Annotated in this window: 48 protein-coding genes; 17 read left to right on the top strand and 31 right to left on the bottom strand. The window is 73.8% G+C overall.

Annotation, left to right across the window (positions count from 1 at the left end; genetic code table 11):
- Positions 1-59: 59 nt before the first annotated feature.
- Complete coding sequence (locus tag ACFWGN_RS19620) at positions 60-797, bottom strand: phosphoglyceromutase (RefSeq protein WP_191802068.1); 738 nt, start codon at positions 795-797, stop codon at positions 60-62.
- A gap of 231 nt (positions 798-1028) precedes the next feature.
- Here ACFWGN_RS19620 and ACFWGN_RS19615 point away from each other — a divergent pair, with 231 nt between their 5' ends.
- Positions 1029-1466: a nitroreductase family deazaflavin-dependent oxidoreductase gene (locus ACFWGN_RS19615; RefSeq protein WP_377619248.1), complete on the top strand. Its 438-nt coding sequence runs from the start codon at positions 1029-1031 to the stop codon at positions 1464-1466.
- 105 nt (positions 1467-1571) lie between these two features.
- Here the strand turns inward: ACFWGN_RS19615 and mshA are convergent, their stop codons facing one another.
- From mshA to dacB, 21 genes are all read right to left on the bottom strand, one after another.
- Positions 1572-2807, bottom strand: a complete 1236-nt coding sequence (gene mshA / locus ACFWGN_RS19610; protein ID WP_377619258.1) for a D-inositol-3-phosphate glycosyltransferase — start codon at positions 2805-2807, stop codon at positions 1572-1574.
- 29 nt (positions 2808-2836) lie between these two features.
- Complete coding sequence (locus ACFWGN_RS19605) at positions 2837-3991, bottom strand: lactonase family protein (RefSeq protein ID WP_377619246.1); 1155 nt, start codon at positions 3989-3991, stop codon at positions 2837-2839.
- Between the two features lie 105 nt (positions 3992-4096).
- Complete coding sequence (locus ACFWGN_RS19600; protein WP_056645228.1) at positions 4097-4432, bottom strand: Lsr2 family protein; 336 nt, start codon at positions 4430-4432, stop codon at positions 4097-4099.
- A gap of 91 nt (positions 4433-4523) precedes the next feature.
- Positions 4524-4718 (bottom strand): hypothetical protein, encoded by a 195-nt coding sequence (locus tag ACFWGN_RS19595; RefSeq protein ID WP_068626860.1) that lies wholly within the window; start codon positions 4716-4718, stop codon positions 4524-4526.
- An 80-nt stretch (positions 4719-4798) separates the two neighbouring features.
- Positions 4799-6310, bottom strand: a complete 1512-nt coding sequence (gene lysS, locus ACFWGN_RS19590) for a lysine--tRNA ligase (protein WP_377619256.1) — start codon at positions 6308-6310, stop codon at positions 4799-4801.
- 143 nt (positions 6311-6453) lie between these two features.
- Entirely contained in the window at positions 6454-7365 is a 912-nt protein-coding gene (gene nadC, locus ACFWGN_RS19585) for a carboxylating nicotinate-nucleotide diphosphorylase (protein ID WP_377619244.1), read from the bottom strand.
- Positions 7366-7414: 49 nt separating this feature from the next.
- Positions 7415-9097: an L-aspartate oxidase gene (locus ACFWGN_RS19580; protein WP_377619254.1), complete on the bottom strand. Its 1683-nt coding sequence runs from the start codon at positions 9095-9097 to the stop codon at positions 7415-7417.
- A 53-nt stretch (positions 9098-9150) separates the two neighbouring features.
- Positions 9151-9579 carry an aspartate 1-decarboxylase gene (gene panD, locus ACFWGN_RS19575; protein WP_377619252.1) on the bottom strand — a complete coding sequence of 143 codons (429 nt, stop codon included), beginning with the start codon at positions 9577-9579 and terminating at the stop codon, positions 9151-9153.
- A gap of 53 nt (positions 9580-9632) precedes the next feature.
- Entirely contained in the window at positions 9633-10673 is a 1041-nt protein-coding gene (gene panC / locus ACFWGN_RS19570; RefSeq protein WP_377619243.1) for a pantoate--beta-alanine ligase, read from the bottom strand.
- On the bottom strand, positions 10673-11644 hold the full coding sequence (locus ACFWGN_RS19565) for a Rossmann-like and DUF2520 domain-containing protein (protein WP_377619241.1): 972 nt from the start codon (positions 11642-11644) through the stop codon (positions 10673-10675). The genes panC and ACFWGN_RS19565 overlap by 1 nt, the downstream gene beginning before the upstream one ends.
- Before the next feature lie 3 nt (positions 11645-11647).
- Positions 11648-13267, bottom strand: a complete 1620-nt coding sequence (locus ACFWGN_RS19560; RefSeq protein ID WP_377619240.1) for a PH domain-containing protein — start codon at positions 13265-13267, stop codon at positions 11648-11650.
- On the bottom strand, positions 13264-13800 hold the full coding sequence (locus ACFWGN_RS19555; protein WP_191802080.1) for a PH domain-containing protein: 537 nt from the start codon (positions 13798-13800) through the stop codon (positions 13264-13266). Before ACFWGN_RS19555 ends, ACFWGN_RS19560 begins: the two co-directional genes overlap by 4 nt.
- A gap of 57 nt (positions 13801-13857) precedes the next feature.
- Entirely contained in the window at positions 13858-14367 is a 510-nt protein-coding gene (locus ACFWGN_RS19550; protein ID WP_191802082.1) for a DUF3180 domain-containing protein, read from the bottom strand.
- Complete coding sequence (gene folK, locus ACFWGN_RS19545; protein WP_377619238.1) at positions 14367-17216, bottom strand: 2-amino-4-hydroxy-6-hydroxymethyldihydropteridine diphosphokinase; 2850 nt, start codon at positions 17214-17216, stop codon at positions 14367-14369. The genes ACFWGN_RS19550 and folK overlap by 1 nt, the downstream gene beginning before the upstream one ends.
- Complete coding sequence (folP, locus tag ACFWGN_RS19540) at positions 17213-18166, bottom strand: dihydropteroate synthase (protein ID WP_191802260.1); 954 nt, start codon at positions 18164-18166, stop codon at positions 17213-17215. Before folP ends, folK begins: the two co-directional genes overlap by 4 nt.
- Positions 18167-18248: 82 nt before the next feature.
- Positions 18249-18851: a GTP cyclohydrolase I FolE gene (gene folE / locus ACFWGN_RS19535; RefSeq protein ID WP_377619237.1), complete on the bottom strand. Its 603-nt coding sequence runs from the start codon at positions 18849-18851 to the stop codon at positions 18249-18251.
- A gap of 10 nt (positions 18852-18861) precedes the next feature.
- A complete protein-coding gene (gene ftsH / locus ACFWGN_RS19530) occupies positions 18862-20916 on the bottom strand; it encodes an ATP-dependent zinc metalloprotease FtsH (protein ID WP_191802084.1) in 2055 nt (684 codons plus the stop codon).
- Positions 20917-21149: 233 nt separating this feature from the next.
- Positions 21150-21704 (bottom strand): hypoxanthine phosphoribosyltransferase, encoded by a 555-nt coding sequence (hpt, locus tag ACFWGN_RS19525; RefSeq protein ID WP_056645212.1) that lies wholly within the window; start codon positions 21702-21704, stop codon positions 21150-21152.
- 5 nt (positions 21705-21709) lie between these two features.
- Complete coding sequence (gene tilS / locus ACFWGN_RS19520; protein WP_377619235.1) at positions 21710-22885, bottom strand: tRNA lysidine(34) synthetase TilS; 1176 nt, start codon at positions 22883-22885, stop codon at positions 21710-21712.
- An 11-nt stretch (positions 22886-22896) separates the two neighbouring features.
- Positions 22897-24039 carry a zinc-dependent metalloprotease gene (locus tag ACFWGN_RS19515; protein ID WP_377619233.1) on the bottom strand — a complete coding sequence of 381 codons (1143 nt, stop codon included), beginning with the start codon at positions 24037-24039 and terminating at the stop codon, positions 22897-22899.
- Positions 24040-24084: 45 nt separating this feature from the next.
- On the bottom strand, positions 24085-25482 hold the full coding sequence (gene dacB, locus ACFWGN_RS19510) for a D-alanyl-D-alanine carboxypeptidase/D-alanyl-D-alanine-endopeptidase (protein WP_377619231.1): 1398 nt from the start codon (positions 25480-25482) through the stop codon (positions 24085-24087).
- A 290-nt stretch (positions 25483-25772) separates the two neighbouring features.
- Between dacB and ACFWGN_RS19505 the strand changes: the two genes are divergently transcribed.
- The gene (locus ACFWGN_RS19505; RefSeq protein WP_056645206.1) at positions 25773-26276 is read left to right on the top strand and encodes an inorganic diphosphatase; all 504 of its coding nucleotides are present in this window, start codon (positions 25773-25775) and stop codon (positions 26274-26276) included.
- Between the two features lie 216 nt (positions 26277-26492).
- On the opposite strand, the gene ACFWGN_RS19500 is transcribed toward ACFWGN_RS19505, so the two are convergent.
- Positions 26493-27911, bottom strand: a complete 1419-nt coding sequence (locus tag ACFWGN_RS19500) for an NlpC/P60 family protein (RefSeq protein ID WP_377619230.1) — start codon at positions 27909-27911, stop codon at positions 26493-26495.
- A 433-nt stretch (positions 27912-28344) separates the two neighbouring features.
- Between ACFWGN_RS19500 and ACFWGN_RS19495 the strand changes: the two genes are divergently transcribed.
- The 6 genes from ACFWGN_RS19495 to ACFWGN_RS19470 all read left to right on the top strand — a co-directional run bounded on the left by ACFWGN_RS19495 (position 28345) and on the right by ACFWGN_RS19470 (position 34447).
- Entirely contained in the window at positions 28345-29709 is a 1365-nt protein-coding gene (locus tag ACFWGN_RS19495) for a bifunctional o-acetylhomoserine/o-acetylserine sulfhydrylase (protein ID WP_377619228.1), read from the top strand.
- 72 nt (positions 29710-29781) lie between these two features.
- Positions 29782-30999, top strand: coding sequence for a homoserine O-acetyltransferase (locus ACFWGN_RS19490; RefSeq protein ID WP_377619226.1), 1218 nt, complete (start codon positions 29782-29784; stop codon positions 30997-30999).
- 200 nt (positions 31000-31199) lie between these two features.
- The gene (locus ACFWGN_RS19485) at positions 31200-31913 is read left to right on the top strand and encodes a maleylpyruvate isomerase N-terminal domain-containing protein (RefSeq protein WP_377619224.1); all 714 of its coding nucleotides are present in this window, start codon (positions 31200-31202) and stop codon (positions 31911-31913) included.
- A gap of 65 nt (positions 31914-31978) precedes the next feature.
- The gene (cofD, locus tag ACFWGN_RS19480; RefSeq protein WP_377619223.1) at positions 31979-32914 is read left to right on the top strand and encodes a 2-phospho-L-lactate transferase; all 936 of its coding nucleotides are present in this window, start codon (positions 31979-31981) and stop codon (positions 32912-32914) included.
- Positions 32911-33810, top strand: a complete 900-nt coding sequence (gene cofC, locus ACFWGN_RS19475) for a 2-phospho-L-lactate guanylyltransferase (protein WP_377619221.1) — start codon at positions 32911-32913, stop codon at positions 33808-33810. The genes cofD and cofC overlap by 4 nt, the downstream gene beginning before the upstream one ends.
- A gap of 64 nt (positions 33811-33874) precedes the next feature.
- Positions 33875-34447: a GNAT family N-acetyltransferase gene (locus ACFWGN_RS19470; protein WP_191802100.1), complete on the top strand. Its 573-nt coding sequence runs from the start codon at positions 33875-33877 to the stop codon at positions 34445-34447.
- A gap of 43 nt (positions 34448-34490) precedes the next feature.
- On the opposite strand, the gene ACFWGN_RS19465 is transcribed toward ACFWGN_RS19470, so the two are convergent.
- Positions 34491-35228 (bottom strand): nitroreductase family protein, encoded by a 738-nt coding sequence (locus ACFWGN_RS19465; RefSeq protein ID WP_377619218.1) that lies wholly within the window; start codon positions 35226-35228, stop codon positions 34491-34493.
- A 188-nt stretch (positions 35229-35416) separates the two neighbouring features.
- Between ACFWGN_RS19465 and gadC the strand changes: the two genes are divergently transcribed.
- A complete protein-coding gene (gene gadC, locus ACFWGN_RS19460; protein WP_318244421.1) occupies positions 35417-36919 on the top strand; it encodes a putative glutamine/gamma-aminobutyrate antiporter GadC in 1503 nt (500 codons plus the stop codon).
- Here gadC and ACFWGN_RS19455 read toward each other — a convergent pair.
- The 4 genes from ACFWGN_RS19455 to ACFWGN_RS19440 all read right to left on the bottom strand — a co-directional run bounded on the left by ACFWGN_RS19455 (position 36916) and on the right by ACFWGN_RS19440 (position 43926).
- Complete coding sequence (locus ACFWGN_RS19455) at positions 36916-39927, bottom strand: FAD-binding and (Fe-S)-binding domain-containing protein (RefSeq protein WP_377619216.1); 3012 nt, start codon at positions 39925-39927, stop codon at positions 36916-36918. The genes gadC and ACFWGN_RS19455 overlap by 4 nt on opposite strands.
- Positions 39928-40370: 443 nt before the next feature.
- A complete protein-coding gene (locus ACFWGN_RS19450; protein ID WP_377619215.1) occupies positions 40371-40841 on the bottom strand; it encodes a DIP1984 family protein in 471 nt (156 codons plus the stop codon).
- Between the two features lie 83 nt (positions 40842-40924).
- A complete protein-coding gene (locus ACFWGN_RS19445; RefSeq protein WP_377619213.1) occupies positions 40925-43030 on the bottom strand; it encodes a YhgE/Pip family protein in 2106 nt (701 codons plus the stop codon).
- Positions 43027-43926: an ATP-binding cassette domain-containing protein gene (locus ACFWGN_RS19440; RefSeq protein WP_377619211.1), complete on the bottom strand. Its 900-nt coding sequence runs from the start codon at positions 43924-43926 to the stop codon at positions 43027-43029. Before ACFWGN_RS19440 ends, ACFWGN_RS19445 begins: the two co-directional genes overlap by 4 nt.
- Before the next feature lie 183 nt (positions 43927-44109).
- On the opposite strand from ACFWGN_RS19440, the gene ACFWGN_RS19435 reads away from it, so the two are divergent.
- Positions 44110-45150, top strand: a complete 1041-nt coding sequence (locus ACFWGN_RS19435; RefSeq protein WP_377619209.1) for an NAD-dependent epimerase/dehydratase family protein — start codon at positions 44110-44112, stop codon at positions 45148-45150.
- Positions 45151-45181: 31 nt separating this feature from the next.
- On the opposite strand, the gene ACFWGN_RS19430 is transcribed toward ACFWGN_RS19435, so the two are convergent.
- Positions 45182-45622 carry an OsmC family peroxiredoxin gene (locus ACFWGN_RS19430; RefSeq protein ID WP_377619207.1) on the bottom strand — a complete coding sequence of 147 codons (441 nt, stop codon included), beginning with the start codon at positions 45620-45622 and terminating at the stop codon, positions 45182-45184.
- A 124-nt stretch (positions 45623-45746) separates the two neighbouring features.
- Between ACFWGN_RS19430 and pnuC the strand changes: the two genes are divergently transcribed.
- Both pnuC and ACFWGN_RS19420 read left to right on the top strand, forming a co-directional pair.
- On the top strand, positions 45747-46370 hold the full coding sequence (gene pnuC / locus ACFWGN_RS19425) for a nicotinamide riboside transporter PnuC (protein WP_377619206.1): 624 nt from the start codon (positions 45747-45749) through the stop codon (positions 46368-46370).
- A complete protein-coding gene (locus ACFWGN_RS19420) occupies positions 46367-47413 on the top strand; it encodes an AAA family ATPase (RefSeq protein WP_377619204.1) in 1047 nt (348 codons plus the stop codon). Before pnuC ends, ACFWGN_RS19420 begins: the two co-directional genes overlap by 4 nt.
- A 27-nt stretch (positions 47414-47440) precedes the next feature.
- Here ACFWGN_RS19420 and ACFWGN_RS19415 read toward each other — a convergent pair whose 3' ends face one another.
- The gene (locus ACFWGN_RS19415; RefSeq protein WP_030144034.1) at positions 47441-47758 is read right to left on the bottom strand and encodes a YbjQ family protein; all 318 of its coding nucleotides are present in this window, start codon (positions 47756-47758) and stop codon (positions 47441-47443) included.
- A gap of 190 nt (positions 47759-47948) precedes the next feature.
- Here ACFWGN_RS19415 and ACFWGN_RS19410 point away from each other — a divergent pair, with 190 nt between their 5' ends.
- The 5 genes from ACFWGN_RS19410 to ACFWGN_RS19390 all read left to right on the top strand — a co-directional run bounded on the left by ACFWGN_RS19410 (position 47949) and on the right by ACFWGN_RS19390 (position 56086).
- A complete protein-coding gene (locus tag ACFWGN_RS19410) occupies positions 47949-50756 on the top strand; it encodes a cation-translocating P-type ATPase (RefSeq protein ID WP_377619203.1) in 2808 nt (935 codons plus the stop codon).
- 51 nt (positions 50757-50807) lie between these two features.
- Positions 50808-52427 carry an ATPase gene (locus tag ACFWGN_RS19405; RefSeq protein ID WP_377619201.1) on the top strand — a complete coding sequence of 540 codons (1620 nt, stop codon included), beginning with the start codon at positions 50808-50810 and terminating at the stop codon, positions 52425-52427.
- Positions 52424-53524, top strand: coding sequence for a hypothetical protein (locus ACFWGN_RS19400; RefSeq protein ID WP_377619200.1), 1101 nt, complete (start codon positions 52424-52426; stop codon positions 53522-53524). Before ACFWGN_RS19405 ends, ACFWGN_RS19400 begins: the two co-directional genes overlap by 4 nt.
- A 95-nt stretch (positions 53525-53619) precedes the next feature.
- Positions 53620-55428 (top strand): hypothetical protein, encoded by a 1809-nt coding sequence (locus tag ACFWGN_RS19395; RefSeq protein ID WP_377619198.1) that lies wholly within the window; start codon positions 53620-53622, stop codon positions 55426-55428.
- Positions 55418-56086 (top strand): hypothetical protein, encoded by a 669-nt coding sequence (locus ACFWGN_RS19390; RefSeq protein WP_377619196.1) that lies wholly within the window; start codon positions 55418-55420, stop codon positions 56084-56086. Before ACFWGN_RS19395 ends, ACFWGN_RS19390 begins: the two co-directional genes overlap by 11 nt.
- On the opposite strand, the gene ACFWGN_RS19385 is transcribed toward ACFWGN_RS19390, so the two are convergent.
- The gene (locus ACFWGN_RS19385) at positions 56080-57168 is read right to left on the bottom strand and encodes a cytochrome P450 (protein WP_377619194.1); all 1089 of its coding nucleotides are present in this window, start codon (positions 57166-57168) and stop codon (positions 56080-56082) included. The two genes, ACFWGN_RS19390 and ACFWGN_RS19385, sit on opposite strands and share 7 nt — an antisense overlap.
- Positions 57169-57439: the final 271 nt, after the last annotated feature.

Below are 57439 nucleotides of genomic sequence, written 5' to 3'. Positions count from 1 at the left end.
GCGCCGCTCCCCTCGCGAGGGGAGCGGCGCCGTCGGGCGTTCGTGGCTGTGCGTCGAGGTCAGCGACCCTGGTTCGCGACCGCGGCCACGGCGGCTGCCGCGGCGTCGGGGTCCAGGTACGTGCCACCCTTGACGATCGGCTTGAAGTTCTCGTCGAGCTCGTAGACGACCGGGATGCCCGTGGGGATGTTCAGGCCCGCGATGTCCTCGTCCGAGATCTCGTCGAGGTACTTCTCGATCGCACGGATCGAGTTGCCGTGAGCGGCGACCAGGACGGTCTTGCCGGCCTTGAGGTCGGGGATGATGTCCGACTCCCAGTAGGGCATCTCGCGCTCGAGGACGTCCTTGAGGCACTCGGTGAGGACCTCGGGCTCGCCGGCGTAGCGCGGGTCGGCGTCCTGCGAGAACTCCGAGCCCTTCTCGATCGCGGGCGGCGGCACGTCGTAGGAACGACGCCACAGCATGAACTGCTCCTCGCCGAACTCCTCGAGCGTCTGCTTCTTGTCCTTGCCCTGGAGCGCACCGTAGTGGCGCTCGTTGAGGCGCCACGAGCGCTTCACGGGGATCCAGTGACGGTCAGCAGCGTCCAGGGCGAGGTTCGCCGTGGTGATCGCGCGACGCAGGAGGGAGGTGTGGACGACGTCCGGCAGGATGCCGGCCTCCTTGAGGAGCTCGCCGCCGCGCTTCGCCTCCTCGACGCCCTTCTCCGAGAGTGCGACGTCCACCCAGCCGGTGAACAGGTTCTTGGCATTCCATTCGCTCTCGCCGTGGCGGAGCAGCACGAGGGTGTAGGTCATGGTCAACATCATCCCGTACCCCGGCGACCGTGGCAGCGCTGTCCCGGGAAATGGTCACCGAACATCTACGGAACGGGAAGTTCCCCCCGAAGAAGGTGGAACACGTCGGGCGTCGGGGGAGCTCGGGCGGGAGCTCACGGGAACACCACGGAACTCCTGGTGGAACTTCCGGCGGCGAACCGGGAGCTCGCGCCGCGGGAATGGTGACGCGCGCCACGCGTTGGTACAGACATGCCCATCACCGGAGAGTACGCACCGAGCCCCGACGACCGAGCACGCAAGCAGACCGAGCTCTACGAGAGCTCGGGCGGCACCAAGGGCCCGACCATGAACGGGATGCCCGTCGTCATCCTGTGGACCCTGGGCGCCAAGAGCGGGAAGATCCGCAAGACCCCGCTCATGCGCGTCGAGCACGACGGCGACTACGCCGTCGTCGCCTCGCTCGGCGGAGCGCCCCAGCACCCCGTCTGGTACTACAACCTCGTGGCGGACCCGCACGTCGAGCTCCAGGACGGCCCCGAGCGCCACGACTACACGGCGCGCGAGGTCACGGGCGAGGAGAAGGCCCTGTGGTGGAAGCGCGCGGTCGAGGCCTACCCGCCGTACGCCGACTACCAGGAGCGCACCGACCGCGAGATCCCGGTCTTCGTGCTCGAACGCCAGGACTGACCCGAGCGGTCCCCAGCGGTGCCCGGCGAGCACGGGCGCCGCTCGCCGCGGACGACGGCGGACGCCGCGACCCCGCGGGCCGCACCGAGTCGCAGACCGGTCCCGTCAGCGGGGGCGCGCGGCCCGCACCTCGGCCGCCTGCGCGTACACCGCCAGCATGGCTTCGGCCGTCGCGTCCCAGCCGTAGCGCTCGCTCACGCGCCGGGCGCCTGAGGCGAGCTCGGCGCGATGCGCGTCGTCGGCCAGGAGGTCGCTCAGCGTGCGCGACCACGTCCACGGGTTGTGGTCGGGGACGAGGATGCCCGACACCCCGTCCTCGACGACCGTCCGCAACCCGCCGACGGCCGCGGCGACCACGGGCGTGCCCGACGCCTGCGCCTCGGCCGCAACCAACCCGAACGACTCGTTGTGGGACGGCACCGCGACGACGTCCGCGGCCCGGTAGTAGCGCACGAGCTGCTCGCGCGGCACGGGCGGGCGCACGATCACGTGGTCGGCGACGCCCATCTGGAACGCGAGCGCCTCGAGCTCGCGCACGGCCGTCAGACGACCGCTCGCGCCGCCCAGGACCACGAGGGTCGGAAGCGGCTCGTCGTGGTCCGCGAGGACGCCGAGCGCCCTGACCACGACGTCGGGCGCCTTGAGCGGCTGGACGCGCCCGGCGAAGAGCACGAGCCTGCCCGTCGTCGGGAGCCCGAGCGCCGCACGCAGCGCCTCCTTGGACTCCCCCGGCGCGGGGGGCGAGAACAGCTCGAGGTCGACGCCCGGCGGCACGACGTGGACCTTCGCGGGGTCGGCCCCGTACTGGTCGACGAGGTCCTTGAACTCCTCGGGCGTGCTCGCCACGAGCGCGTCGGCCTCGGCGACGACCTGTTCCTCGCCGATGATCCGACCGAGCGGCTCCGGGGCGTCACCCGGCGCCAGCGCGGCGTTCTTCACGCGGGCCATGGTGTGCATCGAGTTCACGAGCGGGACGTCCCAGCGGTCGGCCGCGAGCCAACCCGCCTGTCCCGAGAGCCAGTAGTGCGTGTGGACCACGTCGTACCAACCGGCGTCCCGCCGGGCCTCGGCCCGCAGGACCCCGGCCGTGAAGGCGCAGAGCTGGCCCGGCAGGTCGTTCTTGTCGAGCCCCTCGAACGGACCGGCCACGACGTGGCGGACCAGGACACCGTCCTCGGCCTCGACCACGGGAGGCTGGGACGACGACGTCGCGCGCGTGAAGATCTCGACCTTCGCCCCGCGTCGCGCGAGCGCCCGCGACAGCTCGGTGATGTACACGTTCATGCCGCCCGCGTCGCCCGTCCCGGGCTGGTCGAGCGGCGAGGTGTGCACCGAGAGCATCGCGATGCGCGGGGACTCCTTCACAGCGCTCAGGCCTCCACGACGCACGCGGGCACGGGGACCGCCAGCTCGTCGACGAGCACGCCCGACCCGTCCTCCCGGTCGATCCGCAGGACCGTGAGGTTGGAGGAGTTCTGGTTCGCGACGACCACCAGGTCGCTCGCAGGAGTGCCGTCGCCCACGGGAGCCAGCACTGCGAAGTGCCGCGGCCACGCCCCGCCCAGCGGGGTGTCGGCGAGGTGCTCGAGGACGGGAGCGGCGCCGTCGGGCCCTGCGGCGTCCCGCGTGACGGCGAACGTCGAGAGCACGTCCGCCCCCCGGATCGCGACGAACAGGCGCGATCCGTCCGCGCTCAGCGCGACGTGCGAGGGGTAGCTGCGGCCCCCCGCGGGCAGCGGGGCCGCGGTCGCCGGGACCGAGCTCGCCACCTCGAACGAGCCGTCCGCGGCCGGGACCAGGACGTAGACGCGCGAGTCGAGCTCGGTCGCGACGAGCAGGGCCGCGGGGGCTCCCTGCGCCCCGGCCTCGCCGGGCAGGACCGCGAAGTGACGCGGCCCCGCACCGCCGGGGAACGTCGCGAGGACTCGCGCGGGGACCCCGCCGTCCGCCTGGGCCCGCAGCTCGTCGAGCGCGCGCGGGTAGGCGCGCAGCTCGTCCGTCCCCAGGTCCACCACGACCGGCGCGCCCCCGACCTCGCCGACGAAGTGGGCGTGCGGTCCTTCCTGGCGCTCGGCGTCGGGTCCCGTGCCCTGGTGCCCGAGCCGCAGCGCCTCGGTCGGGGCTCCCTCGGCGTCGAGCGGCAGCACCGCGAACGTGCCGTCACCGTAGTTGGCCACCCACAGGGCGTCGTCGACCGCCACGACGTGGCAGGGGTAGGAGCCACCGCTGGGCACGACGCCCAGCGGGGCGAGCCCACCGTCCGCCGTGAGCGCGAACCCGCTCACCGCACCGTGCTCGGTCTCGGTGACCGCGTACAGCCGGGAGCCGTCCGGGTCGAGCGCGAGGAAGGACGGCGAGGGCGTGACCGCGACCAGTGCCGCCTCGCCCAGCTCACCCGTGGCCGCGTCGACCTCGAGACGCCAGATCCCCTCGCCGCTCCCGGCGTCCGCCCCGTCCGGGTACGTACCGAGCCACAGGGTCCGAGAGGTCGCGGCGGCCACGGGCGCCGACGAGGTAGAAGTCATGCACAGAGCCTAGTAGCACCCGGACATGCGTCAGGGGCGTCCTGACCAGGCCTCCGCGCTGCGGAGAACCGGTCAGGACGCCCCTGACGGAAGACGTCGGCGAATTCAGTTCGCCGCGTCGAATGCCTGCTGGATGTCGGCCGAGATACGACCGCGCTCGCTCACCGTGTAGCCGTTGTTCCGGGCCCATTCACGGATCTCCGTCGCACGCGACGGGCCGGCTGCGGAAGAACGCGCCTTCTTGGCCGCCGGACGCGCAGCGCCACGCGTGACCTTGCGCGCGTGACCGACCCACTTCGAGAATGCTTCACGCAATTCCTCGGCGTGCGCCGAGCTGAGGTCGATCTCGTAGGAGACGCCGTCGAGGGCGAACGTCACGGACTCGTCGGCAGACCCACCGTCGACGTCGTCGACGAGAATTACCTGAACCTTCTGTGCCACAGTGCTACCTCGCGTCTTCGAGAATTGATGCTGGTATCTCGAAGTGTGCCATTCTCATGGAATCACGTCAAAGCGAAAGCAGCGTGCCGGGCTACCGAGAAGTCGTCGAGGATTCCTGTGCCGCCCGTTCCTGACGCTCTGCCGCGTCCGCCTGGGCGTCGAGCTCTGCCATGGCAAGGCGTTCCGTGCGGTCCGAACGGATGATGGCGCGCATCGCGAAAAAGAAGAGGATACCGACCCCGACCGACGGGATCAGCGCATAGACGGCCGGCCAGAAATCAGTCATGCCCGCCAGTCTACGACCGGCTCACGGGTGCTGGGTACGTCTCCCGCGACGCACCCAGCCCCCGCACCGTCACCTGGACGTCACTGAGCAGGCTTGACCAGCGGGAAGAGGATGGTCTCGCGGATCCCGTGGCCGGTCAGGGCCATGAGCAGGCGGTCCAGCCCCATGCCCATGCCGCCTGACGGGGGCATCGCGTACTCCATGGCTGTGAGGAAGTCCTCGTCGAGGCGCATGGCCTCGTCGTCACCCGCTGCGGCCAGGAGCGCCTGCGCCTCGAAACGCTGACGCTGGATGACCGGGTCGACGAGCTCCGAATAGGCCGTGGCCAGCTCGAAACCGCGGACGTAGAGGTCCCACTTCTCGACCTGGCCCTTGACGGTGCGGTGGTCGCGGGTCAAGGGGGAGGTCTCGACCGGGAAGTCGCGGACGAACGTCGGTGCGTACAGGTGGTCGCCTACGAGGTGCTCCCAGATCGCCTCGACGAGCTTGCCGTGCCCGGCACGCTTGGTGTCGTAGGAGATCTCGAGACGGTCCGCGATCTTGGACAGGTGTTCCACCGACGTTTCCGGGGTGATCTCCTCGCCCAGGGCCTCGGAGAGCGAGTCGTACATCTTGAGCTGCGCCCATTCACCGCCGAGGTCGTATTCCTCACCGCCCGGAAGCTCGACCACCGTGGTTCCCAAGGTGTCCAGCGCGGCACGCTGCACGAGGTTCTGGGTCAGCTCGGCCATGGTGTTGTAGTCGCCGTAGGCCTCGTACGCCTCGAGCATCGCGAATTCCGGCGAGTGCGTCGAGTCGGCACCCTCGTTGCGGAAGTTGCGGTTGATCTCGAACACGCGCTCGACACCTCCGACGACCGCACGCTTGAGGAAGAGCTCGGGAGCGATCCGCAGATACAGCTCCATGTCGAACGCATTCATGTGCGTCGTGAACGGGCGCGCCGCCGCACCACCGTGAATGGTCTGCAGCATGGGCGTCTCGACCTCGAGATAGCCGCGCTCGTGGAAGTTCTCGCGCAGCGACCGCACCACGCCCGCGCGCAGGCGGACCATGTCGCGCGCGGCAGGGCGGGCGATCAGGTCGACGTAGCGCTGGCGGACCCGGCTCTCCTCCGAGAGCTCCTTGTGCAGCACGGGCAGCGGGCGCAGCGACTTCGCGGCGATCTTCCACTCGTCCGCGAAGATGCTCAGCTCACCGCGGCGCGAGCTGATGACGCGCCCGTGGGCGAACAGGTGGTCGCCCAGGTCGACGTCGGCCTTGAACGCGGCGAGCGACTCCTCGCCCACGACGGCCTGGCTCAGCATGACCTGGAGGCGGTTGCCCTCGCCGTCCTGGAGCGTGACGAAGCAGAGCTTGCCCGTGTTGCGCAGGAACACGACACGACCGGCCACGCCCACGACGTCGTCGGTCTCCTGGCCGCTCTCCAGGTGCTCGTACGCCGCACGGACCTGGGCGATCGTGTGCGTGCGCGGCACCGAGACCGGGTACGCCTCCTCGCCCTGCGCCAGCAGGCGCTCGCGCTTCTCGCGCCGGACCCGCAGCTGCTCGGGGAGGTCGTCGGACTCGTCGACGGGCACCGGGGTGGTGGGCACGACGGGCGTCTCGTCGGAAGCGGGCACGGCAGCGGCAGCGGGATCGGGGGAGGTCACGCGTCGATTCTACCGGGGAGCGCCGGAAGGGTGTCCGGCGCTCCCCCGCGGTGCTCGTGCCCGTCCCGTCCGCGGGGCGGGGCGGCTCAGCCGATCAGGTCGAGCGCCAGGTCGAGGATGGGCGCCGAGTGCGTGAGGGCACCGACCGACAGGTAGTCGACGCCGGTCCCCGCGACCTCGCGCGCCCGGTCGAGGGTCAGGTTGCCCGTTGCCTCGAGCTCGATCTTCGTGGGACCGCCCGGGACGCCCTCGCGCTCGCGCACCCGGCGGACGGTGTCCGCGAGCACGGGCGTGGGCATGTTGTCGAGGAGCAGGAAGTCGGCGCCCGCGTCGAGGGCCTCCAGGGCCTGGTCGGTCGTGTCGGCCTCGACCTGGATCAGGACGTCGGGGAACATCGCGCGGACGGCCTCGATCGCGCCCGCCACCGAGCCTGCGGCGACGACGTGGTTGTCCTTGACCATCGCGACGTCGTAGAGCCCCATGCGCTTGTTCGTGCCACCGCCGGCGCGCACCGCGTACTTCTCGAGGGCGCGCAGACCCGGGGTGGTCTTGCGCGTGTCGAGCACCTGGGCGCCCGTGCCGTCGAGCTCGCGGGCCCACGCACGGGTCGCGGTCGCGACACCGCTCGCGCGGCTCGCGAGGTTGAGGAGCGTGCGCTCGGCCGTGAGGATCACCTGGACCGGGCCCGTGAGGGCCGCGAGGACACGGCCACGGGTCACGGCGTCGCCGTCCTGCGCGGTGAAGGTGACCGTGACGGGCGCGAGCCCGAAGCGCTCGGCGACCTGCCGCGTGACCTCCTCCACGACCACGAGGCCGGCCACGACGCCGTCGGCGCGCGCCACGAGGTGGGCCGTCCCCGTGCCCGACGGCGGCACGGTCGCCTGGGTGGTCACGTCCCGGCCGGACGTGGGGCCGAGGTCCTCGTCGAGGGCACGCGTGACGATGTCGGCGACCCACCGGGGGTCGAGACCGGGCTCGATGAGAGAGGGAGAGTTCACGCGCTCACGCTACCCCCGGTCGGCCGCGTCACCCGGTCCGCTCCGTACCTCAGACGAGCCGCAGCTCGCCGTCGGCACCGAGCGTGACCTCGATCCGCCGGGCCCACGCGGGGCGCACCTCCGGGAAGTCGGTGCGGAAGTGCCCGCCCCGGCTCTCCTCGCGCAGCAGCGCCGCCTCGGTCAGCGCGGTCGCCACCTGGTGGACGTTCGTCGTCTCCCACTCGGCGGTCTGCGGCGCCGCGACCACGTCGGTCGCCCGGTGGGCGTCCGTGCGGACCGCCGCGAGCTTGTCGGCCGCGGTGCGCAGCCCCTCGCCGTCGCGGATCACGCCGGGCCCTGCCGACGAGATCGACTGGACCCGCGACCGGGCCGCCGCGGGCACGAGCGCGGCCTCGCCCGCCCGCTCCACGGGCTCGCCGAGCGGCAGCTCGCCGGCCGCGACGCGCGCGCTGATCTCCCGCGCGGCACGGTAGGCGAAGACCAGGCCCTCCAGGAGGGAGTTCGACGCGAGCCGGTTCGCGCCGTGCACCCCGGTGCACGCCACCTCGCCCACGGCGTAGAGACCGTCGAGCGTCGAGCGCCCGTGCAGGTCCGTGACGACCCCGCCCGAGTGGTAGTGCTGGGCGGGCGCGACCGGGATCGGCTCCTCGGTCAGGTCGATGCCCTGGTCGAGCAGGCGCTCGGTGATCGTCGGGAACCGCTTGCGCAGGAAGTCGGCGCCGAGGTGGCGGGCGTCGAGCAGGACGTGGTCGGAACCCGTGGCCGCCATCTGGCGCACGATCGCGTGCGCCACGACGTCCCGCGGAGCGAGCTCGGCCATGGGGTGGACCGCGGGCATGAACCGGTGTCCGTCGGTGTCGAGGAGGATCGCGCCCTCACCGCGCACGGCCTCCGAGATCAGCGGGAGCTGCCCCTTGGCGCCGAGACCGAGCCACAGCACGGTCGGGTGGAACTGCACGAACTCGACGTCGCCGAGCGTCGCGCCGGCCCGCAGCGCGGCCGCCATGCCGTCGCCCGTGGCCTGGGGCGGGTTGGTCGAGGAGCGGAAGACCTGACCGATCCCACCCGTCGCGAGCACGACCGCCCGGCCGAGGGCCGCGCCCACGCCGTCGCGCGACCCCTCGCCGCGCACGTGGAGCGTGACGCCGCACGCCCGCTCGCCGCCCGGGGCGTCGGGCGAGGTGGTCAGGACGTCGAGCACGAGCGCGTTCTCGATGACCTCGATGCCCGGGTCGGCGAGCACGGCCTCGAGCTGGGCCACGAGCGCCCGGGAGATCTCCGCGCCCGTGGCGTCGCCGCCTGCGTGCGCGATGCGGTCCGCGTGGTGGCCGCCCTCGCGCGTGAGCGCGATGTCGCCGCCGGGCGCGAGGTCGAAGTTCGCCCCGCGTCCCACGAGCTCGCGCACGCGCTCCGGCCCCTCGGTCACGAGGACCTCGACCGCTGCCGGGTCGCACAGGCCCCCGCCCGCGGCGAGCGTGTCCTCGAGGTGGGCGGCCGGGGAGTCCGACGGGTCGAGCGCCGCGGCGATGCCGCCCTGCGCCCAGACGGTCGACCCGGACGACAGCTCGCCCTTGGTCACCAGCAGGACGCGCGGGACGTGCGTGCGCAGCTCGAGCGCCGCGGTGAGCCCCGCGATGCCGGAGCCGACGACGATCGCGTCGGCCGTCGTCGTCCACCCCGGGGCGGGGGCCGCCAGGCGGCGGGCGAGACGGCGGGGAACCCGGCCGTCCACGCCCGGCAGGTAGCCCTGCGCGGACTCGACGAGCGGCGCCTGCGCGGCCTGGGTCACTCGACCGAGGCGGACTGGAAGGGGGCGATGGGCAGCCCGCTCGGCTCGAGGTCGTACCCCTCGGGCACGAGGCCCGGCTCGTCGCTGACCTCGACGATGCGGTTCTCCCCGTCGACGAACACGACGTTCGGCAGGAAGTGGCGCGCCTCGTGGTCGGCGATCATGCCGTAGGCGATGAGGATGACGGTGTCCCCGGGGTGCACCAGGTGCGCGGCCGCACCGTTGATGCAGACCTTGCCCGAGCCGCGCTCGCCGGGGATCGCGTACGTCGTCAGGCGTGAGCCGTTGGTGACGTCGACGATGTCGACCTGCTGGCCGGAGATGATGTCCGCGGCCTCGAGGAGGTCCACGTCCACGGTCACGGACCCGACGTAGTGGAGGTCCGCCTGCGTCACGGTGGCGCGGTGGATCTTCCCGATCATCATGGGTCGCTGCAAGGAAGCGGGGCGGCGCGTGCCGTCCTGCGGTCCCGTCTGGGTCACTGCGTGCCTCCTGGGCGGGCCGTGCTGGTGACGGGGGGCGCCACGTCCACGGCCAGGTTGTCGATCAGTCGGGTGGAGCCCACACGTGCCGCCACGAGCAGCAGCGCGGGTCCCACGTACTCCGGTTCCAGGTCGTCCACGGTAGTCGGGTCGACCAGTGCGAGGTAATCGACCACAACGCCGGGGTGCTCGTTGAGCATTCCCGAGGCCACCTCGATGGCCCCCGCACCGCCCTGGCCCGCCGCGGCGGCCTCGGCTCCGGCACGCAGAGCACGGCTCAGCGTCAGCGCGTCGGCGCGCTCCTGCGCGGACAGGTACGCGTTGCGCGAGGACAGCGCGAGCCCGTCGTCGTCGCGCACGATCGGCACGCCGACGACCTCGACGTCGACGTTCAGGTCGGCGACCATGCGGCGGATCGCGAGGAGCTGCTGCGCGTCCTTCTCGCCGTAGAACGCGACGTCGGGCCGCGTCAGGTGCAGGAGCTTGAGCACCACGGTCAGCACGCCGTCGAAGTGGCCGGGGCGGAAGGCCCCCTCGAGGACCGTGCCGATGCGCCCCGACGTGACGCGCACGATCGGGTCCCCTCCGGGGTACATCTCCTCGACCGAGGGCGCGAAGACGAGGTCCACGGCCGGGCGGCCGGGCGCGGGCTCGGGGAGCCCTGCGAGGAGCGCCACGTCGGCGTCGAGGTCGCGCGGGTAGCGGTCGAGGTCTTCGTCGGGCCCGAACTGCAGGGGGTTCACGAAGACCGTGACGACGACCTGCCCCGTGGGGCCGACGCGCTCGCGCGCCGCGCGCACGAGCTGCAGATGCCCGTCGTGGAGCGCACCCATGGTCATGACGACGGCCCGCGTCGCGCGGTGCGCCTCGCCGTGCCCGTCGGGTCCGGCAGGGCCGGTGCCCTGGGTGCCCGACGGCGCAGCGCCCCCGGGCGCGCGGGCGGCGGTCCGGGCAGGGGCCTCCAGGGCCGCGCGCAGCGCGGAGCGGGTCCGCACGACGAGCGGCTGCGCACCGGTGGTGGGCGTGGGGACAGACATCACTGACCTTCCTCGAGGACGTCGAGCAGCTCCTGGGCCTGGCGGGCGTCGATGCGCCCCGCGGCCAGGGCCCGGCTGGTGGCTCCGCGGCTGAGCTCGCGGTAGGACGCCGGCACGTCGGTCGCGGCGACGTGCGGAGCGGACTCCTGGGCCGAGGTCACGGCCAGCGCGCGCAGGACCTCGAGGTGCTCGGCGACCGTGCCGACGTCCCCGCGCGACACCGGACCCGTCAGGGCCGAGATGGCCCCCGGGCCTGCTCCCCCGCCCGCGTCGGCGGACCGCGTCGCGCCGTCGAGCGCGGCCGACAGCAACGGGGCCAGCACGCGCCCCGGCTGCTCGACGCCCGCGGCCTCGAGGGCCTGCGCGGCCTGCGCGACGAGGACCACGAGGTGGTTCGCGCCGTGCGCGAGCGCGGCGTGGTAGAGCCCGCGCGCCCCCTCCTCGAGGATCACCGGCTCGCCACCGAGCTCGACCACGAGCGCCTGCCCGATGGGCTGGACCGGTGCCGGTCCCGTGACCGCGAACGTCGTGCCCTCGAGGCGCGACAGGTCGAGCGAGGTACCGGAGAACGTCATGGCGGGGTGGATCGCGAGCGGGATCGCGCCGAGCGCGCGCGCCGGGTCGAGCACCCCCGCGCCGTACCGTCCGGACGTGTGCACGACGATCTGCCCGCCCTGCCACGCCCCGACCTCGGCGAGGCCCGAGACCAGGCCCGGGAGGGCGTCGTCGGGCACCGCGAGCAGGACGAGCTCCGCACGCCGCACGACCTCCTCGACCTCGAGCACGGGGACCCCGGGGAGGAGGATCTCGATGCGCTCGCGCGACGCCTCGGAGATGCCGCTCGCCCCGACCACCGCGTGGCCCGTCGCGCGCAGCGCGCTGCCCAGGACCGCGCCCACGCGGCCCGCGCCCACGACCCCCACGCCCAGCCGCCCGGGGCGCCTGCGCTCGGGCGTTCCTTGGTCGGTCATCCCTCAGTCACCTGTTCCTTCACCGCTCTCGATCCGTTCGACCGCCGCCGCGACCTCGTCGCGCCGCATCCACAGCTCGGGCCCCGCGTGCGCACGCGCCTCGCGGGCACGCCGTGCCTGCTCGTCCATGAGCGCGCCCGCGACGTGTTCGTCCAGGTGGGGCACCGACGGCGTGACGGGCCCGGGCACCGAGTGGACCGCGAACGTCGCGACCCGCAGACGCCGCTGCCACGGCCCCTGCTCGAGGCCGAGCGACTGCGTGCGCTCGTGCGGCACGATCTCCACCCTGCGCGCCAGGCGTCCGCGACGCAGGACCAGGGCCCGGCCCGTGACCGCGAAGCCGTTCCGGCGCCACGACAACGGGTCGAGGATCCGCGTGCGCCGCGGGGCCGTCGTGAAGTGCGCCCCGGCGTCGATCCCGGACAGGGCCTCGTCGAGCAGCGCGCGCGGGTCGGCCGTGCCGAGGTCCGGCAGGACGAGCCACACCGCGCCCAGGGCCTCGTCGCGCGTGCCGACCGGCAGCAGGACGCTGTTGTTGGTCGTCCCGTCCGAGCTCTGACCGTAGCCCGCCACGTTGACCTCGACGCGCCACCAGTCGGCGCTGCGCCACAGGAGCCCCTGCGTGAGACGGATCGCCTGCACCCGACCGGGCGGGATGGTCTGCGAACGGGTCTCGAGCAGGCCGTGGCGCAGCCGGATGCCGTCGGGCGAGATCGCGCTGCGGAAGTTGAACTCGCGCGTGAACCGTCCGAACAGGTAGCCGCCGACGCCCAGGACCAGCGGGAGCGCCGTGAACAGCGTCCCGATCTCGCGCGTGCCGACTGCGACCCCGATCAGGCCGAGCACGGCCACGACGAGGACGATCATGGCGACCGTGCGGATCAGCGACCAGATGAGGCGGCCCGGCGGGACCTCCATGACGGGCTGCTCGGGCGCCTCGGGCGCGTCCAGGTGCACGTGCCCGACGACGTCCCCCACCCCGGGGGCACCGGCGCCGTCGACGGGAGCCCCCGCGACGAGCTCCCCACGGGGAGCGTCGCCGACGGCGGGGCTACCGACGGCGCCCCCTGCCGGGGTCCCCGGAGCGACCGCGCGCCGTGCGGGCACCGCGCCGAGACGCAGGCCTGCCGCCCGCGCGAGCAGCTCGGCCCGCAGGTGGTTCGCCTCGTCGAGCTTGAGGAAGCCGAGCTTGATGCCCGAGTCCGAGCCACCTGCGACCTCGAGCTTGAGCTCGGCGAGCCCGAACAGGCGCGCGACGAGCGGCTGGACGATGTCCACCGCCTGGAGGCGGTCCAGGCGCGCCTTGCGCTGCTGCCTGAACAGGACCCCCGTGTGCAGGCGGACGGACTCGTCGTCGATCGCGTAGGTCGTCATGCGCCACGCCAGGGCCGAGTAGCCCAGGCCGATCAGGCCGACCACGAGGATCGCACCCAGGATCTGCCACCAGCCGTTGCCGGCCAGCATGTTCTGCCCCTCGGGGAGCCCCTCGAGGGTCCGGTTGCCGACGATGACGAGCAGGACCGCGATCACGGACCAGCCCCGGACCACCGGGGTCACAGGATGGACGCGATGCCAGGTCAGGTCGGTCGGCGGAGACTCGGGCGGAGTGCTGCGCTCGGTCATAGCCCGGCCAACCGTGCCTCTCCGCGCGATGCGAGACGGTCGCGCAGGCGCTCGGCCTCGGCGGGCTCGAGCCCTTCGATCGACGCGTCCGTCGCGGGCGACGCGGTGTGCAGCTGGACCTGCGCGATCCGGAGCCTGCGCGCCAGCGGGCCGGCCTGCACGTCGACGTACTGCATGCGGCCGTAGGGCACCACCACGAGCGAGCGGAACATCACGCCCTTGCGGATCAGGAGGTCCTCGTCGCGCTCGGCGTAGCCGATCGCACGGACCTGCCGGGGCACGACCACGACGCACCAGACGCCGATCACTACTGCGACGGCCGGGATGATCCACAACCAGACGAGGCTGAAGACCAGCGCGAAGACAGCCCCGAGGACGAACGGCACGAGGAGCGAGATCGCCACCGTGACGAGCCGTGCGGTGACGAGCCGGCTCGAGACACCCTGCCAGGTCACCCCGGGCGGGTCGAAGGGTCCGCTGGGTGCCGTCGCCGGGACCCGGTCGACGGGATGGTCGGAGGCGTGGTCGGTCATGGCCCCATCTTCCCATCCAGGGCGCACGCACCGCGTCCTCCGAAGTGCTGACGCGCGTCAGCCCGCGGCGTCGGCCTCGGGCTCGTGATCGCCGGGCGCTCGCGACCGGCCGCCGTTCCCCGGCTCGGTGTCCTCGGGCGGGAGCTGGCAGAACTTCTCCACCACGAGCCCGACGACGGCGAGCACGAGCGCGCACGCCGCCGCGATCCCTGCGGCGATCGCCCGGTCGCGGCGTGCCTCGATCGCCAGGTCGCCGAGCACCGCGACGACCTGCGCCAGGTACCACCCGGCGAGGAGCGAGCCGGTGAGGGCAGCCGCCTTGGCCAGTACCAGGGTGCGTGCCGCGCGCAGCGGGTCGAGCGACGGCCGACGTCCCTTGAGGTACGAGCGGACCGCCCACCCCGCCCAGAACACGGCCGCGGCCAGCCCGACCAGTGCCACGTCCACGATCCAGGGCACCGCGGGCAGGTAGGTCGCGCGGCGCTCGAGCCCGACGACGACGAGCCACCCGAGCAGCGTCGTGGCGACCGTGACGAGCAGGAGCGTCGTGACCTTGGTGCGCTGCATCAGCTCGACGGACCGCGCAGGTCAGCCGGGAAGGACATGGGCACACCCGTGATCGGTTCCTGCTTGACCGGCTGGGCAGGGGGGACGGGCTGTGCCGGGTGCACGGGCTGGAAGGCGCTGGCGGGCGACTCATGGACCGGGCGGAATGCCGGTACGGCAGGCTCGGGGGCCTGGGCAGGGCGGTCGACGGGCTCGGGGTCGATTGCCGTCTGCGGCGGGAGCTGCAGTCCGGGTGCAGCCTGCTGCGCCGGAGCCGTCAGCGCGGACCAGCTCGGGAGGGCCGGGGCCTCGTCGTCCGAGGAGCCCGTCGGCGGGGTGGCGCCCAGGGGGTCCGCGGCGCCCTGCGCCGACACGTCGGACCACAGCGGCGGGACCTGCGGGTGCGGCGGCTCCTGACCGTCCTGGGGGTGCACGGGGTGGAAGGCCGGGACGAACGGCGCAGGCTCGGCCGGAGCAGCAGGCTGCTCCTGGACGACGGGCGCCGGTGCGGGGGCGGGCGCCGGTGCCGGTGCCGGTGCCGGTGCCGGTGCCGGCGTCGGCGTCGGCGTCGGTGCAGGTGCCGGTGCGAACGCGGGCTGCTCGAGCGCTGCCTGAGGAGCCTCGGGCTCGTCCGTCCTCTCGGGGACGGCCGGCTCGGGGACTGCGGGCTCGGCCGGCGCGAGCTGGTCGGGGGCGGCCTGCGCCGGGGCGGCAGCAGGCTCGTCGACGGGCACCGCCGGCGGGGTCGCGGCCGGGGCGGGCTCGGGCTCTGCGTCCGTCAACCAGTCCAGCGCGAGCCAACGGATGCCCCCACGGTCGGGAGCCGTCGCGGCGAGCGTCGCGACCGGCCCACCGCCGAGCCCGGGCAGGAACGCCTCGGGGGCGACCTGCGCCCAAGGCTCCAGGACGAACGCCCGCTCGTGCGCACGGGGGTGCGGCAGCTCGAGGTCCTCGGTGATCTCCGCGACCGTGCCGTAGACGATCAGGTCGACGTCCAGGGTGCGCGGGCCGTTGCGCTCCGCGCGCACTCGTCCGTGGGCGTTCTCGACGCCCTGGCAGGCCCTGAGCAGGGCTCGCGGCGACAGGGTGGTGCGGGCGAGCAGGATCGCGTTGAGGTAGTCGGGCTGGTCTGGACCGCCGACCGCTGCGGTCCGGGCGAGCGGCGAGACCTCGGTGATCTCCAGTCCGGAGATCCGGTCGAGGTCCGTGACCGCGTCGCGGAGCGTCTGCTGGGCGTCGCCCAGGTTCGCACCCAGGGCGAGGACGACCGGCACGAAGCCCCCAGGAGCCTCGTCGAGACGATCGGTCACCGGCACGGGCTCGGGTGCGGGCTCGGGTGCCGACTGTACGGCTGGCTCGGGAGCCACCACGGGAGGGAGCACGGGCTCCGACGACGGCTCGACGGGGGCCGGCGCCTCGGCCGCGAGCTGGGCGACCTCGAGCGCGGGGACCGTCTCAGCGGTCTCGGCGAGCTCGCCGATCACGGGTGGCTCGACGTGGGCGACGGGCTCGATCTCGGCGGGCTGCTCCGGCACGTGCACCGGGTCGACCAGGGCGGCGGGCGCCACGACCGGCGCCACCGACTCGACCGGCGCCGGCTGAGCCTGCTCGACCGGCTGGTCCGACGCGACCGGAGCCTCGGGCGCAGTGGTCTCGGCAGGGTTCGAGGTGACGACGGGCTCGACGGACGCCGCGGGTTCGCTCGGGTCGACGAGGGCTGCGGGCACTGGCGCGGCTGCGGGGTGCTCGGCGGGGACGTCCAGCTCCTCGGCTGCGGCCGGCTCGGCCGCGGCGACGGGCACGACCGGCACGAACGACTCAGCAGGAACGGGCTCGTACGCTGCGGCTCCGTGCACCACGGGCGGCTCGACGCTGTGCGGTACCTCGGGCGCCGCGACCTCGTCGACCGCGACCGGCCCGTCCACGACGGCCGGCGCGGGCTCGGGCGAGACGTCCTCGACGACCGCGGGAGCGAGGTCGGGAGCAGGCTCAGGCGCGACGACCTCGGGGAGAGCCGTGGCCTCGTACGAGACCGGTGCGGCGTCGTCGGGCACGGCCGGAGCTGCCTCCGGGGCAGAGACCTCCTGGACGGCCGCGGGCTCGACCACGACCTCCTCGACGAACGGGGCGGGAGCAGGCGCGCTCAGGGCATCCTCGGGTGCGCTGTAGAACGAGTCGAGCGCCTCGACGAACTCAGCGTCCGAGACGCTGCTCGTCACGGACTCCGCCGCAGGAGCGCCGAGGTCCTCGGGAACCGCGAGGAAGCCCTGGTCGGTCGAACGGTCGGGGGCCGCGACGGGGGCCGCGGGCGGGATCGACGGAGGCATCACGGCGGGTGCCTCGACGGACGCCCCAGCGGCGGGGCCGGGCTCCCCGACCGAGACGTTCCCGAGCACCGCGGGGGTGATCGACCCGACCGGGAGGGGAACCACGCGAGCGGACTCGACCGCGACCACGGGCACCTTCACGCGGTCGCGGCGGATGACGACCTCGACATCGTCGAACGGCACCGTGATGGGCGCCTGCGGCTTGTGGATCGCGACGTCGACCGCCTCGATCGTCGGGTGACGCAGCGCGACCGCCGCGACCCGCTCGGCGACGGTCTCGATGAGGTCGGCGGGCGAACCGGCCAGGACCTCGACGACGTCCTCCGCGACGACCGCGTAGCTCACGGTGTCCTCGAGGTCGTCGCCGGACGCCGCGCGCCGCGTGTCGAGGTGCAGCACCACGTCGGCACGGAACAGCTGCCCGTCGATCCGCTCGTGCTCGAAGACTCCGTGGTGCCCCGTCGCGCTGAGCCCCGTGAGCCGGATCTGGTCGAGGGGGCGACCGTCGGTCCCGTGCACCGCTCCCTGGAACGCTGTGCTCACGTCGTACTCCTGTCGTCGCTGTCGTTCGTTCCGCTGCCGTGCGCCCGCTGCTCCGCCCGGTCGGGCAGGTCCTCGGGACCAGCGGTCCTTCCCGCCGGTGTGCCGGAGGCGACCGCCTCGGCGACCGTTCCCCCGGAGGCATCTTCCCCCGTCGCCCCGGCCCGAGTCCACGCCGCGGCGACCCGCACCGCGTCTGCCGAGGACCGGACCGCGTGCACCCGCACGCACCAGGCACCCGCTGCCGCCGCGAGAGCCGTGATGGCCGCGGTCGCCCCGTCGCGTGCGAGCGGGGGCACGGGCTCGCCGTCCGGACCCGCGAGGAGGTGCCCCAGGAACCGCTTGCGCGAGGCACCGACGAGGATCGGGAAGCCCAGCCCGCGCAGGACGTCGAGGTGCGTCAGGAGAGGCCAGTTCGTGGAGCCCGCCTTGGAGAACCCCAGGCCCGGGTCCAGGACGATCTGCTCGTCCCGCACGCCCGCCGACCGCAGCGCCTCGACGCGTGCGGCGAGCTCGTCGCGCACGTCCGTCACGACGTCGTCGTACTGCTCCAGGTCGTCCATGACGTCCGCGTGCCCGCGCCAGTGCATGACGACGAACACGGCTCCGGTCCTCGCGACCACCCCGGCCATGTCCGGGTCCGCGAGGCCCCCCGAGACGTCGTTGATGATGCGCGCGCCCGCCGCGACGGCCTGCTCGGCGACGAGCGCCCGCGTCGTGTCGACGCTCACGACCGCACCCTGGGCCGAGAGCGCGGAGATCACGGGCAGGACCCGGGCCAGCTCGTCCTCGACCGGGACGCGCCCCGCACCGGGTCGCGTGGACTCGCCCCCGACGTCGAGGACGTCCGCGCCCTCGGCGAGGAGCTCGAGGCCGTGCTCGATCGCCGCGCGCGGCTCGAACCACTCGCCGCCGTCCGAGAAGGAGTCGGGCGTGACGTTGACGACGCCCATGACGAGCGTCCGGTCGAGCTCCCCCAGCTCGGGCAGGAGAGCGGGGGCCGTGCTGTGCTGCGTGTACCGCACCGCGTCGTGCCTACCGTCCCAGGATCAGGCTCATGGCCTCGGCGCGGGTCGCGCCGTCGCGCATCTGGCCGCGCACGGCCGAGGTCACGGTCCGCGAACCGGGCTTGCGCACGCCCCGCATGGACATGCACAGGTGCTCGCACTCGACCACGACGATCACGCCACGGGGCGCGAGGTTCTCGACGAGCGCGTCGGCGATCTGCGACGTCAGGCGCTCCTGGACCTGGGGACGGCGCGCGAACACGTCGACCAGCCGGGCCAGCTTGGACAGCCCTGTGATGCGTCCGTCCGCGTTGGGGATGTACCCGACGTGCGCGACGCCGTGGAACGGCACCAGGTGGTGCTCGCACGTCGAGTAGACCTCGATGTCCTTGACCAGCACCATCTCCTCGTGACCGAGGTCGAACATGGTGGTCAGGACGTCGGAGGGTTCCTGGCGCAGACCCGCGAAGATCTCGCGGTAGGCGCGGGCGACGCGGGACGGGGTCTCCCGGAGGCCCTCGCGGTCCGGGTCCTCCCCCACGGCGAGCAGGAGCTCGCGCACCGCGGCGCGGGCCCGCTCCTCGTCGTACTCGGGGACGTCCGCCGGGGCGCACAGCCCCTGGTCGGGCACCTGGGCCACGTCAGGCCTGCCCGTCGTCGACCACACGGTCCGCAGGGAGCTCGCCGATACGCTCGGGCGGGAGCTCGTCGGCGGCAGCCGCGGCCTCGTCCTGCGGGACCACGATGGGGTGCCCCTGGGGGTCCTTGGGCATGGTGGCCTTCTCGGCCTCGGTCAGGACCGGGGGCCGCTGCGAGACCGACCGCTGCTCGCTCGAGAGCCAGACCTCGCGCGCGTCGCGCTTGACGACGGGAGCGAAGATCTCGGCGAGCTCGGCCTGGTTGAGCGTCTCCTTCTCGAGCAGCTCGAGGACCAGGTGGTCGAGCACGTCGCGGTACTGGACGAGCACCTCCCAGGCCTCGTCGTGGGCCGACTCGACCAGGCGTCGGACCTCGTGGTCGACCGTGCCCGCGACCGACTCGGAGTAGTCGCGCGTGTGGCCCATGTCGCGGCCCATGAAGGGCTCACCCGCACCCGTCCCGAGCTTGATCGCGCCGACGCGCTCGCTCATGCCGTACTCGGTGACCATCTTCTTGGCGATCGCGGTCGCCTTCTCGATGTCGTTCGAGGCGCCCGTCGTGGGGTCGTGGAACACGAGCTCCTCGGCCACGCGGCCGCCCATGGCGTAGGCGAGCTGGTCGAGCAGCTCGTTGCGCGTCGTGGAGTACTTGTCCTCGAGCGGCATGACCATGGTGTACCCGAGCGCACGGCCGCGCGGCAGGATCGTCACCTTGGTGACGGGGTCCGTGTAGCGCATGGCCGCGGCGACCAGGGCGTGTCCGCCCTCGTGGTACGCCGTGATCTTCTGCTCCTTGACGTTCATCACGCGGGTCCGCTTCTGCGGGCCGGCGATCACACGGTCGATCGCCTCGTCGAGCGCGCGGTCGTCGATGAGCTGGGCTCCCGAGCGCGCGGTGAGCAGCGCGGCCTCGTTGAGCACGTTCGCGAGGTCCGCACCCGTGAAGCCGGGGGTGCGACGTGCGACGGCCGCCAGGTCGATCTCGGGGACGATCGGCTTGCCCTGGGCGTGCACGGCCAGGATCGCCTCGCGGCCCTTGAGGTCGGGGGCCTCGACCGCGATCTGACGGTCGAAACGGCCCGGGCGCAGGAGTGCGGGGTCGAGGATGTCGGGGCGGTTGGTCGCCGCGATGAGGATGACGTTCGTCTTGACGTCGAACCCGTCCATCTCGACGAGGAGCTGGTTCAGCGTCTGCTCGCGCTCGTCGTGCCCGCCGCCCATGCCGGCGCCGCGGTGACGGCCGACCGCGTCGATCTCGTCGACGAAGATGATGGCCGGCGAGTTCTCCTTGGCCTGCTGGAACAGGTCACGGACACGGCTCGCGCCGACGCCCACGAACATCTCGACGAAGTCCGAGCCGGAGATCGTGTAGAACGGCACGCCCGCCTCGCCGGCGACGGCGCGCGCGAGGAGGGTCTTGCCGGTCCCGGGAGGCCCGTAGAGGAGCACGCCCTTGGGGATCTTGGCGCCCACGGCCTGGAACTTGTCCGGCTCCGCGAGGAACTCCTTGATCTCGTAGAGCTCCTCGACGGCCTCGTCCGCGCCCGCGACGTCCGCGAACGTGACCTGCGGGGTGTCCTTCGAGGCGAGCTTGGCCTTGGACTTGCCGAAGCCCATGACCTTGGAGCCGCCGCCCTGCATGCGGGACAGCAGGAACCAGAACACGAGCCCGATGATGAGGAAGGGCAGGATGAGCGAGAGCGCCGACGCGAGGAACGAGGGACGCGCGATCTCCGAGTTGTAGCCCTTGGGAGGGTTCGCCTCGGTCACGGCGTTCACCACGGCCTCACCCTGGGGCGCGACGTAGAAGAACTCCACGCTCTTGCCCTGGGACTTGCCGTCGACCTCGTAGTTCTCGGTGAGGGTGAGCTGGACGCGCTGGTCCCCGTCGACCAGGAGGGCCTGCTCGACCTTCCCGTCCTTGAGGAGCTCGAGCCCGGTCGAGGTGTCGACGCGGTGCACGCTGGGTCCGGACAGGGCCATGAAGGCGATCCCGAGGATCGCCAGACCCACCACGATCCAGACGATCGGCCCGCTGAGAATCTTCTTGATGTTCATCGGCGACGGGGACGAGCCCCCGCATCCCTCCACTCGCGCAATGGTTCCGCCAGTGAAGTTACACGCACAACCTGGCAGTTGGCTGGTCTGTTCGCCCAGGGCGTGGCTTCGAGGAGCGGCGTCCCGCGCGGGTCGCGGCGTGGGCCGCGGCTCGCCCCGCGGTGGCGGGCGGCGGAGGCGGGACCGAGGTCGTCGCCCCCGCCGCCGTCACCGGTCGGGGCTGGTGTGAGGCGTCAGGACGAGTAGACGTGCGGGGCGAGCGTGCCCACGAACGGCAGGTTGCGGTACTTCTCCGCGTAGTCCAGGCCGTAGCCCACGACGAACTCGTTGGGGATGTCGAAGCCGATGTAGCGCACGTCGACCTCGGTCTTCGCGGCGTCGGGCTTGCGGAGCATCGCCGCGACCTCGACCGAGGCGGGGCCGCGGCTGCGCAGGTTCGACAGCAGCCACGAGAGCGTCAGGCCCGAGTCGATGATGTCCTCGACGATGAGCACGTGGCGCCCCGTGAGGTCGGCGTCGAGGTCCTTGAGGATCCGCACGACACCCGAGGACTTGGTGCCCGAGCCGTAGGACGAGACGGCCATCCAGTCCATCTCGACGTCGTGGTGCAGGCGGCGGGCGAGGTCGGCCATGACCATGACCGCTCCCTTGAGGACGCCCACGAGGAGCAGGTCCTTGCCCGCGTAGTCGCGGTCGATCTGCTCGGCGAGCTCGTCCAGCCTCCCGCGGAGCTGCTCCTCGGTGAGGAGGATGTTCTCGAGGTCGTTGCCGACGTCGGATGAGTCCACGGGTTTCACTCCTGTGCTGGTTCTGCTGATGGGGTTCGCGCGAGCGAGGGGGGCCGTGCAGGCCGTAGGAAGAGTCTCCCACGGGTGCGCGAGGCGCGAAGGTCGCCCGGGAGGTGGGCGGGGCCCTGGCCTCGCCACGCGGTGACCAGGGCGTCGAGCGTCGCGACGTGGCTCGCGAAGAGCGAACCGGCGGGACTCCCGGCCTCCTGGGCCGCGGCGCGCAGTGCCCGACGGCGCAGCGCGGCCGGGGCGGCCGCCAGCACCTGGGTGTCGAGCACCACAGCGACGTCCGCTCGGGTCGCCGGCTCCACGGCACGCGTCGCGGCGACCGACCCGCCCGGAGCGGCACGGTCGCCGGCGCTCGATCCGGCCGGCGCGGGGGGTTCGTCGGGCTCGTCGACCCGTGCCTGGTCGAGCAGCCGGGCCGCGAGGTCGTCGAGCAGGTCGGCGTCCTCACGGAGCTGGTCGGCGGTCCGGGCCAGCGTGAGCGCGACACCTGGGCCGAGCACGTCCTCGAGCACCGGGAGCACCCGGGTGCGCACCTGCGAGCGCAGCGGCAGGTCACCACCGGCCCGGTCCGAGGTCGCGGCGTCGAGCGGGGCCGGACCCCCGTTGGTGGGATCGGTCCACCACGTCAGCCCGTTCGCGGCGCACACGGCCTCGGTGTCGGACCGGCGCAGGCTCAGCAGGGGGCGCCGGTAGATCCCCCGACGCGCGGCCATGCCCGCGAGAGAGCGGGCGCCCGAGCCGCGCGCGAGACCCAGCAGCACGGTCTCGGCCTGGTCGTCGAGCGTGTGCCCCAGCAGGACCGCGGCCGCCCCCGTGCGGTGAGCGACGTCGTCGAGCAGGGCGTAGCGCGCGTGCCGCGCGGCCGCCTCGAGCCCGCCCCGCGCCCCCACCCGGACGCTGCGCACCTCGACCGGGTCGAGGCCCAGGGCACGGCACTGCTCGGCCGCCCGCGCCGCGACGTCGCCGCTCCCCTCCTGGAGACCGTGGTCCACCACGACCGCGCCCGCCCGCACGCCGTCGCGCGAGGCGACGAACGCGGTCGCGGCCGCGAGCGCGAGCGAGTCCGCACCGCCCGAGCAGGCCACGAGCACGAGCGAGCCGGGCGCGAGGTCGCGCAGCGCGGCGCGCACGGCACGACGCGCCGCGGCGTCGGCGGGGTGAGGTCCGACCACGGCGCGGCCCGTCAGCCGTGGACCCGACGCACCCAGGCGCCGGGCTCCGCGATCTCGAGCGCCGAGGGCAGGGTCTCGGGGCCCGACCAGACCGCGTTGAGCCCGTCGCGCCCCACCTGCTTCTCCACGGCGCGGACGAACGCCGCACCGTCGCGGTACTGCGCGAGCTTCGCGTCCATCCCGAGGAAGCGGCGCAGCACCGTGTCGAGCGTGCTGCTGCCCTGCCCGTCGCGGCGTGCCTCGAACTGGGCACGGATCCGACGCACCGTGGGGACCGTCCGGCGCCCGACGGCGTCCATCATGACGTCGGCGTGCCCCTCGAGGAGCGCCATGACCCCCGACACCTCCTCGAGCACGGCCTTCTGGTCCGCCGTGAGCAGCCCGTCGGCCACGCCGCCCTCGCCACGGACCGCCCGCACGACGACGCGGCCCGCGGTCGCGACCTTCTCCCGCCACCGGGCGTCCGCCATCTGGCGCGACGACTCCGAGAGCCCCACGAGCAGGTCGTGCGCACGAGCCCGCAGGTGGTCGGCGAGCCACGGGGCCGCCGCGAACTGCAGCGCGTGCGTCTGCTCGTGCAGGCACACCCAGAGCCGGAAGTCGGCCGGGACCAGGTCGAGGTCCCGCTCGAGCTGGAGGACGTTGGGCGCGACGAGAAGAAGGCGGCCGGGGTTTCCGGCGCTGTCAGCACCACCGCCTGCGGCGCTGTATGGATCGAACTGCCCCAGCACCCTGCTCGACAGCGCTGCGAGCACCGCCCCCACCTGCGCCGCGCCCACCAGGGCCGTCGTCGCGGAGACCGGCTTGTCGTCCTTCCCGGTCAGCGCGTCCGCGACCCCGTCGGTCAGGCTCGCCATGACCTCGGTGTTCGCCCGCGCCCAGCGCGAGCGGTCGACCACGAACACCTGCGACAGCTCGGTGGGACCTTCGCTCGCGACGGCCCCCGGCGCTGCACCGCTGGGCAGCACGGCCGGCGCCATGCGCGTCACGCGCAGCACGTGCGGGACCGCGTCCGACGCCGCGGTCCGCAGACCCGCGACGAGCTCCGCGAGCTCGTCCCGCGAGGCCAGGGGGCCCGGCCGGGCCACCCGGCCCGCGATCTGCGCGGCTGCGGACCAGTCGACGAGCGGCGCACCGACCGCGGGAGACGTCATCGCCCCACCGTAGCCGCTGCTCCCAGCCCGCCGACCACAGCGCGCTCAGTCCGCGAGGCCCCCGACGAACCCGTCCATGAGCAGCCGGGCACCGTAGGACCCGCCCTCGGGCAGCGCGTCCGCGAGGAGGACGAACACGAGCTGACGCTCCTGCGCGGTGACGACCGTCCCGGCGAGCGAGGTCACGCCCGGCAGGCTGCCCGTCTTGGCGCGGACCAGGCCCCGCCCGGGGGACGCCAGGAAACGGTCGTCGAGCGTCCCCGACAGGCCGGCGATCGGCAGGCCCACGGCGCCGGCGCGCAGGCCTGGCTGCTCCGGGTCCGTCAGGAGCATGAGCGTCTCGGCGAGCTGGTCCGCCGTCACGGCCGACCCGTCGCCCAGCCCGGAGCAGTCGGCGAGCACCGCGCCCTGCATGTCGACCCCGAGGCGTCCCATGCTCGCGCGGACCGCCTCGGTCGCACCGTCGAACGTCGCGGGCAGGCCCGCGTCGATCGCGACGAGGCGACCGACGACCTCGGTGATGGTGTTGTCGGAGTGCTGGAGGAAGTAGCCCACGATCTCCTCGAGCGTCGCGGACTCGACCGACCCGAGGACCTTGGCGTCGGTCGGGGCCTCGCCTCGCTCCGGGGCGCCCGTGACCGTGATGCCCACGTCGGCGAGCCGCTGCGCGAAGATCTCGCCCGCAGCGAGCGAGGGGTCGGGGCTGCGCTTGGCGTACTCCGCGTCGCTGAGCCGGGCCACGTCGACCCCGAGGGCCGTGACGGGCGCGATGTATCCCGCGGTCACGTTCCCCTCGAAGACCGCCGGGCTGACGGTGGGACCCGAGAAGTACCGGTCGTCGACCACGAGCCGCACCGTCGTCGCTCCCGTGAGCTGGAGCTTCCCGGCCACCTGGGCCGCCAGGTCGGCGAGCCCGGCCCGACCGTTGACCGCGAGCGGGTCCCCCGCACCGGCCGCGAGCATCATGTCGCCACCGCCCACGAGGGCGATCGTCCCCGACCCGAGGTCGACCACCTTCGTGGTGAGCGTCACCTCGGGTCCGGGCGATGCGAGGGCAGCGGCGGCCGTGAAGATCTTCTGCGTCGAGGCCGGGACCATGGGGGTCCCGGCGTCGCTCTGCGCGAGCACCTCGCCCGTGATCCGGTCGAGCACGACGCCACCGACCTGGCTGCCCATCCGAGGGTCCTTGACCAGTGCGTCGAGCGATGAGGCGATCTCCGCGGCGTCCGGCACGGGCGCGCTCTCGTCGAGGACCGGGAGCGTCTGCGCAGGTGACGCGGCGTCCACGGCGCCCGGAGGCGTCGGGAAGGGGGCAGCGGGCGCGACCGCGGGCGCGGTCGTGAGGATCCCGGGGACGACGTCGTACGCGTCGGCCGTCAGGTAGCCGCCTGCGAGCACCACCACGATCCCCGCAGTGATGGCCGACCGTGCTGCCCAACCCATCTGATCCTCTTCCCTGCTGCGGCGGCGCCCTCGGGTGGGGCCGCTCTCCGTGCGCATTATCACTCAGGAACCGCAACGTTCCCGGGGACGGGCCACTGCTGTCCCAGGTCGTTCGTGTCACACTAGAGGGCGCATGATGGCCCGGTCTCCCTCGATGGTCCGCGCCGCCCCTCGGGTCGGCCCACGGACCACCTGGCAGAGAACCACCGGAGCCGGGTGCGCACGACAGCCGATTTCATGACCGCCACACCGCGACAGAGCGGGTGCGCCGGTTCAACTGGAGGAGAACAGTGGAGTTCGACGTCACGATCGAGATCCCGAAGGGCCAGCGCAACAAGTACGAGGTCGACCACGCGACAGGTCGCATCCGTCTTGACCGCATGCTGTTCACCTCGACGCGCTACCCGGACGACTACGGGTTCATCGAGGGCACCCTCGGCGAGGACGGCGACCCGCTGGACGCCCTGGTCCTGCTCGAGGAGCCCACGTTCCCCGGCTGCCTGATCCGCTGCCGCGCGCTCGGCATGTTCCGCATGCGCGACGAGGCCGGGGGCGACGACAAGGTCCTGTGCGTGCCGACGGGCGACCAGCGTGCCGCGTGGCGCCAGGACATCGACGACGTGTCGGACTTCCACCGTCTCGAGATCCAGCACTTCTTCGAGGTCTACAAGGACCTCGAGCCGGGCAAGTCCGTCGAGGGCGCTCACTGGACCGGTCGCACCGAGGCCGAGGCCGAGATCGAGCGCTCCATCCAGCGCGCGATCGACAGCGGCTACCACACGCCCGGTCACTGACCCTCGCGCCCTCTGCAGGGCCGGCCGGCGAACGGCCACGAACCACCACGAGGACCCGGTCTCCACCAGGAGGCCGGGTCCTCGTGCGTCAGGCCGTGCGCGTCTCCGTCGCGGCGCCGCGTCCCGCGTCCGGCACCGTCCCGATCCATGGACCGTCGAGTCCGGACGGCACCGTCATGTCCGGACGGCACCGTCGAGACGGTCCCCGGGAGAGGCCTACGGCCGCCCCGCGTACGGCATCGAGTTCTTGTAGCGGACGGCGCTGATCTTCACGGGAACGCCCGCGTAGATGGCCTCGATCATCTGACCGTTCCCGACGTACATCGCGACGTGCCAGATCGAGCTCGGATCCTGCGGATCGCTTCCGTAGAAGATGAGGTCTCCCGGCCGCAGCTGGTCGTACCCGATCTTGGCGACCCTCGCGTACTGCGAGCGCGACGTCCGCGAGATGCTGACGCCCACGCTCGCCCAGGCCTGTGACGTGAGGCCCGAGCAGTCGTACGCGGGCCCGTTGCCGCCCCACAGGTACGGCGCACCGATCTTGGTGCGCGCCCAGTCGACCGCGGCCTGCCCCTTGGCGGCGCCCGACCCGGGCGAGGTCACGGGAGGCGTCACCGGCGGAGTGACCGGGGGCGTCACGGGAGGCGTGACGGGAGGCGTCACCGGCGGGGTCACCGGTGGGGCGACCGGAGGGTCGGGAGTCGTCACGGGAGGCGTGACGGGCGGGGTCACCGGAGCACCCTCCCCGCCCGACGGCGGAGCGACCGGAGGGTCCGGAGTGTCGGCGGGGGGCGTGGGCACGGCCAGGGCGTCCCGCTCGGCCTGCGCCTGGCGCTCGGCGGCGAGCTCGCGCTCGGCGTCGAGCGCATCCTGGCGCGCCCGCTCGACCTCGACGGTCGTGGCACGCGCGGCCGCGAGGTCGGCGATGAGCTCGTCGCGCCGGGCGGCTGCGGCCCGGATCGAGCCCTCGATCGCCTGCTGCGCCTCCTGCGCCGCGGCGAACGTCTCCTCGGCGCGCTCCGAGGCCGCGACGCGCGCCTCCTCGGCGGCGGTCGCCCGTGCCCGTGCGGCGTCCGCGAGCGCCCGGGCGGTGCGGTGCCCGTCGGCGACGGTCTGGACCTTGCGGCCCGTGAGCTTCTGGGCGCGCTCGGACTCGACGATCTGGTCGAGCCCGTCCGACTCCACGACGACCTGCAGCGCGTCGAGCGACCCGCCCGACTGCCGGGACGCACGGTAGACGGCGCCCATGGCCGAGCGGGACTCGGCCTCACCGGCCTCGGCCGCCGTGAGGGCGGCCTGCGCGGCCTCGACCTCGATGCGTGCCTCGTCGAGCGCGGCCTGCGCGTCGGCGTAGTCCTCGGCTGCGAGGCCGGCCCGGACCCAGGCGTCGTCGCGCTGCTCGGCGAGCGTGGCGAGGTCGGCCTCGATCTCGGCCACCCGTGACCCTGCGGCCTGCTCGTCCTGCTGGGCGGAACGGACGTCGTCGTCGGTCGGCGGTTCTGCACGGACGGACGGGGCGATGCCGCCGCCGAGCGTCACGACCAGGGCCCCGACGAGCACGGCACGGCCCGCTCGCCGTGGTGACGCGCCCTCGAGGGGCGCGCTGCGCCGTCGGGCAGGGGGGAACGGGTGCACCACGGTTCCCCGATCGATCGACGACACACCCCTGCCGCGTGGGCGGACGGGCGCCGCCGCGGGCGCGGCGGACGTCCAGTCTCCCCGGTCGCGCGACCGCGCGCGAGCCGGCCCCGGCCCGCACCGGGGCGATCGACCGTCTCGCGAGAATCTCACATCGCAAGACGCGGGTTTCGCCGGATGAGATACCGACCTACCCTCGACAGCATGACCTGCCGCCGAATGTGTAGCTGACCCCCAGCGCACGTTCGCCTGCCTGCGGACCCCCTCCGGGACGAGCTGCACCCGCCGACCACGACGTCGGCAGGAGCCGGCCAGCCTCGTCCGGAAGGCCCGCACCCCCGCGTGCGCACCAGTCCACCCCCTGCCCCGCCGCGGACCCCGGCCAGGAACGGCCCCCTCTGCGGCTCCCCTCCCCCTTCCAGGAGTCATCATGAGCACCGAGCCCCGCTGGTCCTTCGAGACCCGCCAGATCCACGCCGGCCAGACGCCCGACCCCACCACCGGGGCCCGCGCGCTGCCCATCTACCAGACCACGTCGTTCGTCTTCCCCGACGCAGGCGTCGCGGCCGACCGGTTCGCCCTCAAGGACCTCGGACCCATCTACACGCGCATCGGCAACCCGACCGCCGAGGTCGTCGAGAACCGCATCGCCAACCTCGAGGGCGGCGTGGGCGCGCTCCTCCTCGCGTCGGGCCAGGCCGCGACCACGTTCGCGCTCCTCAACGTCGCCGAGGCGGGCGACCACGTCGTGGCCAGCCCGTCGCTGTACGGGGGCACCTACAACCTGCTCCAGTACTCGCTCGCCAAGCTCGGCATCGAGACCACGTGGGTCACCGACCCCCACGACCCGCAGGCCTGGCGCGACGCGGCCCGCCCGAACACCAAGGCGTTCTTCGCCGAGACCATCCCCAACCCGCAGGCCGACATCCTCGACATCGAGGCCGTGGCCGACGCCGCGCACGAGGTCGGGGTCCCGCTCATCGTCGACAACACGGTCGCGACGCCCTACCTGCTGCGCCCCATCGAGTTCGGCGCGGACATCGTCATCCACTCCGCGACCAAGTACCTCGGCGGGCACGGCTCGGCGATCGGCGGCGTGATCGTCGACTCCGGCAACTTCGACTTCTCGAAGGACCCCGAGCGGTTCGCGAGCTTCAACACGCCGGACCCCAGCTACAACGGGATCGTGTACGCGCGTGACCTGGGCGTGGACGGCATCCTCGGCGCGAACCTCGCGTACATCCTCAAGGCGCGCGTGCAGCTCCTGCGCGACCTGGGGTCGGCCATCTCGCCGTTCAACGCGTTCCTCATCGCCCAGGGCATCGAGACCCTGTCGCTGCGCGTCGAGCGTCACGTCGAGAACGCGAAGACCGTCGCGGCCTGGCTCGAGTCGCGCGACGACGTCCTGTCCGTGGGCTACGCAGGACTCCCGTCGAGCCCCTGGTACGCCAACGCGCAGAAGTACACGCCGCGCGGTGCGGGCGCGATCGTCACGTTCGAGCTCGACGGCGGGGCCGAGGCCGGCCAGGCGTTCGTCTCGGCGCTCGCGCTCCACTCGAACGTCGCCAACATCGGCGACGTCCGTTCGCTCGTCATCCACCCGGCGTCCACGACGCACGCCCAGCTCAGCCCCGAGGAGCAGGTCACGGCGGGCGTCACGCCCGGCCTCGTCCGCCTGTCCGTCGGGATCGAGCACGTCGACGACATCCTCGCGGACCTCGAGGCGGGCTTCATCGCCGCCAAGTCCGCGCAGGGAGCCGACGCCGCGACCGCTGCCTCGGTCGCGGCGGAGTAGGCACCGGGTCCCACGATGACGATTCTGGACGGCCGGGGCGCCCCCGGCGCCCCGGCCGTACAGTGGTCGGCAATGACTCCCCCGCCCCCTTCCGCGTCCTCCCGCCCGCCCGCGCGGCGCGGGTCGGACTCGCGTGCGAGGGCCAAGGCGCCCGTGCCGGCCACGGCCGCGTGGCGCGAGGGGGACGACGCCGGGGCCCGCCTCTTCGCGGACGTCGGCACGTTCGACCTCGAGGCCGGGGGACGACTTCCGGACGTCCGCGTCGCGTACGAGACCTGGGGCACGCTCGCGCCCGACGGGTCGAACGCGGTGCTCGTCCTGCACGCCCTGACGGGCGACTCGCACGTCGTCGGCCCTGCCGGCCCGGGCCACCTGTCGGCCGGCTGGTGGGAGGCCATGGTCGGTCCGGGCGCCCCGATCGACACCGACCGCTACTTCGTGGTCGCGCCCAACGTCCTGGGTGGTTGCCAAGGCACCACGGGTCCCGCGTCGGCGGCCCCCGACGGTCGGCCGTGGGGCGGGCGCTTCCCGCGCATCACGACGCGCGACCAGGTCGCCGTGGAGATCGAGCTCGCGCGAGCGCTCGGCATCTCGTCGTGGGCGCTCGTGATCGGCGCGTCCATGGGCGGGCTGCGCGTGCTCGAGTGGGCGATCCTCGGCCCCGAGTCGGGCATCTCGGTCGAGTCGGTCGCGGTCATCGCGTCGGCCGCGCAGACCTCGGGAGACCAGATCGCCTGGGCGCACCCGCAGATCGGCGCCATCCGTGCGGACCCGCAGTACCGCGGCGGCGACTACTACGACGTGCCCGACGACCAGGGTCCCCACGTGGGCCTGGGCATCGCACGGCAGATCGCGCACGCCACCTACCGCAGCGCACGCGAGCTCGACGAGCGCTTCGGCCGGCTGCCCCAGGGCGGCGAGGACCCGTTCACCGACGGGCGCTACGCCGTCCAGTCCTACCTGGACCACCACGGCGACAAGCTCTCGCGCCGCTTCGACGCGAACTCCTACGTCGTGCTCACCGAGTCCATGCTGACGCACGACCTGGGCCGCGACCGCGGCGGCGTCGACGAGGCACTGGGCCAGATCACGGCCCGCACGCTCGTCGTGGCAGTCGACACCGACCGTCTGTTCCTCCCCGCGGACTCGGCACGCATCGCGCAGAAGGTCCCCGGCGCGCAGCCTCTGCGGCTGCTGCACTCGGAGTTCGGGCACGACGGCTTCCTCATCGAGTTCGACCAGCTCGGGCCCATCGTCACGCAGTTCCTCGCGGAGCGCGCGCAGGTCTGAGGACGTCGCGCGCCGTGTGCGGCGGCGTCCGGTTCGTCGAGCGTGCAGTTCGGGTCGTCCGTGCCCGTCGAGGACGACCCGAACTGCACGCTCGACGGCAGCGGCCACCCCGATCGTGTCGCGGCCGCTGCCAGCCCGCCCGCGTCCCACCCCTCGCACCGTGCGTGACGTCCCACCCGGCGACCGGGCACGATGTCCCCATGACCGCAGACCTGACCGAGGCCACCGCCGCCCTCCACACCCAGTGGGACCGCCTGGAGAGGTGGCTCGGAGCGCTCGACGACACCCTGGACGACGCGGTCGACCAGCCCAGCGTCCTGACGGGCTGGACCGTGGGCGAGCTCGTGTCGCACCTGGGCCGCGCCATGGACGCGCTCGTGGCGGCGACGCCCGTCGCGCCCGGCACCAACCCGCTGACGCTCGCCGAGTACCTCGGCACGTACCCCGAGCGCGCCGAGCAGATCGCCCAGGTGACCCGCGCGCTCGACGAGGAGATCGCGGCCGACCGCCTCACCGCGGTCTCGGGCTACGCGCGCCGGGCGTTCGCGCGCCTCGACGAGCTCGCCCCGACCGAGACCGTGATCCAGGCCCGCCGCGGCCCCATCACGCTGCGCGACATGGTCGTCTCCCGGCTCATCGAGCTCGTCGTGCACGCCGACGACCTCGAGCGCAGCCTGCCGAGGGTCGCGGAGAAGGCCGTCGACCGCGGCGCTCTGGACCTGGTCGCGGCCGAGCTGCTGCGTATCGTCGTGACGCGCGGCGGGTGGAGCCTCGAGGTCGTCGACCCGCGCCTGTGGGTGCGTCTCGCGACGGGCCGCACCCCGTACGACACCGACGACCTGGCCCGTGCGCTCGCGCCGCTCCACACCTCGGACTCGGTCCCGGACCTGGGACGCATGCTGCCGCTGCTCTGAGCTCGCCACCCTCGGAGGAGCGGCCAGGGACCGGCCGTCCCGGACCGCCCCACTATGCTCGTCCGGTGGTGAACGACGCGCGGGTGACGGTCCTGGCAGGCGGTGTGGGTGGTGCGAAGCTCGCCCACGGCATGGAGCTCGCGGGGGCCGACCTCACGGTCGTGGTCAACACGGCCGACGACGTCGAGCTCCACGGTCTCGCGATCAGCCCCGACCTCGACACCGTGACCTACACGCTCGCAGGGCTCGCCGACGACGTGCGGGGTTGGGGCCTGGCCGGGGAGACCTACGCGACGCTCGACGCCATGCGGCGCCTGGGCGAGGACACGTGGTTCACGCTGGGCGACCAGGACCTCGCGACCCACGTGGTGCGCACGGCCCGCCTGCGCGCCGGGGCCACGCTGTCCCAGATCACGGCCCAGATCACGGCCTCGCTCGGGGTGCGCTCGCGCCTGCTGCCCATGACCGACGACCTGGTCGCGACCGTGGTCGAGACGGCCGACGGGTCGCTCGGCTTCCAGGAGTACTTCGTCGCCCGCCAGCACCGGGACGAGGTCCTGGGGCTGACGTTCGTGGGCGCCGAGCAGGCGGCTCCCGCCCCGGGCGTGCTCGACGCGGTCTCGGGAGCGGACCTGCTCGTCGTCGCTCCGTCGAACCCGTTCCTGTCGATCGCGCCCGTCCTGGCCGTGCCGGGGGTCCGCGAGGCCCTCGCCTCGTCGACCGCGCGCCGTGTCGCGGTGAGCCCGATCATCGGTGGCCGCGCGCTCAAGGGGCCTGCGGCGTCGGTGCTCGCGAGCCTGGGGCACGACGTCTCAGCCCTGGGCGTCGCGCGCCTGTACGTGGGACTGGTCGACGTCATGTGCATCGACGAGACGGACCGGGACCTCGCGCCCGCGATCGAGGCCCTGGGGCTCGAGGTGCTCGTGACGGACACGGTCATGGGTGGCGCGGAGGGACGCGAACGGCTGGCACGCGAGCTCCTCGCCACGGCATCGGCATGATGCCCGACGGCGCCACGCCGGCCACGCCCGACGCGTCACCCGCGCGGGGCGACCTGCCCGACGGCGACCCACGCCCAGGGAGCGCCCGTGCGGCGAGCGCCGTCCCGGCCGAGCGACGCGTCGTCGCGGTCGTGCCGCTGCGCGACGGGTTCTCGGGCAAGTCGCGGCTCGCCGCAGTGCTCGATCCTGCGGAGCGCAGCCGCCTGATCGCGGTGCTCGCGCGGCACGTCGTCGGGACGCTGCTCGCGAGCGAGGCCGTGGGACGGGTGCTGGTCGTGACGTCGGACCCGCGGTTCGCATGGCGCGCGCTGGGGAGCCTCGTGCCGCCCGTGCCGCCACCCCTGGACGACGACCCCGGTGCGGGGGCGGTGACCGGCACGCCCGCGGAGGGCGACGAGGCCGGCGCCGAGGGCGACGGTCCCGGCCGCCTCCAGATCGTCCTGCAGCCCGCGAGCCGCCCCGGCCTGAACGCCGCGCTCGACGTCGGTCGAGAGCTCGTGGTCGACACCTCGGGGCCCGGTGAGGGGGCCGCACGGCCGGCCCGCCTCCTGGTCGCTCACGCGGACCTCCCCGCCCTCACGGTCGAGGACGTCGAGGCCCTGCTCGCCGAGGAGGCGCCGGTCGTCGTCGCGACCGACCGGGCGCGCTCGGGCACCAACCTCCTGGTGCTCGCGGCCGACGCGCCGTTCACGTTCCGGTTCGGCGCCGGGAGCCTCGAGGCCCACCTGGCCGAGGCGGCCCGGCAGGGCGTGCGCGCCGCCGTCGTGCAGCGGACCGGGACCGCGGTGGACCTCGACACGCTCGACGACTGGGCCGAGCTGCCCGCGGACGTGCGGGCGCGCGACGAGCTCGTGGAGCTGCACCGGGCCATGGACCGGGCGGGCTCGGGCGCCTGAGGCGCCGGCCCCTCAGGACGACCAGCCGATTGCCGGTCCCGCATGCCGGTGGCATCGTGACCGCATGGCGATCGACGTGCGGCCCGCGACGGTGTTCGGCGACGTGCGGACCATGGTCGGGCCCAAGCGGCCCGACGCCAACGTGTGCTGGTGCCTGAGCTACCGCATCGGCTCGAAGGAGAACGTCGCGCTCGTGGGCCCCGAGCGCGGGGCCCTCGTCGAGGAGCTCTGCCGCCAGGACCCGCCGCCGGGCGTGCTCGCCTACGACGAGGACGAGGTCGTGGGCTGGGCCGCGGTCCACCCGCGCGCCGACACGGCCTTCGCGCGCAACCGCAAGATCCCGCACGTCGACGACCTCGACGTGTGGTCGGTGTGGTGCCTGCGCGTGCGCCCCGGGCACCGCGGCGCGGGCATCTCGCACCGGCTGCTCGAGGGCGCGGTCGCGTTCGCGCGCGAGCACGGCGCGCCCGCGATCGAGGGGTACCCGCTCGACAACGAGGGCCGGAAGATCGACCTGACCATGGCGTACGCGGGCACCAAGAAGCTCTTCGAGGACGCGGGCTTCACCCAGGCCGCGACGACCGGCTCGGTGCTCAACGGCTTCCCGCGCGTGCTCATGCGGCTCGACCTGCGCTGACGCCGGGCGTCCCGCGCCAGGGCGGCAGCGGGTTGCCCCGGGTTCACCACCCGCCGCGGTGCACCACGTCCTCGAGCGGTCGCCGGGGGCGCCGCGAGGGCGAACCGCCCGACGGCGCAGCACCGGTCCCGGCTCCCACCGCGCCCTCCCGAGGAAGGGGCTCCGCGGAGTGCCCCACCGCGACCACCCCGGTGACCAGGAGCTCGGGCGGCACCCCGAGCTCGGCGCGCAACGCCTCGACCTGCCCGGGCGGCACCCCGAAGAAGCACGCCCCGAGCCCCTCGTCGACCGCCGTCTGGAGCATGAGCAGCGACGCCATGCCCGCGTCGACGTGCCAGTACGGCACGTCCCACGGCGACTCGTCCTCGCCCGCGGCCTGCGCCGCAGCACGGGCCTTGTCGTCCTCGGCGTACCGCGCGAGGTAGGCGTCGCGCGAGGTCAGGACCACCACGAGCACGGGGGCGGTGCGCATCCCGGCGAGCCACCGGCTCTCCTTCGCGGGGGGAGCAGGGACCTCGTCGTCGGCCCCGCGCGCAGCGGACCTCGCTGCACCGTCGCCACCCCCGCCCGGCTCGGCCGCCGCCGCGGGTGAGGTCGCGGACCAGAAGCGCGCGACGTCGTCGGGCCGGTCGAGGACCACGAACGCCCAGCCCTGCGTGAAGCCCGCGTTGGGCGCGCGCACCGCGTTGTGCAGCATGCGCTCGACCGCGCGCGGCGCGACCGGCTCCCCCGTGAAGCGACGGACCATGCGGCGGCGACGGACGACGTCCTGGAACTCCATGCCGACCATGCTGCCAGCCCGCGCCCGCGTCGCGGGACGCCCGACGCCCGCTGCGCTCACCCACGCCCGGCACAGCGGGGTCCCGCCACGCGCCCTCCGCGCGCGCCACCGCCCCACCGGTGCCACGATGCGTGAGTCGCGCCGTCGGCCCCGACCCAGCACCAGCCCGTCGCAGGAAGGCCCAGCCCGTGAGCCAAGAACGCACGAGACCCGGCGCGGGGACCATCACGGTCGCCGGCCTCGCCGTCATGAACATCGTCGCGGTCGTGAGCCTGCGCGGTCTGCCCGCCGAGGCCGAGTACGGGCTCGCCTCGACGTTCTACTACCTGTTCGCCGCCCTGTTCTTCCTGGCCCCCGTGGGGCTCGTGGCCGCCGAGCTCGCGACCGGCTGGCCCGAGGAGGGCGGCATGTTCCGCTGGGTCGGTGAGGCGTTCGGGAGCCGGTGGGGATTCCTCGCGATCCTCATGGTCTTCATCGAGGGCTGCATCTGGTTCCCGACGATCCTCACGTTCGCCGCGGTCACGCTCGCCTACACGGGCGACGCCGCGGCGGCCCAGCAGATCTCGGGCGACAAGCTGTTCGTGCTCGCGGTCGTGCTCGGGGTGTTCTGGCTCGCGACGCTCGTCGCGCTGCGCGGCGTGCGGTCGTTCTCGCAGGTCGCGAAGTGGGGTGGGATCGTGGGGACGCTCGTGCCCGCCACGATCCTCATCGGCCTGGCGATCGCCTACCTCGCGGCGGGCAACACCTCGCAGGTCGAGCTCTCGTGGGGTGCGTTCGTGCCGGACCTGTCGAAGTTCTCGAACATCGTGCTCGCCGCGGGCATCTTCCTGTTCTACGCGGGCATGGAGATGAACGCGGTCCACGTGCGGTCGATCAGGAACCCGATCCGCAACTACCCGATCGCGATCCTCGTGGCCGCGCTCGGGGCCGTGGTCGTGCTCGTCCTGGGGACGCTCGCGATCGCGGTGGTCGTGCCGAAGGGGCAGATCAGCCTCACGCAGAGCCTGCTGACCGCGTTCGACACGCTGCTCGGCTGGGCGGGCGTCGGCTGGGCCGGACCCGTCCTGGCCGCGATGCTGGCCGTGGGCGTCCTCGCGGGCGTCGTGACCTGGGTCGCAGGCCCCGCGACGGGGCTGCTCTCGGTCGCGCGCGCGGGCTACCTGCCCCGGTGGTTCCACCGGACCAACCGCGCGGGCATGCCGTCGCGCATCCTGCTCGTGCAGGCCGCGATCGTCACGGCCCTGTCCGTGATGTTCGTGATCCTGCCGTCGGTCCAGGCGGCCTATCAGCTCCTGAGTCAGCTCACCGTGATCCTGTACCTGGTCGCGTACGTCCTGATGTTCGCGGCCGTGATCGCGCTGCGGTACTCGCAGCCCGACCGGCCGCGCCGCTACCACGTGCCAGGCGGCATGGTGGGTGTGTGGGTCATCGGCGGGTGCGGGCTGCTCGCGGCCACGCTCGCGCTCGTCGTGAGCTTCGTGCCACCCGCTCAGGTCGAGGTCGGCAGCCCGACGACGTACGTGGGCCTGCTCGTCGGCCTCAGCGTGGTCTTCGTCGCGCTGCCGTTCTGGGCGTACAGCGCCCGCAGGCCGTCGTGGCGCGACGAGACGCTCGACTTCGCGCCCTTCACGTGGCAGGTCGGAGCAACGGCGGGCGAGCCCCTCCCGGACGTCCGGGCACCGCGCCCCTAGAGGCGCTCGGCGAGCAGCTCGACGAGCGCCTTGCCCTGCACTCCTCCGAGCTGGTCGGCCTGGGTGCGGCACGAGAACCCGTCGGCCAGGAAGATGTCGTCCGGCCCGGCGGCACGCAGCGCGGGCAGGAGCGCGTTCTCCGCGACGGCGACCGACACGTCGTAGTGGCCCTTCTCCATGCCGAAGTTCCCGGCGAGGCCGCAGCATCCGGCGAGCGTGTCGATCGTGGCGCCGGCACCGCGCAGCAGCTTCTCGTCGGCCTGGAAGCCCATGACGGAGTGCTGGTGGCAGTGCGGCTGGACGACGGCCGTGACGTCGGACAGGTCGGGGACCTTCCACCCGGTCTCGGGTGCGGGGCGCGTCTCGGGGCGCGTGAGCAGCTCGGCGACCGTGTTCGTCGCTCCCGCGACAGCCTGTGCGCGCGGGTCGTCGGGGAAGAGGTCGAGCAGGTCCGAGCGCAGCACCGCGGTGCACGACGGCTCGAGCCCGACGATCGGGATCCCGTTGACCGCGAACGGCCCCAGGACCTGGAGCAGGTTCTCGAGGCGCTTGCGGGCGCCGTCGAGCTGGCCCGTGCTGATCCAGGTCAGGCCGCAGCAGGCCTGCTGGTCGGGCACGATCACGTCGTAGCCCGCGGCGTCGAGCACGGCGACCGCGGACTGTGGCACGGACGGCGCGAGGGCGTCGCTGAACGAGTCGGTCCACAGCACGACCTGCGGCCTCCTGTGGCCCGCGGGATGACCCGGCGTCTGCCCGACGGCGAGCCCGGGCACCCCGTTCGTCGCGCCTCCCCGCTTCCACCAGGTGCGGAAGGGGACCTCGGCGAAGCGGGGCACCTCGCGGCGCGAGTCCATGCCGCCGAGGCTGAGCACGAGCTTCGCGATCGGCCGGATGCCGAGCACCGCGTTGATGACGCGCGGCATCATGCCCGCGAGGCGCGCCCAGCGCGGCAGCCAGCCCAGGGCGTAGTGGTTCATGGGGCGCAGCTTGCCCTGGTAGGTCCGGTGCAGGACCTCGGCCTTGTACTGGGCCATGTCGACACCTGCGGGGCAGTCGGCCGAGCACGCCTTGCATGACAGGCACAGGTCGAGCGAGTCGCGGACCTCGGGAGAGGTGAGCCCGCCCACGAGCGTGCCGTTGATCGCGTCCTGGAGCACGCGGGCGCGGCCGCGCGTGACGTCCTTCTCGTCCTTGGTCGCCTGGTACGAGGGGCACATGAACCCGCCCGACGCCGAGGAGTCCGCGCGGCACTTGCCCACACCGACGCAGCGGTGGACGGCCTGGGTCATGTCGCCGTGGTCGTGGCTGAACGAGAAGCCGCCCTTGGTCGGCAGCACGGGCAGCGCCCTGGGCCGGCGCAGGTCCGCGTCGACCGCGGCGGGCCGCACGATCACGCCCGGGTTGAGCACGTCCTGCGGGTCGAGCAGCGCCTTGATCTGCTCGAACAGCGAGATGGCCTCGGGCGAGTACATGACGGGCAGCAGCTCCGAGCGGGCGCGGCCGTCGCCGTGCTCGCCGGACAACGAGCCGCCGTACTTGGCCACGAGCTGCGCGGCCTCCGTCATGAAGGTGCGCAGCACCGAGCCCGAGGTCTCGAGCGGGATGTCGATGCGCAGGTGCACGCACCCGTCGCCGAAGTGCCCGTACGGCAGGCCGTCCACGCCGTAGCGCGCCATGAGCTCGTCGAGGTCGCGCAGGTAGGCGCCCAGCCTCTCCGGAGGGACCGCGGAGTCCTCCCACCCCGGCCACGCCTGCTCGCCCGCAGGGGTGCGCCCGGCCAGCCCGGCGCCGTCGGCCCGGATCTGCCACATGGCCGTGGCGTCGGGGCCTGCTGGCAGGATGCGCGTGGACGTCGACGCGGAGGCCGCGACGATCGCCTCGGCGTTCGCGTACGCCTCCTCGGGGGTCGCTCCCCCGACCTCGACCATCATCCAGCCGCCGCCCGGCGGCAGCTCGGGGACCGAGTCCGCGCCCTTGGCGCGGCGCACCACGTCCACGAGACGTGCGTCGAGGCCCTCGACCGCGAGCGGGCCCAGCGAGAGGAGCGCGGGGACGTCGTCGGCCGCGGTGGGCATGTCCTCGTAGGCGAGGACGACGAGCGTGGGCGCGCTCGGCATCGGCACCAGGGCGACCGTGGCCTCGAGGATCGTCACGAGCGTGCCCTCGGTGCCCACGAGGAACTTCGCGAGGTCCGAGCCGTTCTCCGGCAGCAGGTGCTCGACCGAGTAGCCCGAGACCTGACGGCCGAACCGCCCGAACTCGGTGCGGATGAGCGCCAGGTTGTCCTGGACGATCTTCGCGAGGCCCGGGACCGCGGCGAACGTCGGGTCGCCCTTGCCCGCGGTGAAGCGCCGGCCCGTGCCGTCGACCACGTCGAGCTCGACCACGTTGTCCGCGGTGCGCCCGTACGCGACCGCGTGCGGGCCGCACGCGTTGTTGCCGATCATGCCGCCGAGCGTCGCCCGGTTCTGCGTCGAGGGGTCGGGCCCGAACCGCAGGCCGTGCGGGGCCGCGGCCTTCTGGAGCGTCGACATGACCACGCCCGGCTCGATACGGGCCGTGCGGGCCTCCGGGTCGACCGACAGGACGCGGTTGACGTGCCGCGAGAAGTCGATCACGACGCCCGGGCCGATCGAGTTGCCCGCGACCGAGGTGCCCGCGCCGCGCGCCGTGAGCGGGACGCCCAGCTCGCGCGTCACGTCGAGGGTCGCGACGACGTCGTCGGTCGAGATCGGGAAGACCACCATCTCGGGGACGACGCGGTAGTTCGAGGCGTCGGTCGAGTACTCGGCCCGGCGCCGCGTCGAGGTGTCGACGATGCCGCGCGTCGTGGTCCGCACCGCCGTCGCGACGGCCTCGCGGGCCGCGTGCGCCGCGCGCTCGGCCTCGCTGAGGGCCGCGGACCGTGCAGACTCCTCGGCGGTGGCCTCCTTCACGGCGTGGGCGTCTGCCTCCGTGGTGCGCTCTGGCGGGACGGGGGCTCCTGCGGCGTCGAGTTCAGCAGTCACGTCGGCGATTCTCCCACCACTCCCGGGAGGGGGTGACGCCCGTCCGGGGAGTGTCCCGGATCCGGGTCCGGCGCGAGATGCGCCCCGGCAGGGCGTCCGACGACGGCGCGGGTCCCGGGTGGCGGGGATGCCCGGCGGCGAGCGTACGGAACGGACGGAAGGCCCCGGACCCACCCTCGCCACGTGCGGGTCAGCACTCGGTGGTGCGCTGTGCCGGGTGCGCGGTGCACGTGTGCGCCGTGCTGGGCTGCGATGTGCCAGGGAGACCCTGTCCAAGCCTGCCCACCGGCTCCTGGAGTTGCCCTGCCCGGGCCGGGTCGTGCTCGCTCCCGCTCGTGGCTACCGACTTCCGTCCGCTCCGGTCGCCACCGTACTGCGGGACGAGGGATCGGGCGCTCCGACCACCCGTCCCCGAGAACTGCGGGAGGGCCGTGCGAGGCGGTTCACTCCTCGACGTCGCCCTCGACGTCCGCCGTCCAGTTGACATGCTGGATGCGCGTGTCGAGCTCGCGCAGCATCCGAGCCAGGTCGTCGGCCTGTGCCCGGGTCGCGGGCACGTCGACGCCCGACACGTACCGCAGCTCGGTGCGCGTGAACCGGTCCTGCGAGGCCGACGCCGCGTCGGCGAGGTCGGTCCGCAGACGGTGCCGCAGGCGCAGCACGTCCCGGCGGGCGAGCGCCGCGGTCATGGTCAGGCCGGGCTCCACCTCGGTCGCGAGGTTGGCCGCGTTGATCCGGGCGATGAGCGACTCGAGCCGGGCCGCGAGCCGCTCGTGCTCGGCGAGCAGCGCCACAGGGTCCTCGGCGGGCAGGTCGCCCTCCTGGTGCCGTGCGTTGGCGACCGCACGGCTCGCCACCTGGGCGAGCCTGCGTTGGAGGTCGGTGCGCAGCGCGAGGGCCTCGGCGAGCTTCATGGTGGATCGACTCCTGGTTCTCGGGCGGGACGGGGTGCAGGTCCGAACCTATCCCGGGTGGTCCGGCCAGGCACTGCGCGTCGCTAGAGCACCAGCTCGGGTTGCAGCCTCGACGGGCTCCAGACCCGCTGCTTGTACGCCGCGTACGTCGTCGCGAGCAGCGCGACCGCGAGCACCACGAGCAGCACCCCGACGTCGCGCGCGACCGTCGCGAGGTCCCCGCCGTAGAGGAGCTGTCGCAGCCCCTCGACCGTGTAGGACATGGGCAGGAACCGGTGCAGCGAGCGCAGCGGCTCCGGGATCGTCTGCCACGGGAACGTCCCGCCGGCCGTGACGAGCTGGACCAGCATGAGCACGAGCCCCAGGAACTGGCCCACGGCCCCCAGGTACACGTTGAGCGCCTGGAGGATCGCGACGAACGTCGCGGACGCGAGCACCAGCAGCACCGCGGTCCCCACGGCGTAGACGGGGTCGATGTCGAGCGCGAACTTCACGACCGTGAACATGAGCGCGACCTGCAGGACACCGATCACGGCCGGGGGGATCCACCCGCCGAGCGCGGTCTGCCACGCGGGACGACCTGCCGCGAGCGACCTGGTCGACAGGGGCCGCACGAGCAGGAAGAGCACGTAGGCCCCGATCCACGCCGCGAGCGACATGAAGAACGGTGCGAGGCCGGCCCCGTACGTCCCGGCGTTGGCGATCGTGTCGTTCACGACCTTGACCGGGTTGCCGATCGTCTTGGCGGTGTCCTCCTGCGTCTGCTCGTCGACGTCGGGGATCTTGCCCAACCCCGCCACGAGCCCGTCGTAGAGCTCGGTCATGCCGGACAGCAGCTCGCCGGTCCCGTCGCGCAGGGTCACGCTCGAGGACGCCAGCTCCGTGGCGCCGTCGGACACCTGGGACGTGCCCGAGGAGAGCGTGCCCGCCCCGCTCGCGAGCGTCTCGGCCCCCGCGTCGAGCTGCGCCGCGCCCGAGGCGAGCTGGTCACCTCCTGACGCCGCGGTCGCGATGCCCTGCGTGAGCGCGGGGGTCGCGCCCGCGAGCGTCGCGGCCCCCGCCGCGACCTGCGCCGAGCCCGAGCTGAGCTCGTCGAGCGTCTGCGACGCGCCTTCGACCTGGGTCGCGGCAGCGTCGACCCGGGGGGTGAGGTCGGTGATCGCCTGGGTCACCACGGGCAGGATCTGGTCCGCCTGCGCCTGGGTGAGGTCGCCCGAGGCGACCAGCCCGTCGAGCAGGGCCTTGACGTCCGCCGGGGCGTTCCCCAGCTGCCCGACGACGTCTCGCGCCGCCGCGGCCGCCTCCTGCCCGTAGCCCGCGACCAGGGCGTTGCCGTCCGCGACCTGCTGCGCGCCGTCGGCCAGCTCCTGTGTCTGGGCCGGGAGGTTCGCGGTCTTGCTGCGCAGCGTGTCGAGGCCGTCCGAGAGCGTGGCTGCACCCGACGAGAGCTTGCCGCTCGCGGTCGCGAGCTCGTCGGCCCCCGACGCGAGCTTCGAGGCGCCGGCTGCCGTCTCTCCCGCCCCCGCGGCGAGGCGGGCCGTGCCGTCGACGAGCTGGACGGTCCCGTCGGAGAGCTGCGTGGCGCCGTCGACCAGCTTCTGCGCGCCGTCGACCCCGCTCGCGAGGTTGGTGTGGATCGACGCGAAGCCCTTGAGGAACGTGTCCGCGGCCTCGGTGCCGACCTGCTCGGCGATCGAGTCGCGGACCTTGCCGACGATCGTGTCGGCGATCGTCGCAGCCAGGTAGTTGTTGGCGTCGTTGGTGATGAGGATCAGGCTCGCCTGCTGCGGCTCGAACTTGCCCGAGGACGCGAGGTCCTCGGAGAACGTCGGCCCGATGATGAGCGCCGCGTCGAAGCGCCCCGAGCGCACGCCCACCTCGGCGTCGGCCTGGCTCGTCTCGACCCACCCGAACCCGCCGTCGCCGTCGAGCAGCTGCTTGGCGACCTCGTCGCCGAAGTTCGTCTCCTTCGACGTCCCGTCGGTCGCGTTCTCGACCGTCGCGCCGCGGTCCTGGACCACGAGGGCCGCGGGGATCTCCTGGAGCTTGTCGTACGGGTTCTCGTTGGCGAACAGGTACAGGCCCGAGTAGAGCGTCGGGATGACGATCATGGCGAGGATCGCGAGCTTCGGCAGCGTGCCTGCGCTGATGCGTCGCAGCTCCGAGATGCCCAGGCGGATCGCGGTCATCGGTCGGTCTCCTTCCCGGGGGTGGGCGCGTCAGGATCGACGAGCCCGGCGGGCTCCGCCGGGGCGGCGAGCCCCGGCTCCTCAGCGGCAGGAGGCTCGCCCGCCGCCTGGTGCCTCCCGGGCGCCTCACGGTCGAACAGCCGGGTCGGGTCCGTCACCTCGACCGGCTCGGCACCGTCCCCCTCGGAGGTGCCACCGGGCGGCGTCACCGGCACCGCGGCCGGCGGCCGGGTCCGCAGCGCCTCGACAGGAGCGGCCCGCAGGGCGTCCTCTCCGCGCGCGGGGGCGAGCTCGGCACCGAGGTCGCGCGCCGAGGACCGGGTGCACTGGACCAGGACCCCGTACCCGAGCGACGCGAGCGACTCGGCGACCGACCACCAGCCGGAGGGCTCGCCCCGGTGCCGGTCGGGCAGCGTCAGGACGACGAACTGGACGTGCTTGCGCTCGGAGGCGAGCGAGGACAGGAGCGCGGTCCGCACCGCGCCGTGCAGCTCGTCGATGCGCTCGCCCCGGCGGTCGAGCAGGTCGTGGGCCTCGAGCCACCGCTTGGCGTGGCCGGGCAGCGACCGCTGACCCGCGAGCGAGAGCTCCTCGGCGACGACGTCGCCGACCGTGAGGGCCTCGTCGGGCTCGGAGATGCCGGGGACGTCGACGACCGCCGTGACGCGGCGCAGCTCGGCCGTCGAGGTGGTGGTCGAGCCGTCGTCCTCCACGAGCGTGACGGTCCCCGAGAACGGTGCGAGCCGGCCCGTCGCGACGAGCGCGAGCGCGGTGTGCCCGTGCCCGGGCTCGCCCGCGAGGAGCACGCACTCGCCCGACGAGACGGTGAGGGAGGTGGACTCGAGCATCGGCGAGCGCCGGCCCTCGACCTGGACGTCGTCCAACGTGATCTGCACCTTCTGGTCCTCTCGTGGCGAGGCCCGTGCGGATACGCCGCGACGGAGCCTCCCGTCGATCTTCCGTTGGACGGCCGGGGAGCGCACCTTGTCCTCGGCCGCCCGGGTGAAGGTCGCACGTCCCCCCGGCCGAGGCGGCGCATCGTCGGTAGCCTGGGGAAACGGGCGTCGAGAGGAGACTTCATGCGTGTCGTGATCGTCGGTGCGAGCGGCAACGTCGGGTCGGCCCTCCTGCGCAGGCTCGCGGACGAACCGGTCGTGACCTCGGTCGTCGGGGTCGCGAGCAGGGTGCCGCGCGCGGACGGGTCGAGCACCGTCGTGCCGCCGTTCGACACCGCCGGGTGGACGCGCTGCGACCTGACCGACCCGGAGGACGTCGTGATGTCACGGCTCGAGGGAGCGTTCGTGGGCGCGGACGCCGTCGTGCACCTCGCGTGGGCGATCGACCCGGCGCACGACCGGGACGAGCTGGCCCGCGTCAACGTCGAGGGCACGCGGCGGGTCGCCGCGGCCGCGGCGCGCGCGGGGGTGGGGCACCTGGTCGTCGCGTCGTGCGCGAGCGCGTGCTCGCCCGCGTTCGACGACGTCCCGCGCGACGAGTACTGGCCCACCGCGGGCATCGCGGGGTCCGTCAACAGCGCCCAGAAGGTCGAGGTCGAGGAGCTCCTCGACCGGTTCTCGGCCGCTCACCCCGGCGTCGTGGTGACGCGCGTGCGCGCGCCGTTCACGTTCCAGCGCGACGCCGCGAGCGAGGTCTCAAGGTTGTTCTTCGGTCGCCTGCTGCCCGCGCCGCTGCGCCGCAAGGGCTACCTGCCGACGCTCGTGTGGCCGCGCGGGATGCGGCTCCAGGTCGTCCACGCGGACGACCTGGCAGAGGCTTATCGCGCGATCCTCGTGGGGCGCCACGCGGGCACGTTCAACGTCGCCGCGCCGGACGTCCTCTCGGGGCCCGACGTCGCCGCGATCGTCTCGCAGGGAAGGCTCCGCGAGGTCTCGCCCACGTCGTTGCGGCGCCTGGTCGCCCTGGCCTGGGCAGCGCGGGCGGTCCCGCTCGACCCGGGCTGGTTCGACGTCGCGCTCGCGGTGCCGGTCCTCGACGCGTCGCGGGCGCGCCGCCTGCTGCGCTGGGCGCCCGCGCACGACGCCCGGGAGACCGTCGCGGAGGTCGTCGACGGGCTGGTCGAGGGCGCGGGCACGCAGAGCCCACCGCTGCTGCCGCACTGAGGGCGCTGGCTGCACCTCGGGGTCGGAACCGTCAGGACTCGTAGGTCGCGTCGAGCGTGATCGTCGTGCCCGTGAGCGCCTTGGAGACCGGGCAGGTGGCCTTGGCCGTCTCGGCGGCCTCGAGGAAGCCGGCCTCGTCGAGGCCGTCGACCTCGCCGCGGACCGTGAGGGCGATCGCCGAGATCCGCAGGCCACCCGCAGGGTCGGGGGACAGCGTGACGTCGGCCGAGACGTCGAGCGCGAGGGGCGTGCCTCCCGCTGCGCCGATCACCCCGGAGAGCTGCATCGCATAGCAGGACGTGTGCGCGGCAGCGATGAGCTCCTCGGGGCTCGTGACTCCCCCGGCCTCGTCGGCCGTGCGGCGCGGGAAGCTGACGTCGAACGTCCCGACGCCGGAGCTCGTGAGCTCGACCTGTCCGGTCCCCTCCTGGAGGGTGCCGTTCCATGCGGTGCGTGCGGTGCGGACTGCCATGAGGGGCTCCTTCGAACGGGTTCAGGGGTGCAAGACCGTGCGTACCGACGGTAACCCCGGAGGCGCGCCGCCCGCAGAAGGGTGCGGCCCCGCCCCGCGCCTCAGCACCCCCTAGGGTGTCCCGGTGAGCATCGAGGAGATCATCGGCTTCGTGACGGGCGCCCTGTGCGTCTGGCTGGCCGTGCGGCAGAACGTGTGGACCTTCCCGATCGGCCTCGCCAACAACGCGGTGTACGTGGTCCTGTTCGCCTCGACGGGCCTCTACGCGGGAGCGGGGCTCCAGGTCGTGTACCTCGTGCTGGGCGCGCTCGGCTGGTACTGGTGGGTGCGCGGCGGCGAGGCGCACCGTGCGCTGACCGTGCGACCGACCCCCGCGTGGGTCTGGCCCGCCGCTGCCGTGGGCGCCGCCGCGGCGACCGTGCTGCTCGTCTGGGTCCTGTCGACGTGGACCGACTCGACCGTGCCGTTCTGGGACGCCCTGACGACCTCGACGAGCCTGGTCGCCCAGCTCATGCTGGGGCGCAAATGGGTGGGGAACTGGTGGGTGTGGATCGTGACCGACGTGATGCTCGTGGGCCTCTACGCGAGCCAGGGGCTGTGGCTGACCGCGGCGCTCTACGCGGGATTCATCGGCCTGTGCGTCCTGGGGCTGCGCGACTGGTCGGCGGAGCTGCGCACGCGCACGGGCACGGTCACGTCCACGAAGCCCGACGGCGCCGAGCCCGCCGCCCGGCAGGGCGCCCGATGACCCGGTTCGCGCACGGCCTCGTGATCGGCAAGTTCTACCCCGTGCACGCGGGCCACGTGAACCTCGTGCGCACCGCGCTGTCGCGCTGCGAGCGCGTGACGGTCCAGGTGCTCACGGCCTCGCGGGAGTCGATCCCGGGCGAGGTCCGTGCCGGATGGCTGCGGGCCGAGGTCCCGGGGGCCCACGTGGTCACGGGTCTCGACGACGCCCCGGTCGACTACGCGAGCCCCGACGCGTGGACCGAGCACGTCAAGGTCATGGAGTCGCTCCTCGACCGGGCCCACGGCCCCGTGGACGCGGTGTTCACGTCGGACCGGTACGGCGTCGAGCTCGCCCGCCGGTTCGACGCCGACTGGGTCCAGGTCGACCCGGGCCGCGCGGTGGTCTCGGTGTCGGGCACCGCGGTCCGCACCGATCCCGGGGCTCACTGGTGGGCGCTGCCCGCCTCGGTGCGCGCCTGGTTCGCGCGCCGCGTCGTGGTGCTCGGTGCCGAGTCGACCGGCTCGACGACCCTCGCCACCGGGCTCGCCGACCACTACCGCCTGGACCCGGTGCTCGAGTTCGGCCGCGAGTGGTCGGAGGTCCGTCCGGGCGGGCTCGAGGCGCCGTGGCACACCGCCGAGTTCGACCTCGTCGCTCGCGAGCAGGCCCGGCGCGAGGACGAGGCCGCGGCCCGCACCCCGATCCCGCTGGTCGTGTGCGACACCGACGTGCTCGCGACCACGCTGTGGCACGAGCGCTACGTCGGCTCACGGTCGGCGAGCGTCGAGGCGCTCGCCGCGACCCGCCGCCCCGACCTGTACGTCCTCACGGGCGACGAGATCCCGTTCGTCCAGGACGGGCTGCGCGACGGCGAGCACGTCCGCCACGCGATGCAGGACCGCTTCCGTGAGGTCCTGGCCGGGCAGGACGTGCCGTGGCTCGAGGTGCGCGGCGACCGGGCGAGCAGGCTCGCCCAGGCGATCGACGCCGTCGGGCCGCTGCTCGCCACGCCCCGCGCCGTGGCCCCACCCATGACGCAGGCCGGGACCGACGCCTACTGAGCGGGCGCGCCCGCCACCGGCCGCCCGTCAGGGCGCGAGCACCACGGCCGTCCCGTACGCCACGATCTCCTGGTAGCCGTTGCCGACCTCGTCGCTGTCGTAGCGCATCGCGAGGATCGCGTTGGCGCCCTGCGCCGTGGCCTCCTCGACCATGCGGGCCACGGCCTCGTCGCGCGACTGCTGGAGCTGCTTCGTCAGGCCCTTGAGCTCGCCGCCGACGATCGACTTGAGCCCGGCCCCGATCTGCGCGCCGACGTTGCGCGACCGGACGGTCAGCCCGGTCACCTCGCCGACGACCTGCTGCACGGTCCTGCCCGGGACATCGTTCATGGTGGAGACCAGCACGGTACGTCCTCCTCACGGTCGCGCGACGTGCGCGACGTCTCCTTCACCGTAGGAGGTCGCCGGGCGCCGCGCCCGGCGGGGACGGGCGCGCGACGGGACAGCGCCCGGCGGGGCGGAGGGCCGTGGAACGCTTCGTCCCACCCCGACGGCTCACCGCGTGGTCCGCGGCCCGCGGGGTTTGAATGGACGCATGACCGCCTCGGACTCCCCCCTCGCCACCGCGACCGACGAGCCGACGCCCTGGGCGCTCCCGCCCCGGGCCGTGCTGGCCGAGGTCGGGTCGAGCGACGCCGGCCTCACGGCCGACCAGGCCCGGGCGCGGCTCGCCGAGGTGGGCCCCAACCGGCTGGCCCCGCCCGCGCGCACGCCCTGGTGGCGCCGGGTGCTGTCGCAGTTCGACGACGTCCTCATCTACATCCTGCTCGTGTCGGCCGTGCTCAAGGCGATCGTGGGCGACTGGATCGACTTCACGGTCATCCTCGCGGTCGCGGTCATCAACGCCGCGATCGGGCTGATCCAGGAGGGTCGGGCCGAGAAGGCCCTCGACGGCATCCGCAGCATGCTCTCGGTCCACGCGCAGGTCCGGCGCGACGGCGCCTGGACGCAGATCGACGCCGACGACCTGGTCCCGGGCGACGTCGTGCGGGTCCGCTCGGGCGACCGCGTCCCGGCCGACCTGCGGCTGCTCGAGGGCGTCAACCTCCGGGTCGACGAGTCGGCGCTCACGGGCGAGTCGGTGCCCGCGTCCAAGTCGAGCGACCCCGTCCCCGCCGGGGCCGGGGTGGGCGACCGGTCGAGCATGCTGTTCTCGGGCACCCTGGTCTCGGCGGGGACGGGCACGGGCGTGGTCGTCGAGACGGGCGAGACGACCGAGATCGGCCGCATCCAGACCCTGATCTCCGAGGTGGACTCGCTCGAGACGCCCCTGTCGCGGACGCTCGACGCGTTCGGCAAGAAGCTCGCGGTCCTGATCCTCGTCATGGCCGTGGTCATGGTCGTGATCGGGCGCGTGGTCCACGGTTTCGACACGCCCGAGCTGATCTCGGCCGCGATCGGGTTCGCTGTCGCGGCCGTGCCCGAGGGCCTGCCGGCCCTCGTGACGATCACGCTCGCGCTGGGCGTGCAGCAGATGGCCCGACGACGGGCGATCACGCGTCGCCTCCCCGCCGTCGAGACGCTCGGCTCGGTGACCACGATCTGCTCGGACAAGACCGGGACGCTGACCAAGAACGAGATGACGGCCCGCACCGTGCGGACCGCGGCGCACCAGTACGCCGTGACGGGGATCGGCTACGCGCCCGACGGCGAGGTCGACCTGGCCGGCTCCCCCGCCTCGCTCGCCGAGCACCCCGACCTGCGGCTACTGGCCGAGGTCATGACGCTGTGCAACGACGCCCGGATCGTCCGGTCCACCGGGGAGGGAGGTTCAGGGACCGACGGACCCGGCGCACCGGACGACGGCGCGGGCGACGCACCCGGCTGGCGGCTCGTGGGCGAGCCGACCGAGGGTGCGCTGCGGACCCTGGGCCTCAAGGCGGGCTTCGACCCGACCGGGTGGCGGCGCATCGCGCTCGTCCCGTTCGAGTCCGAGAACAAGTACATGGCCACGCTGACGCAGGACCCCGACGGCGGCCTGCACGTCCTCGTGAAGGGCGCCCCGGACCGCGTGCTCGACCGGTGCGCGACCCAGACCGGCGCGGACGGGGAGCCAGAGCCGCTCGACCGCGACCTCTGGTACGAGCAGATCGACGCGATCGGTGCGCAGGGTCTGCGAGTCCTGGCCGCTGCGCGTACCGGCGCGGCACCCGGCCGCACCACGCTCGCCCCCGAGGACGTCGACGAGGGCCTCGAGCTCGTGGGGCTGGTCGGGATCGTCGACCCACCGCGACCCGAGGCGGTCGAGGCCATCGCCCAGTGCCAGGACGCCGGGATCACGGTCAAGATGATCACGGGCGACCACTCGGGAACGGCCCTCGCGATCGCCCGGGAGATGGGGATCGTGCCCGCGGCCGGGGCCGAGGACGGAGCACCCGCACCCCAGGTCCTGACGGGGGCCGAGCTCGAGGCCATGAGCACCGAGGAGCTCCGCGCGGTCGTCGAGGACGTCGACGTCTACGCGCGCACGAGCCCCGAGCACAAGATCCGCATCGTCTCGGCGCTCCAGTCGCGCGGGCAGGTCGTGGCCATGACCGGGGACGGTGTCAACGACGCCCCCGCGCTGACCCAGGCCGACGTCGGCGTCGCGATGGGGATCAAGGGCACCGAGGCGACCAAGGAGGCCGCCGAGGTGGTCCTGGCCGACGACAACTTCGCGACGATCGAGCGGGCCGTCGAGGAGGGGCGACGGATCTACGACAACCTGCGCAAGTCGGTCCTGTTCCTGCTGCCGACCAACGGTGCGCAGTCGCTCGTGATCCTCGTCGCGGTGCTGCTCGGGTGGGCGCTGCCGCTCCAGCCCGTGCAGGTCCTGTGGATCAACATGGTCACGGCCGTCACGCTGTCGCTCGCGCTGGCCAACGAGCGCGCCGAGCCCGACATCATGTCGCGCGCACCGCGCGACGCCAAGGCCTCGATCCTCACCGCGGCGTACCTGCGACGGGTCCTGCTGGTCTCGGTCCTCATCGGCGGCGCGACCATGGCCGTGTACTTCATCGAGCGCGACCAGGGCATGAGCGTCCCCGAGGCACAGACCACGGCCGTGACGATGCTCGCGCTCGGCCAGCTCGCCTATCTGTTCAACTGCCGCTTCCTGGACCGGTCGTCCGTCACGTTCTCGGTCCTGCGGGGCAACCGGGCGGTCTGGTACTCGGCGGGCGCGCTCGTCGCGCTGCAGGCCGTGTTCGTCTACGCGCCCTTCATGCACTCGTGGTTCGGCTCGGCGCCGATCGGGCTGCGTGAGTGGGGCATCACGCTCGGGCTCTCGGTCGTGGTGTTCCTGCTCGTGGAGGCAGCCAAGGCGTTCGGGAGGAGACGGACGGCGTCCGCACCGCCGAGGTAGAGGGTTCTCGTCGCGGCGAAGTCCCGCGCGCTCTCCTGGCAGAATCGCTCCGTGACCCCCGCCGAGCAGCAGGACCTCGACCACGTCTCCTCCGCTCCCACGCGCCCCGGGCCGGCGGCCACGAACCCGTTCGACCTGGACGTCGCGGACCTGTTCCCCACGCCCGTGACGGGCGCACCGGGCACCCTCGGAGACCACGGAGCGGTCCCGGCCGCGCCGCTCGACGAGAAGCTTCGCCAGGCCTACTTCTGGGTCGTCAACCACGCGATCATCAGCCCGCACTACGACGTCGAGTTCTCGGCGGGCCCCACGGCCCCGGACGTCTCGTTCCGCCTCGGAGACTCCCGGGCCCGCCTGAACCTGCCGAGCGACCAGTCGTACTCGAGCTTCGTGCTGCTGCCGCTCCTGACGTTCGCAGTGCGGGGGCGCTGCCTCATGGTCGGCGGCCCGGGGCGCGGAAAGACCGCGAGCGCCGTCCTCATGGGCGTCCTCGCGGGCTACCCGGTCCGGGACGTGCGGCGCGCGATGCAGCACGGGCACCCGCAGCTCACGGTCTCGGACCTGTTCGGCACGCCCCTGCCCAAGGACCTGGTGCAGGCCGACTCGCTCGCCGACGTCGACGTCGCGTGGCGCACCTGGCTGGGCATGCGCGTCAAGATCGTCGACGAGTACAACCGCATCCCGACGCGCACGCAGTCAGCGCTCCTGACGGTCCTGGCCGACGGCTACGTCGAGGTGTACGACCAGGTCTACGAGACGGGGGCCGCCGCCTGGTACCTCACGGCGAACGACGACGCGGGCGGTGGGACCTACCAGGTCGTCGACGCGCTGCGGGACCGGATCGACGTCGTCGTGCACGCGCTGCCCTTCAACAACCGCTTCCTGGGCGACCTGGTCGCGCGCGCCGAGCGCGGGGTGCGCCCCGAGGAGAACGTGCCCCCCGAGATCGTGTTCGACGCCGACGAGCACGACCGCCTCCACCGCGACGTGCTCGCGGTGCGCATCCCGGTCCCGGTGCGGCGACGGCTGGAGTTCTTCGCGAGCCAGCTCGAGGTGCTGGAGCGGGCCGCGTGGCAGTTCGAGTACCGCACCAAGGACACCGCGAAGCTCGCGGGGATCGACCCGCACCTCCTGGCGGCGGCCGACACGGGCCGCGACCGGTTGGGCGACATCGGCGCGCAGACCCTCAACGGTCTCTCGGTGCGGGCCCTGCAGTCGCTCATCTCGTACGCCAAGGCCATGGCGTTCTTCCGCGGCAACGCCGAGGTGGACCTCGCGGACCTGCGCGCGGTGCTCCCCTTCGTGCTGCACGACAAGCTGGTCCCCGACCTGCAGTCCGCGCCCTTCGACGACGAGGAGCGCGAGCCCCTGCGCGCCGACCGCGTCTCGTGGATCCGGGACCTGTTCGACACGGCCTGCCAGCAGTACGACGCCGCGGGGCTCGACCAGGACGACCCCGTGGCCGAGATCCTCTCGGCCGTCGAGGCGGGCCTCGAGGGGCTGGGCGAGGCCGAGGTCCTGCGGCGCACCGCGCAGATCGAGGGGCTGCTGTCCCTGTGGCAGGACGCGGTCAAGCTGCACGGGAACGTCTACGAGGACGCCCTGGTCCTGAAGTACGCGCACCAGCGCTACACGAACTACCTCGCGTGGCTGCGCTGGAGCGGTCAGTGAACGCTCGGCCCGACGACGGTAGCGCCCCCGGCGAGGGCACCCCGACGCGCTCGCCGTTCGCGGAGCACCTGGTGCGCGAGCGCGACCACCTCAACGCGGTGCTCGCGCGCGCGGTCGCGCTCGGCGCGGACCGCGACGACGTGGCCGCGGCCGTGCGCGAGCTGCGCCCGGTCGTCGACGGGCTCGCCCCCGTGCTCGACGCCGCCGAGCTCGCGGGCCTCGTGGACGCCCTCGTGTCCACGGCGTCACGGTGCGTGGCGGCTCGCCGGTGGCGCCCCGACTCGGCCGAGCGGTGGGCGGTGCTCGCGCTCGTGCCCCAGGTCCTGCCGTGGCTGCGCATAGCCCCGGCCGTCACGGTGGCCGCGCTCACGGACGCGGCGCGCCCGGTCGCGGCGCGCGGGGACGCGACCGGCTGGGGTCGGCGCGTGTCCGCTGCCGCTGAGGTCGCGGCGTCCCCGACGCTCGCGGCCCCGGGCGGGCGGTCGTCCGAGGGGCTCGCCGCGCCTGGCTCGCCGGCCACCACCGTCCGCGACGTCGTCCTGGTCGCGGCGTGGCGCAGCGGCCTGGTCCGCTACCGGCAGGCCGCGCTGCGCGCCGCGGCGTCGCTCCCCTCCCCCGTCGCCGCGGCGGCTCTCGACCTGGCCCCGGGGACCGACGTCGGCGCGGTCCTCGAGCGGCACGCGAGCGATCCGTGGTGGTGGCCCGGGCTGACCGCGGGAGCCGCCTCGCGCGGGGCGGCTCCCGCGGTCAGCCGGTTCGGGGGCTTCCGCGGGTTCGGCGGTCCGTGGCTCACGCTGCCGCTCGTCGTCGGGCCGCTGCCCGGTGAGCCCGGTCTGCTGTGGGCCGTCCGCACGGCCCGGCCCCAGGCCGAGGACTGGACGCTCGTGTGCGACGTGCACGGGTGGGCCGTGCTGCGCGCTGCCCCGGGGGCCGACGAACGGCCTGCCCCGGGCGCAGCCGACCGCACCCCGCCCGCCGGCGTCCCCTGGCTCGACGACGTGACCGGACAGGCCTCGACGCTCACGCCCTCGACCCACCTGACGCTCGTCAGCCGCGAGCACTCGTACTCGCTCGACCTGGTGCGGGTGCCCCGATGACGGGTGCCCCGTCCCCCGGCCCGACGGCGGCGGACGGCTCCGCGTCGCTCCCCCCTGCGCCCGGCGCCGGCACGCGGCACGCACCGTCGCGCACGGTGCTCCGCGACCGCTGGCTCGCGGCCTGGCCCGAGGCCCTGGCCGCCTGGGGTACGCAGACCCGCCTGCACGCGCCCGTGCTGCACCACGGCGACGACCGGCCCCAGGACGTCGGGTCGTTCGCGTGGTTCTCGACCGTGGACGTCGAGGTGCACATCGACCTCGACGACATCGCCGAGCGCGGGCTCGAGGACCACGCGGTCGCGGTGCTCGCGCACGAGATCGGGCACCACCTGCTGTCCCCCGGCGACCTGACGACGAGCGCCCGGATCCTCTCGCGCGTCCGTGACGGCCTGGTCGACCTGGACCCGCTCGCGGGGGCCATGGCGAACCTGTGGTCCGACCTGCTCGTCAACGACCGCCTGCAGCGGCGTGCGGGCCTCGACATGGCGGCGGTCTTCGCAGCCCTCGGCGCGGGCCCGGCTCCCCTGGCCCAGATGGTCATGCGGACCGACGAGATCCTCTGGGGCCTGACGTGCGGGACGCTGACCCACCCCGACCACCCGGTGCCCGAGCGCGAGGCGAGCCTGTGCGCGCGCCTCGTGCGGGCCTACGCCAACGACCCTGTGGGTGGCGCAGGCGGGTTCGCGGCCCTGATCCGCCCGCTGCTCGTGCCCCCGTCGTCCGGCGAACCGGGCGCCGCGCCGGGAGGCACACCGAGCAGCACAGCCCTCGCCCGCGGGCACCACGGCGTCCTGTGCTCGCAGTCGGAGCCCGCCGGAGCCGTGCCCGCGGGCCTCGCGACCGACCCCACGCTCGGGCGGCCCGTGCTGCACCCGGCGGTCGATCCGCGCGTGACGGGCGTGACGCCGTCGGGCCACGACGACGATCCCCTGCCGGGCGCGGCGAGCGACGCGGCCGGCGCCGCCGACGCCCTGGGCCAGGCCATCTCTCCCGCGCACTACGACGCGGTCCTGCGGCTGCTCGGCCTCACGACGTCGAGCGCGCAGTCCGCCGCGCGCTGGTACCGCGAGCACGCCATGCGTTTCCTCGTCCCCTTCCCCGTGCGCACGGGATCCCCGGTCGACGAGGAGCTGCTCGGCGGGCACGAGCAGTGGGACCTGGGCGAGGACCTGGCCGACGTCGACTGGGCCGCGACCGTGCTGCGCTCGCCCGTGATCGTCCCGGGCGTCACGACCGTGCGCCGCGTGCACGAGCAGCAGGACGGGCACGACCCCGCGCCGCGCCCGTACGACCTGGACCTGTACCTCGACTCGTCGGGGTCTATGCCGAACCCGCAGCAGCGGCTCGCACCCATCGCCCTGGCCGGGGCGGTCCTGGCCCTGTCGGCGCTGCGTGCCGGGGCGCGCGTCCAGGCCACGACGTGGAGCGGACCCGGGCAGATCGCGGGCACCGACGGCTTCACTCGCGATGCCGACGCGATCCTCGCGGCGATCGTCGCGCACTTCGGCGGCGGCACCTCGTTCCCGGTCCCCCTGCTCGAACGCACCCACCTGGGCGACCCCGTCACGGGAGCCCCGGCCGTGCGCACCCGACCCGCGCACGTGTCGGTCATCTCCGACGACGGGATCAGCTCGATGTTCCTCGACCACCTGGGCGGCTGGCCCCGCGACCCGTCCGCACCGCGAGCCGAGCCCGACGACACCGTCGCGGCGCGCGCGGTCCGGGCCGCGGGCGGTGGTGGCAGCCTGGTCCTGCAGGGCAGCGACGAGCTCGCCCGACGGGTCGCCGACTGGGCGCCCGGCTACCGGACGTTCGCCGTGAGCTCGACCGACGACCTCGTGCGCTTCTCGCGCGACTTCTCCCGCACGCTGTGGACGACGAAGGGAGCGGACCGTGCCCGCTGACACCACCTCTGAGGGGCCCGTCGGTTCCGTCGGGCCCCGACCCTCCCGGCCCACGGTCGAGGGCCCAGCCCTCGCGGTCCTCGTGCAGCGCCTGACGCTCACGCCGCCCGACGTGCTCGACCCCGGGGTGCACGTGCCCGCCCTGGTGGGCGACGCCGTCGACCTCCTGGCGCTCAGCGTGCCCGGCTGGTGGCAGCTCGACGCGCACGCCCGCACCGCGCTCGACCGCACGTGCGGCGCGGGGGCGCCCGCGGCCTCGCGCGCCGGGGCCGGGATCGCGTGCTGGCTCGTGCGGGCACCCGAGCTCACGCGCCTGCCCCACCTGCGGGAGGCTGCGCCCGACGGGCCCGCGACCTGGTTCCTCGCCGTGGTCGAGGCCCTCGCGCACGACCTCGCCCCCGTGCGTGACCCGCAGTCGTGGGTCTCGTCCCCCGAGGGGCGCGAGGAGGCCGCGCGCGCGTTCCTGCGCGCGGCGGGGCTGCGCCCGGCGGGCGAGAGCGACGCGGTCGCCGAGGACCGGTGGTCCGCGGTGAGCACGGTCGAGCAGCGTCGCGTCGACCGGGAGATGGCCGAGGAGGTCCGGCGCTCGGAGGAGCTGGCCAAGGCCCTCGCGGCCAAGCGCGCGGCCGAGGCCGCCGCGCAGTACGCGAACTACTGAGGCGTCCCGCGGACCACGCGCACCGGGACGGTCCTGAACCCGGCGACCGGTGCGCTCTCTCGCTGCGCCGGAGCCGAGCGGTCGAGGACGAGCGTCCCCGCGCACAGCAGCCGCCGCACGAGGACCCGCAGCTCCAGGGTCGCCAGCCCGCGACCGGGGCACACGTGCGGGCCGGTCCCGTAGACGAGGTTGTGCGGTGCGTTCGCCTCCGGGTCGTAGACGTCCGGGTCGCCCACGACCTGCGGGTCCCGGTTGGCCCGGCGCCAGTCGAGCACGACGTGCTCGCCCGCGGCGACCGGGCAGCCGCCGACGACGGTCGCGCGCGTGGCGACCCGACGGTTCGAGACGAACGGGTCGTCGATCCGCAGGATCTCGTCGATCGCGGCGTCGAGCGCGGGGTCGGGGGCATCGCGCAGGTGGTGCTGGTGCTCGGGGTGCTCGGCGAGCCAGTGCACGACGACGCCCGCGCACAGTGCGAGCGACGACAGGTCCCCTCCGGTCCAGTTGCGCAGGATCGACACGACCTCCTCGTCGGACCAGGCTCGCCCGGAGGCGTCGCGCTGCGCCATGAGCCGGGAGGTCACGTCGTCGCCCGCCACCGACCCTCGACGGGCCTCGAGCAGGCCGCGGACGATCGCGTCGAAACGGGCCGCGACCCGCGCCGTCCAGGCACGGTCGCCGGACCGGGTCGCTGCACGGTTCTCGGCGACCCAGTCGAGCAGCTCCGGTTCGAGGGCCGCCGACCAGCCGAGCCATGCCGACTGGGCGCGGACGGCGTAGCGCGCCCCGACCTCGACGGCGTCGAACGGGTCCGCCCCTGCCTCGTCCACGAGCCCGGCCGCGAGCGCCTCGAGGACCGGGGCGAGCGGCACCAGCTCGTCGGGGGTGAAGAAGGTGTCGAGCAGCCGGCGCGCGGCCGCGTGCTCCGGGCCGTCGAGACCGTTGGGCACCTGGAGGTGTGACGAGGCGGCGTTCGAGAACGCCTCGGGGTCGTCGGCGACCGCGACGACGTCCGCGTGCCGGTGGACGACGAGCCGTCCGGCCGTGTCCCGGACCACCTCGTCGATCACGCTCTCGTTCACCTGGAAACCCTCCGCTCGACGACCGATCTGCTGGCAGCCTAGGACGGTGCTGGACCCGCACCAGCCGATTCGGATCAAACCGGGCACGACGTCCCCTCGAGACGGGACGAAGGTCCCGAGGCCGTGGGCGGGCCGGCTCCTCGGACCGGCGGGCGGGCGCGCCGGCCGGGAGGTGGGGTGTGTCGTTCGTGCAGCCACCACCCACAGCGGGGGGGGGGCGAGCCGGGCCGCCCCCCCCCCCCCCCCCCCCCCCCCCCCCCCCCCCCCCCCG

The organism is Oerskovia sp. NPDC060338 (assembly GCF_042726295.1).
Taxonomy (GTDB): domain Bacteria; phylum Actinomycetota; class Actinomycetes; order Actinomycetales; family Cellulomonadaceae; genus Oerskovia; species Oerskovia merdavium.
The sequence above is the reverse complement of the archived record's forward strand: the minus strand, read 5'-3'. Positions and strand labels throughout refer to the sequence as shown.

What these genes read in the sequence shown, in the direction of transcription:
- ACFWGN_RS19485 (WP_377619224.1), top strand. Translation starts at nt 31,200, where the DNA reads ATGACCGCAGACCTGACCGAGGCCACCGCCGCCCTCCACACCCAGTGG.
- ACFWGN_RS19410 (WP_377619203.1), top strand. Translation starts at nt 47,949, where the DNA reads ATGACCGCCTCGGACTCCCCCCTCGCCACCGCGACCGACGAGCCGACG.
- ACFWGN_RS19465 (WP_377619218.1), bottom strand. Translation starts at nt 35,228, where the DNA reads ATGGAGTTCCAGGACGTCGTCCGTCGCCGCCGCATGGTCCGTCGCTTC.
- panD (WP_377619252.1), bottom strand. Translation starts at nt 9,579, where the DNA reads ATGATGATCGGGAAGATCCACCGCGCCACCGTGACGCAGGCGGACCTC.
- ACFWGN_RS19620 (WP_191802068.1), bottom strand. Translation starts at nt 797, where the DNA reads ATGACCTACACCCTCGTGCTGCTCCGCCACGGCGAGAGCGAATGGAAT.
- ftsH (WP_191802084.1), bottom strand. Translation starts at nt 20,916, where the DNA reads ATGAACATCAAGAAGATTCTCAGCGGGCCGATCGTCTGGATCGTGGTG.
- ACFWGN_RS19515 (WP_377619233.1), bottom strand. Translation starts at nt 24,039, where the DNA reads ATGACGTCTCCCGCGGTCGGTGCGCCGCTCGTCGACTGGTCCGCAGCC.
- ACFWGN_RS19445 (WP_377619213.1), bottom strand. Translation starts at nt 43,030, where the DNA reads ATGACCGCGATCCGCCTGGGCATCTCGGAGCTGCGACGCATCAGCGCA.
- ACFWGN_RS19615 (WP_377619248.1), top strand. Translation starts at nt 1,029, where the DNA reads ATGCCCATCACCGGAGAGTACGCACCGAGCCCCGACGACCGAGCACGC.
- ACFWGN_RS19470 (WP_191802100.1), top strand. Translation starts at nt 33,875, where the DNA reads ATGGCGATCGACGTGCGGCCCGCGACGGTGTTCGGCGACGTGCGGACC.
- ACFWGN_RS19605 (WP_377619246.1), bottom strand. Translation starts at nt 3,991, where the DNA reads ATGACTTCTACCTCGTCGGCGCCCGTGGCCGCCGCGACCTCTCGGACC.
- ACFWGN_RS19420 (WP_377619204.1), top strand. Translation starts at nt 46,367, where the DNA reads ATGACCCGGTTCGCGCACGGCCTCGTGATCGGCAAGTTCTACCCCGTG.
- ACFWGN_RS19550 (WP_191802082.1), bottom strand. Translation starts at nt 14,367, where the DNA reads ATGCAGCGCACCAAGGTCACGACGCTCCTGCTCGTCACGGTCGCCACG.
- ACFWGN_RS19565 (WP_377619241.1), bottom strand. Translation starts at nt 11,644, where the DNA reads ATGACCGACCAAGGAACGCCCGAGCGCAGGCGCCCCGGGCGGCTGGGC.
- ACFWGN_RS19450 (WP_377619215.1), bottom strand. Translation starts at nt 40,841, where the DNA reads ATGAAGCTCGCCGAGGCCCTCGCGCTGCGCACCGACCTCCAACGCAGG.
- ACFWGN_RS19435 (WP_377619209.1), top strand. Translation starts at nt 44,110, where the DNA reads ATGCGTGTCGTGATCGTCGGTGCGAGCGGCAACGTCGGGTCGGCCCTC.
- ACFWGN_RS19595 (WP_068626860.1), bottom strand. Translation starts at nt 4,718, where the DNA reads ATGACTGATTTCTGGCCGGCCGTCTATGCGCTGATCCCGTCGGTCGGG.
- cofC (WP_377619221.1), top strand. Translation starts at nt 32,911, where the DNA reads ATGATGCCCGACGGCGCCACGCCGGCCACGCCCGACGCGTCACCCGCG.
- panC (WP_377619243.1), bottom strand. Translation starts at nt 10,673, where the DNA reads ATGTCTGTCCCCACGCCCACCACCGGTGCGCAGCCGCTCGTCGTGCGG.
- folP (WP_191802260.1), bottom strand. Translation starts at nt 18,166, where the DNA reads ATGGGCGTCGTCAACGTCACGCCCGACTCCTTCTCGGACGGCGGCGAG.
- ACFWGN_RS19495 (WP_377619228.1), top strand. Translation starts at nt 28,345, where the DNA reads ATGAGCACCGAGCCCCGCTGGTCCTTCGAGACCCGCCAGATCCACGCC.
- ACFWGN_RS19560 (WP_377619240.1), bottom strand. Translation starts at nt 13,267, where the DNA reads ATGACCGAGCGCAGCACTCCGCCCGAGTCTCCGCCGACCGACCTGACC.
- ACFWGN_RS19490 (WP_377619226.1), top strand. Translation starts at nt 29,782, where the DNA reads ATGACTCCCCCGCCCCCTTCCGCGTCCTCCCGCCCGCCCGCGCGGCGC.
- mshA (WP_377619258.1), bottom strand. Translation starts at nt 2,807, where the DNA reads ATGCTCTCGGTGCACACCTCGCCGCTCGACCAGCCCGGGACGGGCGAC.
- ACFWGN_RS19430 (WP_377619207.1), bottom strand. Translation starts at nt 45,622, where the DNA reads ATGGCAGTCCGCACCGCACGCACCGCATGGAACGGCACCCTCCAGGAG.
- ACFWGN_RS19555 (WP_191802080.1), bottom strand. Translation starts at nt 13,800, where the DNA reads ATGACCGACCACGCCTCCGACCATCCCGTCGACCGGGTCCCGGCGACG.
- dacB (WP_377619231.1), bottom strand. Translation starts at nt 25,482, where the DNA reads ATGGGTTGGGCAGCACGGTCGGCCATCACTGCGGGGATCGTGGTGGTG.